The organism is Flavobacterium sp., from assembly GCF_043756175.1.
GTDB lineage: Bacteria > Bacteroidota > Bacteroidia > Flavobacteriales > Flavobacteriaceae > Flavobacterium.
Map to the genome: position 1 here is coordinate 1 of NZ_JAYURN010000069.1, position 45,486 is coordinate 45,486.

Here is a 45,486-nt window from a genome sequence, read left to right on the forward strand (position 1 = left end):
CGAAGTGGAAACCATTTGGAATAAAGTTTTTGAAGCTGGACAATCGTTCGGAATAAAACCAATTGGCCTCGCTGCTCGTGATACATTACGTCTCGAAATGGGTTTTTGTTTATACGGAAATGATATCAATGATACTACATCGCCACTCGAAGCTGGCTTGGGCTGGATTACAAAATTCAATAAAGACTTTACCAATTCCGAAAATTTAAAAGCACAAAAAGAAAGCGGCGTTACCCGAAAATTAATAGCTTTTCAAATGCAGGAACGTTCGGTTCCCCGTCATGATTATGAAATTGTGGATAAAACAGGAAATGTTATTGGTATTGTAACTTCCGGAACCATGTCACCAAGTATGAATGTAGGTATCGGTTTGGGTTATGTAACAACGGAAAATAGCGCTGTCGATAGTGATATTTATATCCGAATCAGAAAAAATGATGTGCCGGCAAAAGTGGTCAAATTGCCTTTTTATAAAAAATAAATAACAATAACAAATGTCAATAACAATTTCAAAAATCAATGTCAATATAATTTATAATTAAATTTTAAAATTGATTTTTGAAATTGAATTTTGAAATTGTCATTGATTTTTGAAATTGATTTTTGCCCTCGAATTGTTATCTTTGCCGAAATTGATTTTGAAAATGAAAAATTTAGTTGAAGAATTAAAATGGAGAGGCTTGTTTCACGACATGATGCCTGGAACCGAAGAACAATTAACAAAAGAATCTACTACCGCATATATAGGTTTTGATCCAACTGCCGATTCCTTACACATAGGAAGCATGGTTCAAATCATACTTTTAGTTCATCTTAAAAATTTTGGGCACAGACCTATAGCTTTAATAGGTGGTGCGACAGGAATGATAGGTGATCCTTCAGGAAAAAGTGACGAAAGGAATTTGCTCGACGAAGCTACTTTAAATAAAAATGTTGCAGGAATAAAAGCAGTTTTATCTAGTTTTTTAGATTTTAATTCGACCGATGCAAATGCCCCAATTTTAGTAAACAACTACGATTGGATGAAAGATTTTTCGTTTATAGATTTTGCTCGTGACATAGGAAAACGAATCACAGTAAATTATATGATGAGCAAAGATTCTGTAAAAAAACGTTTGGGAGCAGAGGGCGAAGGCATGTCATTTACAGAGTTTACTTACCAACTTATACAAGGTTACGATTTTCAGTATTTGTACAAAAACTATAATTGTTTATTACAAATGGGTGGCTCGGACCAATGGGGAAATATTACTACCGGAACCGAATTAGTTCGCAGAATGGGTGGTGAAGGAGCAAAAGCATATGCACTAACAACTCCACTAATTACAAAAGCTGACGGCTCTAAATTTGGAAAATCTGAAGGCGGAAATGTTTGGCTAACTGCCGATAAAACTTCGGTTTATAAATTTTACCAATTTTGGTTAAATACTTCCGATGAAGATGCCGAAAAATACATTAAAATTTTTACTTTTTTAGATAAAAATACGATTGATAGCTTGATTGAAGAGCATAAAACCTCACCACATTTGCGTGTTTTGCAACGCAAATTAGCCGAAGAAATCACAATTCTAGTTCATGGAAAAGAAGAATTAGAAAAAGCCATAAAAGCATCAAATATTTTGTTCGGAAACTCTACTTCCAATGATTTGAAAGAATTAGATGCTGCTACTTTTCTAGAGATTTTTGATGGTGTTCCGCAAGCCGAAATTTCAAAATCTGATATAGAAACTGGAATAAATATTGTTGATGTGTTAAACGAAAAATCAGGTTTCTTAAAATCTAATGGTGAAGCGAGAAGAGCACTTACAGCTAATTCTATTTCGGTAAACAAAGAAAAAGTAACAGAAGAATTTACTCTTACATCAAAAGACATGATAAACAATCAGTTTGTGTTGTTACAAAGTGGAAAGAAAAATTATTTCGTTTTGAGCGTGAAATAAACGAATTTACATTTAAATATCTTAAAAATCCATTTGCTATAGCAGGTGGATTTTTTTATTAAATCAAAAAATGATTTAATAAAAAAATTATCAAATATTGATTTATATCAAAATTTTAACATAATACAAGGAAAAACCATAATATAATTCAAAAAAAACTTAACAATTTTACAACTTTACAATACCAATCAACCAACCAAAAACAAAAAATTTATGAAAAAATTTATTCTAGGGCTATCCATTTTTGCTTGCGGCTACATGCAAGCACAAACCAGTAAATATTGGTCTACACACAACGCAACTACCAATAAGATTAGAGCTACTGATAAAGGTGTAGCTAGATTATCATTCCCAAAAACGTTCGATTTATATGATTTGAATACTGCTCAGTTAAGAAACTCTTTGTTTTCAACAATTAACAGATCAAACAACCAAATTGTAACCATTACATTGCCAAATGCCGATGGTGAGTTCGAACAATTTGAAATGACAGAAGCATCGAATTTTGAACCTGCTTTACAAGCTCAATTTCCAGAAATTAGAGCCTATTCAGGAAAAGGAATCACCGACAGATACGCAACAATAAAATTAAGTATCTCTCCTCAAGGAATTCAAACGATGATTTTTAGAACTGATAAAGAAAATGAGTTTATCGAACCATATTCTCAAGATCACTCTGTTTATGCTATTTTTAAATCACAAAGAGAAAAAGGAAAATTACCTTGGACATGCTCAACTGATGATCATGCACTCGTTTTAGATATTAACAATCAAATTCCTAGCACGAATAAATCGAGTACAGCTCAATTGAAAGTGATGAGATTAGCTCAATCTTGTAATGGAGAGTATGCAGCTTATTTTGGCGCAAGTACAGCCGGTAATTCTGCTGATCAAGCAAAAGTTCTTGCCGCATTCAATGCTACACTAACTCGTTGTAATGGAGTATATGAAAAAGATTTAGCCTTACATTTAAATCTTATCGCAAACACTACTAGTGTAATTTTCTATAATGCCGCAACCGATCCGTATTCTACTACATTAAGTCAATGGAATTCACAATTGCAAACAACATTAACAAACACTATTGGTGCTGCAAATTATGACATAGGTCACATGTTTGGCGCTTCTGGAGGAGGAGGAAATGCAGGTTGTATAGGCTGTGTATGTGGTACTGCTAAAGGTTCTGGTATAACTTCACCTGCTGATGGTATTCCACAAGGTGATAATTTCGATATCGATTATGTTGTTCACGAAGTAGGGCATCAATTAGGTGGAAACCACACTTTTTCTAACAGTAACGAAGGATCTGGAGTTAGTAAAGAAGTAGGTTCGGGTGTAACCATTATGGGTTATGCAGGAATAACATCTCAAGATATTGCTCCTCACTCTATCGATATTTATCATGAAACAACTATTGCTCAAATTCAAGCAAATTTAGCTACTAAAACTTGTCCCGTAACTACTTCTATTTCTGCAAATAATGCAACTCCAATTGTAAATGCAGGATTAGATTATACAATTCCTAAAAGCACACCGTTTACACTTACCGGCTCTGCGACTGATGCAAATACTGGCGATACTTTAACTTATTGCTGGGAACAAAATGACGATGGAGGAACACAAACGGGTGCAAGTAGCGTAGCGAGTATTGCTAAAACTTCTGGACCTAACTGGAGATCATGGAGTCCAACAGCTTCGCCAACAAGATATTTCCCAATTATACAATCAGTTGTAGCAAATTCTGCAACAACAGCTGGAACAGGAAACGATTCTATTAATGTAGAAGCATTAAGCTCGGTAGCAAGAACATTAAATTTTAGATTAACAGTAAGAGATAATGCTCCATATAGCTCAGTAGCTCCAATTAAAGTGGGTCAAACTAATTTTGATGATATGGTAGTAACGGTTAATGCTACTGCTGGACCATTTACAGTAAGTTCTCCAAACACGGCAGTTTCTTACGCAGGTGGATCTTCTCAAACCGTAACTTGGAATGTGGCTGGCACAACAGCAAATGGTGTAAACTGTGCTAATGTTGATATTTACTTATCTACAGATGGTGGTTTAACTTATCCTGTTGCTTTATTATTAGGAACACCTAATGACGGAACTCAAGCAGTTACAATTCCTAACACACCTGGAACTAGCAATAGAATTATGGTAAAAGGAGCTAATCATATCTTCTTTGATATTTCTAATATAAATTTTACAATTACTTCTGGTTCTACAGATACTGTTGCTCCATCAGCACCAACAACTTTAGCAGCTTCTGGAACAACACAAACAACTACAAACTTATCTTGGACAGCTTCTACTGACAATGTTGGTGTGGCTGGATATGATATTTACCAAGGAACAACGCTAAAAGGAAGCACAACAACCGCTACTACTTTTGCCATAACTGGATTAACAGCTTCAACAGCTTATACTTTCTCTGTAAAAGCAAAAGATGCTGCTGGGAATATTTCTGCAGAAAGTAATGTAGTTAGTGTTACAACTCTTGCTCCTGTTTCTGATACAACTGCTCCAACCGCACCAACAAGTTTAGCAGCTTCTGGAACAACATCAACAACTACAAATCTATCTTGGACGGCTTCTACAGATAATGTAGGTGTTATAGGATATGATGTTTATCAAGGTACAACGCTAAAAGGTTCGGTTGCAGGAACAACTTTTGCAGTAACTGCACTAACAGCTTCAACGACTTATATTTTTTCTATAAAAGCGAAAGATGCTGCTGGGAATATTTCTTCAGAAAGTAATCTAGTTAGTGTAACTACATTAGCTGCTTCAACAGTTACTTATTGTACTTCTACAAGTAGTAATACTGCCGACGAAAGAATTGGAAAAGTTGTTTTTGGAACAATTAGTAATACTTCTACAGGAACTGCAGGTTACGAAAATTTTACAGCATTATCTACAAATGCTGCTAGAGGAACTGCTTATACAATTACAATTACACCAACTTGGACAAGTACTGTATATAGTGAAGGCTATGCCGTTTGGATAGATTATAACCAAAACGGGTTGTTTACAGATGCTGGCGAATTGGTTTTCTCTAAAGCCGCTTCTAAAACAACTCCTGTAGCTGGAACATTTACTATTCCTTCAATAGCAGTTTTAGGAACAACAAGAATGAGAGTTTCGATGGGTTATAATGCAATTCCTACTTCTTGCCAATCTTTTACCTATGGTCAAGTTGAAGATTATACTGTAAACATTACTGCTTTAGCAAAACAAATACAAACAGCAGGAAATAGTAGTATTGTTATTAACTTATTCCCAAACCCAACATCATCAATCTTAAATGTAACTTCAGTTTCTGAAAAAGCTACTTTTAGAGTTTACAATTTGTTAGGTCAAATAATTATGAATGGGTTAATAGCTAATAGCGCTATTGATGTTTCAAGGATTAATTCTGGAAATTATATATTAGAAATTTCAGATAATGAATCGACTATTACAAAACGTTTTATAAAAGATTAATTTTTTTAGAAAGATGGTTTTAGAGCTTCCGCAATAACGGAAGCTTTTTTTTATATATTATTGTAGACATTAATAAAATCTGAAGATACGAAATAGTGACATCAATTAATATTACAATTTCATCCAAAGGATTCTTATATGCCAAATGATAAAAAAAGCATAAAAGACAAATAAATAAATAAATTTTTATTTACTTTGTGTGAAATGACAAGAAAGACTCACATACTCATTATAATCTTTACACTTGGCTTCTTTTTGATGCCAACCATAATGTTTGCTTGTGGGAATAAAACAGAAAATTCATGTTGCAAAAAAGATACTTCATCTAAAACAGAAAAAAAAGACTGTTGCAAAAATAAACAATCAAAAGAGGAAAATAATAGTTGTGGAGGAAAATGTGGCCATTCAAACTGCACAGCATCCACAGTAAACTTTAGCATAATTTCGTTTTACGAAATCGAATTTAAAAATAATAATTTTCATTTTTCTACTGAAAAACCAAAATTTTATCACTCAGAAACCTTTATTTCTTCGGGTTTTACTTCCGTTTGGCTTCCGCCAAAAATAAAATAATTTCAAACATTGACAGCCATAAAACTGTCTTGTCGAAAACGAATACTTTGTTTTCAAAATTATTTATTTAACAAAAATTAAAATTTTATCAAAATGAAATCAATATCAAAAATATTGATAGCAATCTCAGTATTGTTATCATTTACTGTGTGCAACGCACAAATTAAAAACGTAAAAACAGAAACAGTTAAAATTTACGGAAACTGTGATATGTGCAAAACAACTATTGAAAAAGCAGGAAATCTTAAAAAAATTGCTAAAATAGATTGGAATGTAGATACTAAAATAGCAACATTAACTTATGACAGCAATAAAACCAATCAAGATGCAATTTTAAAACGCATTGCATTATCAGGTTACGATAGCGACAAATTTCTTGCACCAAGTGACGTTTATTCAAAATTGCCAGGTTGCTGCCAATACGACAGAGTAGCAAAAGTTGCTGTTAAAACAGAACCTAAATCCGAAATTATTGCAGTAAATCATAACAATCATGCAAATCATTCGGAAACACCAAAGGTTGAAGTTCAAAAAGAAAATCAATTAAAAGCAGTTTTCGAAAACTATTTTGAGTTAAAAAATGCTTTAGTAAAAACAGACGGAAACACAGCATCTGCAAAAGCAAGTGTGTTGCTTTCTGCAATAAACGCAGTCAAAATGGAAACTTTAAACACAAACGAACACACCGTTTGGATGAAAGTTTTAAAAAGTATAAAAGAACATACTGAACATATTGCAGATACAAAAGATGCAAAACACCAAAGAGACCATTTTGATACACTTTCTTTAAATATCTACGATTTAATCAAAGTTTCTAAACAAGAAACACCAACCTATTACCAATTTTGCCCAATGGCAAACAACGGCAAAGGTGCTACTTGGTTGAGCAAAGAAAATGTTGTTAAAAATCCATACTATGGTTCGATGATGTTGAGTTGTGGAAAAGTGACAGAAACAATTAAATAATTTACATATGAAAAAATCAATCATTTTATTGATGCTTTTTTCATTGACTTTGCATGCACAATTAAAAGTTGGCGACAGTTTACCAACTTTTAATTTGCTTAATGCGACGAGTAAAAAGGTATCTAATACTAATTTCAAAGAAAAATTCATTCTTATTGATTTTTGGGCTTCTTGGTGTGCACCTTGTAGATTAGGCAATAAGAAACTAGTGAAACTTTAAAATACAATTGATAAAAACAAAATAAATATTATTGGAATTTCATTAGATAAAGACAAAACCAAATGGATAAAAGCCATTGAAAAAGACAAAATACAATTCACCCAACTAATAGACCCAAAAGGTTTTGATGCCAATACTGCAATACAATTTGGGGTAGAAGAATTACCATCTAAATTTCTTTTTAATCAAAAAGGGATTTTAATAGCGATTAATCCAAAAGAAGACGAAATAATTAAATACTTAAATTAAAAAAATGAGAAAGATAAACAGCATATACGTTATACTAATTTCAATAATAATATTAGCAAGTACAAAAGCAAACGCTCAAATCTCGAAAGCCGAAATTCGTGCTACAGAACTAACCTGTTCTATGTGTTCTAATGCTATTAACAAACAACTCAAAAGTTTACCAGAAGTTGTTAATGTAGAAACAGATTTAAACACAAATACATTTACAGTAACACTCAAAGAAGGCAATACTTTAAGTCCAAAAGTGTTTAAAGATAAAGTTGAAAAAGCAGGATTTTTCATTGGTAGATTAATTCTCACAACAAAATCTGAAACTATTAAACAAGGCGCTTACGTTTTAATCAATAGTGCTTCAAACAATAATACGGAAGTTCAAATTCAAGTTTTGGATAAAGGTTATGTAACCGAAAAAGAATTTAAAAAATTATCGAAATCTTTTAAAAATATTGAAACCTACGCATCAAACAATGAAGATGATTTTCACATTAAAATCATCAACTAATGAAAAAAGTAATTATTCTTTTGTTCGTTTTTGCATTTCAAAAAAATTACAGTCAGGAATTATTTGTAGTTACTGATCCAGCAAGTAACATTCCATCAAATACCCTGAGCGTGAGACTTTCTCACTCGCTGTTTAAAGAAGAATTTGTATCAGGATATAATTATCATTTAATGCCTGAAGCAACCTATGGTTTAAATAAAAACTTGATGTTTAGAGCTGCCGCTTTTGTGAGCAATAGAAGCAATAAGTTGGTAACAGAAGGTGGAAGTTTTTACACCAAATACCGTTTTTATTCAACCGATGACTTGAACAGTCATTTTCGTCTAGCGGCGTTTGGAAGATACAGCTTTAATACTTCTGATATTCATCAAGAGCAAATTGAAATTATGGGACACAACTCTGGTTTTGAAACAGGATTGGTGGCAACTAAATTGATAAAAAAAGTAGCCATTAGTACATCTGTTAGCTTTGAAAAAGCACTTGACAACAAACCCAATTATCCTTTCCCAGATGATTTTGGGGATAATGCTACTAATTACACCTTGTCTTTTGGCAAATTAATGTACCCTAAAAAGTACACCAATTTCAAACAAACCAACATCAATTTGATGGTTGAATTTGTCGGACAAACCATTAATAAAAATGGTAAATCCTATCTTGATGTAGTTCCTGCTTTACAATTTATTTTCAACAGCCAAGCTCGTTTAGATTTGGCTTACCGACAAGAGTTGGTAAGTTCAATGTTGCGAACAGCACCAAATGGATTTTATTTTAATTTGGAATATAATTTTTTCAATGTATTTAAATAATTTATATGTGAATTTCACAACTCTAAAAAATAAATATGTAACATCCTAAGCCTAAATACATTGTACTATTATATGTAGAAATTAATCTACAATTAATAAATTCATAAAATGAAAAATGTTCAAGTAAGTATCGAGGTTTGTTTGGCTTGTATGGTCGAATGTGAAAAATGTTCAACAGAATGTTTAACAATGAAGAGTCACGAAGAGTGTGTAAAACTGTGTCGTGATTGTGCCGACATTTGCGCACTTTGTGCGAGATTATGCGCAAGAGGTTCAAAATTTGCTGATGCACTTTGTGCATTATGCGTTCAATGTTGTAATGATTGTGCAAACGAGTGTAAAAAACACGATATGGAATGTTGTAAAAAATGTGCAGAAGCTTGCACAAAATGTGCAGAATCCTGCAAAATGTAAAAAGTAATCAATTTAATACTAAATGCATATCAAAAAATAATTAGTATTGTTTTAAAAATTTAATAAAATGAAAAAAATAATTTTAGTAATTTTAGTTTTCACTTTAGTAACCATTTCTTGTAATAAAAAAATGGAAGAAAAAGGAACTACAGACACACATATGATGAACGAAGGTTCAGAAATGATGAATGATAATGCCGGAATGAAAACACACGCTTGTTCTATGCACCCAGAAATTACTGGAATGAAAGGCGATAAATGTTCTAAATGTGGTATGGAATTAACAGAAAAAGTTATTGATAAAAAAGTTGTAACAACTATTTATTCTTGTCCGATGCATCCAGAAGTTCAGGGTAAATTAAACAGCAAATGTTCAAAATGCGGAATGCCTTTAACCGAGCCCGTTGTAGCTAAATAAAATAAACTGATCTAAATACAAAGCCAAAAATGGCTTTGTATTTTTTTTAAATATAACAAAATGACACATACCTATAAGTTAACAGGAATGACTTGTTCAAGTTGTGAAGCAAAAGTAAAATCTGCTTTACTAACAATAGAAAACGTTACAAATGTTACCGTTTCAAAAGATTTAGAAACCGCCACCATTACAATGGATAAACAGATTGTATTATCCGTTTTACAAAAAGTTTTAGACAAAAATTACCAAATATCGGCAATCAATCACAACGAAATTGAAGAACAAACAAAATCGTGGTTTGAAGTCTATAAACCCATTTTGCTAATATTTTTTTACATTCTGTTAGTAACAACATTGGTACAATCCCAAAATATAAAATTCGATTTTATGCAAGCAATGCGACATTTTATGTCGGGGTTCTTTCTTGTCTTCTCCTTTTTCAAATTATTAAACCTCAAAGGATTTTCCGAAAGTTATGTTATGTACGATGTTTTAGCAAAACAAATTCCAGTTTGGGCTTATCTGTATGTATTTATTGAATTGGGTTTAGGAATTGCTTTTCTAATCAATTTCAATCCAATACTAACAAACTCAATTACAATTGTGGTTATGAGTATCAGTATTATTGGAGTTTTGCAATCGGTATTAAACAAAAAGAAAATTCAATGTGCTTGTTTGGGTGCAGTTTTCAATTTGCCAATGAGTACAGTAACCATTATCGAAGATGCTTTAATGATTGCTATGAGTGGAATTATGTTATTGAAGATACTTTAAGAAAAACAAATGAAAAATAAAATAATAAAAAATATACCAATATTGCCTGCGATAATATTGATTTTGTTACTTTCTCAATCTGTATTTGCTCAAAAAATAATTCGTTACGATTTATACGTTCGTGATACAATCGTAACTTTTGGTGACAAACCAAAACGAGCCATAGCCGTAAACGGGCAAATTCCAATGCCTACGCTAACATTTACCGAAGGCGATATTGCAGAAATTTATGTACACAACGAGCTAAAAGAAAGCACCTCATTGCATTGGCACGGTTTGTTTTTGCCAAACAAAGAAGATGGCGTTCCCTATTTGACCCAAATGCCTATCGAACCCAATAATACACACAAATATACTTTCCCAATTATTCAACACGGAACGCATTGGTATCACAGTCATTCAGGTTTACAAGAACAAATCGGAATGTACGGTAGTTTTATTATGAACAAAAGAACCGATGACCCAATTTTTAGAAAAGGCATTGACGATTTGCCAACAGTCCCAATTATTTTAAGTGAATGGACAGATATGAAACCCGAAAACGTACACCGAATGTTGCACAACGCAACTGATTGGTTCGCCATTCAAAAAGGCACGACCCAAAGTTATGCCGAAGCAATCCAACAAGGACATTTTAAAACCAAAGTTAAAAACGAATGGAAACGAATGAACGCAATGGATGTAAGCGATGTGTATTACAATAAATTCTTAATCAACGGAAAAAACGAAAACCAATTATCTCAATTTAAAGGAGGCGACAAAGTGCGTTTACGAATTTCAAACGCTGGAGCATCAACCTACTTTTGGCTCAATTATGCCGGCGGAAAAATAACCGTTGTTGCTAATGATGGTAACGATGTAGAGCCTGTCGAAGTCGATAGATTAATCGTTGCCGTTTCCGAAACTTACGATATTATTGTAACCATTCCAGCCGAAAAAACCGCTTACGAATTTTTGGTAACTTCCGAAGACCGAACAAAATCCGCATCACTATATATAGGTGATGGCATCAAACAGCTTACTGCTGCCCTACCAAAATTAAAATATTTTGAAGGTATGAAAATGATGAACGATATGATGAAAATGAATGGAGACCTTGACGATATGGGAATGAGTATGTCTTACAATCAAATGGATATGAACGTAGTAATGTATCCAGAAATCACAGGCGAAGCAAAAAACAAAAACGAAAAAATGGGAGATATGAAAATGACCGAAGACGATTACAATAGTAACAAACTTTCGGAAATTGTAACTCTAAATTACACAATGTTAAAATCGCCAGCCAAAACAACACTTCCAAAAGACGCACCAATAAAGGAACTAAAATTTGAACTTACAGGAAATATGAACCGTTACGTTTGGAGTTTAGACAACAAAGTAGTTTCAGAAACCGATAAAATTTTAATCAAAAAAGGCGAGAATGTGCGTATTACAATCTATAACGGATCCATGATGCGACACCCAATGCACTTGCACGGACACGATTTTAGAATTATTAACGGTCAAGGCGATTATGCTCCACTAAAAAACATTATCGACATTATGCCAATGGAAACCGATGTTTTAGAATTTAACGCAAATGTTGAGGGCGATTGGTTTTTTCATTGTCATATCCTTTACCATATGATGGCAGGAATGGGCAGGGTTTTTACTTATGAAAATCAAGCACCAAATCCATTAATTCCTAATCCAAAATTAGCACAACGAAAATTATTTGCCGAAGATCGAAAATTTCATTTTATGGGAGAAAACGATTTTGCAACCAACGGAAACGACGGAATGGCAATGTTTAGCAACACCCGCTGGAGCATCGGTACAGAATGGCGTTTAGGTTATAATGACCATCACGGCTACGAAACCGAAACTCATATTGGGCGATACATTGGCAAAATGCAATGGATTATGCCGTTTGTAGGTTTCGATTGGAGATATAGAAAAATGGAAGATGGTGAAACAGAAAAAACCCTTTTTGGTCAAGAAAACACCAAAAATGTTCGTTCTGTTTTTAGTGCAGGATTAGAATATACAATGCCAATGCTTATAAAAGCACAAGCCGAAGTTTTTACAGATGGTAATTTTAGACTACAATTTGAACGAATGGATATTCCTGTTTCTATAAGAATGAGAATGGATTTAATGTGGAACACCGACAAAGAATATATGGCAGGATTGCGTTATATCATCAATCGAAATTTTAGTATCAGAACTCATTACGATAGCGATATGGGAATAGGTTTTGGTGTTAATTTGAATTATTGAGATAAATTCATTTTTAATTAAGAATAAAACTGGATGAATAGTATCATTTTAGGTTTTATTAAAAATAAAAAAAGGTCAAACTGTAAAAAATTACAATTTGACCGTTAAAGTACCCGGAGCCGGGCTCGAACCGGCACGGTTTCCCACTGGTGTTTGAGACCAGCGCGTCTACCAATTCCGCCATCCGGGCTCATGGAGACAAAATTAAAATCTGTAACAGAAACTAATTTTGATTTCATGACTGCAAATGTAAATATTTTTTTTGCAATTCATCAAAAAATACTTAAAAATTATCTTTCCTAGTCCAATTAAATTCCTAAATTTGCACCTCGGTAAAACGAAACGCAACTAACTAACTACAAAACAACGAATTAATGCCACACCTAGAGCCCGAAGCAAAAGTATTTGCCTGTTCGCAAAGTGTTTATCTAGCCGAAAAAATAGCTGAAAGCTACGGAACAACGCTAGGAAAAGTAACGTTCTCGCAATATAGTGATGGTGAATTTCAACCTTCTTATGAGGAATCAATAAGAGGATTGCGTGTATTTATTGTTTGTTCTACATTTCCAAGTGCAGATAACCTGATGGAATTATTACTTATGATAGATGCAGCAAAAAGAGCTTCAGCAAGACACATAACTGCTGTAATGCCATATTTTGGATGGGCGCGTCAAGACAGAAAAGACAAACCAAGAGTCCCGATTGGAGCAAAGCTAGTTGCAAAATTATTGGAAACAGCAGGTGCAACACGTATTATGACAATGGATTTGCATGCAGATCAGATACAAGGTTTTTTCGAAAAACCAGTAGATCACTTGTTTGCATCGACAATTTTTTTGCCATACGTAAAAAGTTTAGGTTTAGAGAATTTAACTATTGCATCACCGGACATGGGAGGCTCTAAAAGAGCTTATGCATATTCTAAGTTCTTAGAATCGGACGTGGTAATTTGTTACAAGCAAAGAAAAGTAGCCAACGTAATTGATACGATGGAATTAATAGGCGAAGTAAAAGGTCGAAATGTAATCCTAGTAGATGACATGATAGATACCGGAGGCACTTTGGCGAAAGCCGCAGATTTAATGATAGAAAAGGGAGCATTGAGCGTAAGAGCAATTTGTACCCATGCTATTTTATCTGGAGATGCTTACGAAAAGATAGAAAATTCAAAATTACTTGAATTAATAGTGACCGATTCTATTCCGTTAAAGAAAGAATCAAACAAAATAAGAGTCGTGAGTTGTGCACCTCTTTTTGCAGAAGTAATGAACATGGTACATCACAACAATTCCATTAGTGGAAAATTTTTAATGTAAATTATTATTTATTAACTATATTTTTTTAAAATGAAATCGATTACAATTAAAGGATCAGAAAGAGAAAGCGTAGGAAAAGTTGCGACTAAAGCCTTACGTAATGCTGGAGCGGTTCCTTGCGTATTATACGGAGGAGATCAACCAGTGCATTTTTCGGCAGACGAAAGAGCATTCAAATCATTGGTTTACACTCCAAACGCACACACGGTTGTGATTGAAGTTGAAGGCGGAAAATCTTACAACGCAGTTTTGCAAGATATCCAAGTACACCCAGTTTCTGACAAAATTTTACACCTTGATTTTTATCAATTATTTGATAACAAAGAGGTTACTATGGAAGTTCCTGTAAGAATCATTGGAACATCTCCAGGTGTATTATTAGGTGGTGTTTTACGTCTTAACTCACGTAAACTAAAAGTAAAAGCTTTACCAGCTAACCTACCAGATTTCTTAGATGCAGATATTTCTCCTCTACAAATGGGTAACAAAATTTATGTTACAGCTTTAGCTAACGAAAAATACAAAATCCTACACCCAGACAACACAGTTGTTTGCCAAGTAAGAATTTCTCGTGCTGCGATGAAAGCTGCTCAAGAAGCTGCAAAAGCTGCAAAAGCACCAGCAGGGAAAAAGAAAAAATAATTTTTCGACATACTTTTACAAAAAGCGTTCCAATTGGAGCGCTTTTTTTATGGATTATATTTTTTTTCTTATGCCATAGTTTGGCTTAAATTCGTAAATTCGTATTTTATTTTAAACTAACGAAACCTACAGAAATGCCTTTGCAAAACACAAACCCCATCACTACAAAAGCTTGGCAGGAACTCGAAAAACATTTTCTAGAAACAAAAAACATTTCTATGCAGCAGATGTTTCAAGAAGATAATAACCGTGCAGAAAAATTTCAACTTAAATGGGAAGATTTTCTTGTAGATTATTCAAAAAATAGAATTAATCAAACAACTATAAATTTACTTTTAGATTTAGCTAACGAAGTTGGGTTAAACGATGCTATCGAATCTTATTTTTCTGGAAAAAAAATCAATAAAACCGAAGATCGATCGGTTTTACATATGGCACTAAGAGCCAGTAAAAATGACATTGCTTTAGTAGATGGAAAGAATGTAATTCCCGAAATTTTTGAAGTAAAAAATAAAATTAAATTATTTTCTGATAGCATTGTAAACGGAAATAGGAAAGGTTTTTCAGGAAAATCATTTACGGATATCGTAAATATAGGCATTGGTGGTTCGGATTTGGGACCAACAATGGTTGTAGAAGCACTTCAGTTTTACAAGAATCATTTAAACGTTCATTTCATATCTAATATAGATGGGGATTATGTAACCGAAATTATAAAAAAACTAAACCCAGAAACTACACTTTTTGTCATTGTTTCTAAAACATTTACAACACAAGAAACATTAACAAACTCAGAAACTATTAAAGATTGGTTTCTAAAATTTGCAAGAAAAGAAGATATTGCTAAACATTTTGTTGCGGTTTCTACTAATATAAAAAACGCTACCGCTTTTGGCATCAATGACGATAATATTTTCCCCATGTGGGATTGGGTTGGCGGACGATTTTCGTTGTGGAGTTCGGTTGGACTTACAATTAGTTTAGCGGTTGGTTTCGATAATTTTAATAAATTATTGTCTGGCGCAAACAAAATGGACAATCATTTTAGAAACACACCCTTCGATAAAAATATTCCCGTTATACTCGCGTTATTAAGTGTTTGGTATAATAATTTTTTTGGAAGCGAAAGTGAAGCTATTATTCCATACACACAATACTTACAAAAATTTGTACCGTATTTACAGCAAGGTGTTATGGAAAGTAACGGAAAAAGTATAGATCGTAATGGAAATCGAGTTAATTATCAAACAGGATCAATTATTTGGGGAGAGCCTGGCAGTAATTCTCAGCATGCCTTTTTTCAGCTAATTCATCAGGGAACAAAACTAATCCCTACAGATTTTATAGGTTTTGTAAAACCATTACACGGCAACAAAGAACATCATAACATGCTTATGTCTAACTTTTTTGCTCAAACGGAAGCTTTACTCTATGGCAAAACAGAATCTCAAGTAAACGTAGAATTTGAAAACCAAAAAACACCCGTAACAAAAGGGGAGTTTTTACTTCCATTCAAAATTTTTGAAGGAAATAAGCCTACAAATACAATTTTAATCAAAGCATTAACCCCAGAAACACTAGGCTCTCTAATAGCTATATATGAACATAAAATCTTTGTGCAAGGTGTTGTTTGGAATATTTTTAGTTATGATCAATGGGGGGTTGAACTTGGCAAACAGTTAGCTAACTCAATTTTGTCAGAAATCACCACAAAAAATGTAAAGAATCACGACATGTCAACAAGTCTTTTGTTGAATTTCTTTATACATAATAGTCAGTAAATAAATCTATTGGTGTTTTTTTCTTATTTTTAGCACTGAAAAACACAAATTAATTACGAATAATGTAAGGCTGAATTTACTTCAACAAAAAAACCTTAACCTTTAGTTAACATTACAAAAAAAATATTGGCTGAACTTTGCCACGAAATAATAAAATTTTATCAGAAATGAGAAATATGAAAAAATGGTTTTTAGTAACATCTTTTTTAGTTGCCGTATCGTCGGTGTTTGGACAAGGAAAAATAAAAGGTTTTGTTTATGACAAAACAGGCCCTTTACCCGGCGCAAACATATTAATTGAAGGTAATAGAAACGGAATATCGTCTGGTTTTGATGGTAGTTTTACAATCGATTCAGCAACAGAAAACGGAAACATTGTAGTGTCTTTCTTAGGATTTACAACAAAAAAAGTAGCTTACGTTGTTGCAAGTGGGCAAACAACAGATTTAGGGAATATAGTTTTATCTAGCGATGATAACGTTCTTGGAGAGGTTGTTATTACATCGACAGTAATCGATTTAGCAAAAGACAGAAGAACACCAGTAGCGGTTTCAACAATAAAAGGAGCAGAAATTAGAGAAAAATTAGGCTCTCAAGAATTTCCAGAAATTTTAGCAAACACCCCATCGGTATATGCTACAAAAGGTGGTGGAGGTTTTGGAGATTCTAGAATTAATATTCGTGGATTCGACCAGAGAAATATAGCTGTAATGATAAACGGAGTTCCTGTAAATGACATGGAAAACGGAGCTGTTTTCTGGAGTAACTGGGCAGGTTTGTCTGATGTTACTTCTGCAATGCAAGTACAAAGAGGTTTGGGTTCATCTAAATTGGCAATATCGTCTGTAGGAGGAACTATAAATGTAATAACAAGAACTGCAGACATGAAAGAAGGCGGATCTATATCTGCTTTGTTAGGAAATCAGGACTTTTTAAAAACGATAGCTTCATATTCTACAGGAAAAATGAAAAATGGTTTGTCTGCTTCTGTATTATTTAGTAACACACAAGGGAGTGGTTATGTAAATGGGACAAAATTCTCGGGACAAAATTATTTTGTAGGAATTGGTTATGAGTTTAATGAAAAACATGATGTTCAATTTACATTTACTGGAGCGCCTCAATGGCACAACCAGAGATCAGCAAGCCCTACAATCGCACAATTTATAAAATACGGTAATGGTGGAGAGCCTAATATTCGTTATAACTCGGATTATGGTTATTTGAATGGTGAAGAATACAGTTTTAGAACTAATTTTTATCACAAACCAGTAGCTTCTTTTAACTACAACTTCAAAATTAATGACAAAACTAAAGTGTCAACTGTTTTATATGGTTCTTGGGGACGTGGAGGTGGATCTAATGGCGCCGGAGCAATAAGAGGAAACAGATTTAATGGAGATAATTTAAGAAATTCAAACGGAACAATTAATGTAGATTTAATACAAGCTTGGAATTCTGGCGGAGCAGTTTCTATTGTTCCAGTTACAGGAGGGCTACCTAACACAACACCTAGAGCTCAAATAGGTGGTGCATATCAGAATAGTGCTTCTACTAGTAACAATGGAACCAATGGTATTTCAAAAATATCATCTATAAACTCACATGACTGGTATGGTGGTGTTATGAATTTAAACAGAAAACTAACTGATAAATTAACATTAGATTTTGGTTTTGATGCAAGAACTTACAAAGGATTTCATTATCAAAACTTAAACGATTTGATAGGTGCTAAAAATTATGATGCTAAATATTTAGCAGTTGGAGCAGGAAGTAACGATATAAACAATCCTGTTAGAATATTAACAGATCAATATGCAACAGAACCTAACGGAAACCCATTTTTTAAATTAAATTATCAAGAAAAAATTAATTTCAACAATGATGGCTTAGTAAAATGGTTCGGAGCATTTACTCAATTAGAATACAGTACCGAAAAACTAACTGCATTTGTACAAGGAGCGGTTTCTCAACAAGGTTTCAAAAGAGTAGATTATTTCAAATATAAAACAACTGATCCATTAAGCGCTACAGCTAATGAAAAAATCATTGGCGGAAATGTAAAAGGTGGTGTAAACTATAACCTTAACGAAAGAATGAATGTTTTTGTAAATGCAGGTTATTATTCTAAACAACCATTTTTTAATGCAGTTTATCCAAACAATGCATCTATACTAAACGGGAATTTAGTTAACGAAAAAATAACTGGTTTTGAAGCTGGTTACGGGTACAAAAGCCAAAAATTTAATGCTAATTTGAACGTATATCACACCACTTGGAAAGACAGATACCAAAGAACTAATGATCCCGATTTATTAAATGTAGGTGGGTATTATGATTTCTCAGGAATAACAGAAGTTCACTCAGGAATAGAGTTAGAAATGAATGTTAAGCCATTAACAAAATTAGGCATAAACGCAATGTTTTCTCTAGGAAACTGGGAATACAAAGGGAATAGTTTGAGTAACAGATACGATGCTTCAAATGCTCCAATTGGTGGTGGAACTCCAAAAACTTTATATTTAGATGGTGTTAAAGTAGGTGATGCTGCGCAAATGACTGCAAGTCTTGGAGCAAATTATGAAGTAGCAAAAGGGTTAAAAGTTGACGCAAATTACAGATTTTCGGATAAACTTTATGCTGGAATTTCTCCTAATAATTTTGACAAAGAAGAGAACAAAGGTTCATTAGTATTACCTAATTACGGCTTAATGGATGCTGGAGTTACTTACAAAATAAACAGAACCAAAGACAGTAAAGATTCATTTACTTTAAGAGTAAACGTAAACAATGTTTTAGATGAAATATATATTTCTGAATCTAGAACAAATCAGTTTACTGCAACCGAAACAGAATTTAACACGCCAAGCGCAGGAAGTGATGGATTAATTAATCCAACAGCTGCCGTTACAACAGGAAACAAGCTTAAAGGTACAGGTACAAATCAATATGCAACTTACCAAGATTATCAAAATAGAGGATTATATAACGGAACCGACATTAGAAACCAAGTTTATTTCGGTTTCGGAAGAACATGGAATTTTGGAATAACTTACAACTTCTAAAAAAATAATTGAATATTTTTTAAAACCATCTGACACAATCAGATGGTTTTTTTATTACATAGGATTTTAATTAACTTTACCAACATAAAATCAGAATATGAAAATCGGCTTGTACTTCGGAACCTTTAATCCAATTCATATTGGACATCTAATTATTGCCAACCACATGGCCGAACATTCTGATTTAGAACAAATCTGGATGGTTGTCACACCGCACAATCCGCTAAAAAAGAAAGACACTTTACTCGACGATTACCAGCGTTTGCATTTGGTAAATTTAGCCACCGATGATTACCCGAAACTTAAACCATCTGACATAGAGTTTAAATTACCACAACCTAATTATACCGTAAATACTTTGGCACATTTACGAGATAAATTTCCTACATATGAATTTTCATTAATCATGGGAGAAGACAATCTCAACTCGCTCCATAAATGGAAAAATTACGATATGATTTTACAAAACCACGAGATTTATGTATATCCTAGAGTTTCTTCAGATTTAGAAAATATAGAATTAAAAAACCACCCGAAAATTCATATTATAAATGCTCCAATTGTAGAAATATCATCTACTTTTATACGTGAAAATATCAAAAACAAAAAGAACATTCAACCATTATTACCAGCTAAAGTTTGGGAATATATAGATCATAGTAATTTTTATAAAAAATAATATTTTCAATTAACATAGTTTTATAATTCTTCCAGTGAAACTTTTATAACTTTAAACCTTAAATAAAAAAGCTATGTTAAACTTCGAATTATACAATCCGACCAATTATGTTTTTGGTAAAGGTCAAATAGAAAAAATATCTACTTTAGTTCCAAAAAACGCAAAAATACTTTTGGCTTATGGTGGCGGAAGCATTTTCAAAAATGGAATTCACGAACAAGTAATCAAAAATTTACAAGGTTTCGACATTATCGAATTTGGTGGTATCGAACCCAATCCACGTTTTGAAACGCTGATGACTGCGGTCGAAATTATAAGAAAAGAAAAAATTACTTTCATTCTTGCCGTTGGTGGAGGAAGCGTTATAGATGGTGTGAAATTTATTTCTGGCGCAACACATTTTGAAGGAAATCCAATTGATATTCTTAAAAATCGAGTTTTATTTACTGATCTAACTAAAGTAATTCCGTTTGGAACTGTTCTTACATTACCCGCAACAGGTTCAGAAATGAATTCTGGTGCAGTAGTAACCATCGAAGAAACTCATGAAAAACTCGTTTTGGGTGGAAGTGCTTTATTTCCAAAGTTTTCAATTTGTGATCCAACAGTGATTGCTTCATTACCCAAACGTCAGTTAGAAAATGGTGTTGTAGATGCATTTACGCATGTTATGGAACAATATTTAACCTATCCGCATGATGCCATTTTACAAGACCGAATTGCCGAAAGCATTTTGCAAACATTAGTAGAAATTGGTCCAAATGTTGTAGAAAATCCAACAGATTATAAATTGGCTTCCAATTTTATGTGGTGTGCTACGATGGCGCTAAACGGATTAATTCAAAAAGGAGTTCCTTCAGACTGGGCAACACACATGATTGGTCACGAACTTACCGCTTTATACGAAATAGACCACGCCAGAACTTTGGCAGTTATCGCACCAAGTTTATATAAAGTTATGTTTGAAACCAAAAAAGACAAACTAGCACAATACGGCGAAAGGATTTTTAATGTTTCAGGAAATTCAACCGAAGAAAAAGCCGAAAAAGCTATAGAAAAAACTATCGAATTTCTTCACAAAATGGGAATGCAAACCAAACTGTCTGAATACACTGAAGACTACAAAAAATCGGCAGACTTTATTGTAAATCGTTTCGAAACACGAGGTTGGAAAGCATTAGGTGAAAAACAAAATATTACTTTACAAAAAGTAAAAGAAATTGTAGAAGGTAGTTATTAGAAAACATTAACTTCTACAATTTCAAAAGGCGTACGAGAAATAATTTCTTGAACGCCTTTTTTTTCTAAACACCAAAAACAAAACTTATTTTTATTATACTTAACTAACTTATAACTATAACGTTATAAATATTTTTAAATTGTGTAAAAAATAACAATCTAATGTTAAATTTCAAAAAGTCTTTATTCTCGTAGCATTACAGCAATAACTTTTATGTTTACACTATTTTGCTTACTTTTGAGACACTAAATTTTTTGTAATGACTACAAAACCAAAATTTGCTGTAATAGGCGGAGGAAGTTGGGCAACTGCCATCACTAAAATGTTATGCGTAAATCTAGAAGAAGTTTCTTGGTATATGCGTAATGAAGATGCAGTAAATCACATTAAAACATACAAACACAACCCGAATTATTTAACTGGTGTTGAATTTGACACAACTAAATTACGACTTACAACAAATATAAACGAAGCTGTTGCTTATGCCGATTATATCATTTTCGCGATTCCATCGGCATTTTTGGGGAGTGAACTCGAAAAAATGACTGAAAGTCTTGAAGGTAAAATTATATTTTCGGCCATAAAAGGAATTGTTCCAGAAACGAGTCTTATTGTTGGCGAACATTTTAATAAAACCTACGATATTCCTTTCGATAATATTGGTGTAATTACAGGACCATGTCACGCCGAAGAAGTAGCTTTAGAGCGTTTGTCGTATTTAACCATTGCTTGTGGCGATGCCAAAAAAGCAAAAATAGTCGCAAATTGTTTGTCTGGACATTTTATTAAAGCCAAAATTTCCGATGATATTATTGGCACAGAATATGCCGCGATGCTAAAAAATATTTACGCCATTGCAGCAGGAATTGCTCATGGTTTGGGTTATGGCGATAATTTTCAATCGGTATTGATGAGTAACGGTATTCGTGAAATGAAAAAATTCATCAGGAAAGTACACAAAATGAAACGTAACATTAATGATTCTGCATACTTAGGCGATTTGTTGGTTACAGGATATTCGGTATTTTCTAGAAACAGAATGTTTGGAAATATGATTGGGAAAGGATACACAGTAAAATCTGCTCAAATGGAAATGAGCATGGTTGCCGAAGGTTATTATGCTACAAAAAGCGCTTGGAAACTAAACCAAGATTACAAAGCCAAAACGCCTATAATTGATGCTGTTTACGATATTTTATACGAAGGAAAAAGTGCAAAAAAGGTATTTGAAAAACTAACTGATAAGTTGGACTAATAAAAAATTTAAATAATAGAGCATAAAAAAAGAGTTACATTTCTGTAACTCTTTTTTAGTTATTCTTAAACTCTTAGTTTATAACAATATCATCTAACTGAATAGTTGTTGTTTTTCCTGTCGTTCCGTCATATTCGAAAATGAAATAACCATTCCCTCCTAGTGATGCAGGAATAACGTAAGTTCCACTATCTATAAAGTTTGTTGCATAACCTGTTTTAGATCCTGTAGCAATTACAAATTTAGATGTAATATCTACAAGTGTAGCTTGGCTCATATTTCCCCCTGGAATATAATCTGTAGAATAGTAAACTTTTAAAGGGTCACCATCATTGAAACCGTCTTTTGATTTAAAGGAAAAACCATTTGCAAGAGCAAAATTTACCGGAACTACAAAATAAGCTTTAGTACAACCATTATTAAATGCAGATGCTTGTAAGTATTTAGTAGTACCAAACGAGGTTACATCCCAATATTTGTATCCTACTACTACATCATTTATATATTTAGGAAAAACCGTTCCTGTTGTAGTTGTAGCATAACTTGTAAATCCTTCGTTTAGAGTTGCGTCATAAGTGATTGCGCTTCCACCTTTTGGCAACGAGACTACTTGCATTCTAGGCCCAGTCATTTTCACATCTCTTTCGTTTCTAAGAACAAGTTGGTATCCACTACCATATTTTGCCAAAACCCCTCTAATAGTACCTCTTCCAGACGGAACAACACTTCCTGCAAAGTTAGCAAAACGACTTGTTCTAACGTCTAAAGTTGTTGTTGTTATTCCGTTTGTAATTTTTAAACTTGTATCAAAATCTTTTTTGCTATAAGTTGAACAATCTTGTTTAAACTGTACATCGCTTATTTCTACAAGCGTGTTTAGATAAACATCGCTTAATGCTTGAGAAATTGTAAGGTGTTTTACAAAAACTTCTTCGTTTCCAGATTCGCATGAAGCGATTAAGTGTCCTTTATAATTAGAAAGTCTATCTATGAAGAAATTACTTGTTGGAGGCGCACCAAAAGTTAGTCCCCTGTCAAAACTTGATGGATTTGCATAAGCAAGTCCTTTTAGTTTTACGAATACTTTTTTTCCTGGTTCAAAATATTTCGTATAAACATTTACTTCATCTATAGAAAGAATGAAACCTTTAGATCCATCCGTAGGTTGCAAATACATTTTTTTGTAGAAATTTCCGCCTTCGTCACTAGAAATTACATAAGCTTCGATAATATCATCGGCAGCATAGATTGGTGTGTTTGGAATAATGCTTGGCGGTGTTGTGGTTGGACTTATTGCAACAGCATAAATATCGCTTACTTCTTTAGTTTTCACCAAACCTGAATTAACACAATCGTCCTGTTTTGGATCTTCAAAAGTGTCGTTTACACAACTAGAAAATAAACCAAAAAGAGCAACGATAGAAAAAACATTTTTTATATTATTTTTCATAATCATTATTTTTTAGAAATTTAAATAAACATTTACCATATAAGTTCTTCCATAACCATAAAAATATTTTGGAGCAAAAACACTTGGCCCATTAGATTGATGGTCTTGATAATCTTGCTTGTATGATGCATTTCTTGACTGCTCAAAACCTCCAGTTTTATATGTAAAATCTAAAACATTGTTTACGTTTGCAAAAAGACCTAATGTTTTACCATCTATTCTCCAAGATTTCCCTCCTACTAAATTAAACAAACGGATTGGATTAAACTTCTCTTGTGTCAAATATTTATCGGCAAGATCTTGGTCGATGATTATACCCGTATTATTTGATGGGTCATAATAATTTGATGTTCTTCTTATAGTTGAAACATCTAAATAAGCATCTGCCATATAGTTTGAATTAGCGCCAATCCACCAGAATTTAGGGTCTCTATACTCCACACCTACTGAATAGCCTTGTTGTGGCGTTCCAGCTTGTTTGTAACCTGTCATTTTAGCCACACCGTAAGATGTAACTGTTCCAGTTGCATCATTAGTAAGACTAATATTAGGGTCATTTGTAAGCGTAAATTCTCCGTAAGCAGCAACCCCAGTAAGTTTTATAGTTGATGTTAGTTGGTACTCTAAACCAACTTCAACACCTCTGTTTTTCTTATTTATTCCAGTAACAATTTCCGATACAAATGCACCACTATCTCCTCCTAAACCATCAGCGTAATAGAAATTGATGTCTGTAGCGTTAGATGTTTCAGAGAAATATCCTGTAAAACGAGCTTTGAAGCTTGGCATTTTGATGATATAACTTAAATCTACTCCTTTTATATTTTCGTTTGTGATATCTTCAGTTACAGAATTATTTACACGTGCATTAGGAAATACATCTTTTGTATTTGGTGCTTTTGTCATATAAATACTGTTGAAGTCAATAAAGTGTCTTCCAGAAATTTTGTATGTCATTCCTCCTTTGAATCCAAAATTATCGAAATTTTTCTTTTCACTTTTTCCTTTAGAAGATGTCAGATAATATCCGTTTCTATAAAAACCTTCTCTTTGGTATCCTGAACGAGAAAATGTTTGAGCCAAATAGAAATCTACTTTTTTGTAAACAAATTTGAATTGTGTAAACGCATCTAATTTAGTTGCATCAATATCATAGTTATAACCGTACTTTTCGCCAACTACAACTGTTCTGTTTGGGTTGTCCGCATCAGGAACTTGTTGAATTCCGTATCCAAATGAGCTTCTCTCTGCAAAATATGTTCCTCCTAAAAGATCAAGCATATTCTTGAAATTTTTAGTTTTAGACATTTGATAAGTTGCCCCTGCATTCAATACTATATTGTCAGATAGTTGTGAAAACAAATTAGTACTTGCTGTAGCAATATTTTCGTCGTTTCTGTCTTCGTATTGTACTATTCTACTTCCGTTAGGTAGGTTATTAGGATGAGTATTTATTCTGTAAATATCTTTCCAATCTAATTGTTTGTTCGCAAGAAATTTTTCTTTTAATCCTTCTGCAGCAGCAATATTTTCAGGTCTATTTCCTATATAAACATTATTCAAAAATTCGTTTGTTTTGAAACTTGGTAGTTTTCTATAGTAAGTTGGGTCTGGATTATCAGCTTTTGTGTAATCTAAACGGCTATTCCCTATTTGTCCTATTTGATAAGATACCGTAGTATTTAAATTCGTTTTAGGATTTACTTTCCAGTAATGAGTTAACATCATTATTGGCTCTTCTGAGTTTTTAAAACGTGAATTTCTTTTTTCACCTTCTTGGTAACCCCAATAAGAATTGTATTTTATTCCAGCTAAATCAGATTGCTCATCAGTATTTGGAGAATTTTTTCCTCTTTTGTTTTGAGCATAAATTGAAGTAAAATTCAAACTATGATTTTCGTTTATTTTTTTCTCAACACTAGCAAAGAAAGAGTTTGCACTGTAATTAGTTCCTTCAAAATAACCATTTCCTGCCCAACGTCTTCCTGCTGAAATAACATAAGCCCAACCATCTGTTCTCATACCAGAAACATAGGTTCCCATCATTCTGAATGCGTAATTTGTGTTGGTATTAAGGAATGAAATTCTTGTTCCTTTTCTGTATAAAGAAGCTCTTGTATTTATTTCTTGTGTACCTGCAATTCCTCCAAAAACATAATCAGAAGGAGCAGAACCGTTTGTGAATTCTTGGTTACGAGTTGCATCGTTCAATCCTCCCCAATCACCATATTGTGGTCTTCCGTCACCAACACGATTCATAGAAAGTCCATTAATCATAATGTTAGAGTATTCATTATCAATACCTCTAACACTAAAACGAGCTTGACCAAAATTATAGGCAGCAGCTTGTAAAAAAGTATCACGAGAAGCTTGTAACAAACTTGCAGTACCTTCAGAACCACTTCCTTCATCACCTAAATCATTTTCGGTAATGGTAATTAAACTTGTTTGTTGTTCCTGAGTAATATCTTCCTCTAAAACAACAACACCTAAATCTAGCATCTGGTTCTCTAAAATTTCAATTGGAAATAACTGAATTTTGTAACCATCACTCTTGATTTGTAATAATTGACCGCCTTTTGCAAGTCCAGAAAACGTAAATTTACCATCAGCATTAGAAATCTGAGTGAAATTTGTGTTTTGAATCGAAGCAACAACATTTTGCAATGGCTTTTGCGATTTAGCATCTACAACTCTACCAGTGATTCCAGTAGTAGTTTGAGCGAAACTAAAAAAAGCTTGTAATACAAATAGTGTACTAATAACAAATTTTTTCATAAATTAAATTAAAGTTAATCCCAATTTCTGGTTGTTAAACAATTTAAATGGGGCGACAAAATTACAAGATTAAATTACATTTCGAACATTTTTTACAAAACTTATGTTAAATTTGATGTTATATTAACTTTAGCTGGCTAATTCCGGGGATTTCATTAACAATTTTTATCTGTTTATCAATAATATACAAGATTTGGCACTCCTTTTGTATTGTTATTTTATAAAATAAGCATTTCTTAACAAATCAAAATTAGGCTATATCTAATATTATTTTACATTTGTAACCCCAAAAGCTAATTTAGCTTTTGTAATAACTAACAATATTATTTTATGAAAATTAGAAATTTTTTCACTCTTTTATTTCTTTTGTCTCTTACAATAGGAGCAAATGCACAAGCCAAAAAATTTGCAATACACACAGTTGCTTTTTATAATTTCGAAAACCTTTTTGACACTATAAACAATCCTAATAATGACGAGGAATGGTTGCCAAGTGGCGCTCAGAACTGGACAGGTACAAAATACAAGCAAAAATTACATAATTTAGGTAGGGTTTTGTCTCAAATAGGAACTGGCGATAATAATAAAAATTCACCTGTCCTTATTGGCGGTTGTGAAATTGAAAACAGAGGTGTTCTTGAGGATTTAGTAAAAGATCCACAATTAGCGAATAGTGATTACGGAATTGTACATTTCGATTCTCCTGACAAACGTGGAATTGATGTAGCGCTTTTGTATCAGAAAAAACATTTTCAGCCAACGAGCTACGTTAATGTTCCTTTGTTAATATACAAAAAAGACACCAAGGCTAAAGAAGAAAAAGAAACCGAGGAAGATAAAGCTGACAAAGACAAAATAGAAGTTGCAAAAGACAAAAGGGTTTACACAAGAGACATTCTTTTAGTAACTGGATTACTTGATGGCGAAGAAGTTAATGTAATGGTAAACCACTGGCCATCTCGTTCTGGTGGAGAGAAAAAAAGCAGCCCATTTCGTGAAGCAGCAGGAAGAATGAATCGCAAAATAATGGATTCTATTTATAAAATTAATCCAAACGCTAAAATTATCTCTATGGGAGATTTAAACGACGGAAGTTACAACAAAAGTGTAAAAGAGGGTATTGGCGCAAAACTAAAAAAATCGGAAGTTGAACAATTTGACATATACAATCCATTCGAACAAATGGCAAAAGACGGAAACGCTTCATTATTTTATCGTGATGCAGGAGATATTTTCGACCAAATAATGGTGTCAGAATCATTAATAAGAACTGACTTTTCTTCTTTCAGATATTGGAAAGCGGGAGTTTACAACAAACCGTTTATGATAACAACTGTAGGGCAATATAAAGGCTATCCGCTAAGACATGGGAATAATGAGATCGGATTTAGTGATCACTTTCCTGTTTATATTTATTTGATTAAAGAAGCAAAATAAAATTATCAAATCCCGAAAATCGAATGTCTAATAAAAAAGGCATTCGCTTTTTTTTTATTTAAATTTATACCATTATGAAAAATATTCTTATTCTATTTATTTTCTTCTTTTCGTTAAACAGTTTCTCGCAAGACACCATTACAACTGCAAAAACAAAAGATTACATAAATAGTTTAGCTTGCGTTACAGGAAAAGTGGTGTCTTACAAGTTAGCTTCTGAAGGAAAAACTACAAATTATATCAATATAGATTCAGCTTATCCAGACAATGTTTTTACTATTATTGTTACAAACGAATATTTAGAAACATCAAAAATAAAAATAGAAGATTTAAAAAATAAAATTATTTTCGCTTACGGACGTATTACAACTTACAAAAACGACCCAAAACAAATTCCACAAATATTTAATCCCAGGTGGATTGAAGTAAAAAAATAGTAATTTTATACTTTAAAAATAAAATTATGGCAATTGCAAAACCCTTCAACCTCAATAAATGGATTAACGAAAATCGTCATTTATTAAAACCACCTGTTGGCAACAAAAATTTATATGTCGATTCAGGAGATTATATCGTCATGATTGTTGCTGGTCCTAACAACCGAAAAGACTACCATTATAACGAAACCGAAGAACTATTTTATCAATTAGAAGGTGATATAACGATTTATATTCAGGAAGACGGCGAAAAAAAAGCCATGCAATTATCCGCAGGAGACATGTATCTGCATCCCGCCAAAGTCCCACATTCACCAGTTCGTTCGGCAAATTCTATCGGATTGGTTATCGAAAGAAAGCGTAATGACATAGATGCCAAAGACGGATTACTTTGGTTTTGCGACAATTGCAACCATAAACTACACGAGGTTTATTTTGGTTTAAACGATATTGAAAACGATTTCCAGAAACACTTTAAACATTTTTATAAATCTGAAAGTTTAAGAACGTGTAAAGAATGTGGTACAGTAATGAAAGTTCTTTAATTTTTTTCTAAAATTAGTATATCCAGAAACCGTAGGCATTTATAATGAAAAAGCCTCGTTTATCAAACCATATGCTAACACCTAATCAAAAAACGCACGAACAAAGTAAAAACCCATAAAACTAAAAACAGCACCAAAAACATTTTTGGTGCTGTTTAATTTATCTATTTTTTTCAAATAATCTGTATCGCTTATTTAGAGGGCTAATCAGATGGTTTTATTTTATTTTTAACACACCAAGTTGATCATCAGCATTAAGCATAATTTCTCCCTTGTTTATTACTCTACTTGAACCTATTCTAGGTCTAATTTTACTTTCTTTGTAAGAGTAAATAATTTCTTTTTTCATTTCGCCACTATCTGCAACGGTAAGTAAAAATAAAGCGTTTTTAGAATCCGACGAGAACATTGAAGCGGAACTTCTTTTAGTTTCTTTGTCATTTTCAGCATTCAGATTTTTTTCTAAATCCTCATAAACGATATAAGTTTTACCATCTTTATAAGTTGAAATAACAGATGGATTACTTGCGTTTTTTTGATATTTAGGCATTTTTGATACTGAAACCACTTCCGATTTGTTATTAATGTGTATTGTAGCAATATCACAATAGTAATAAATGTAATAAGTACCGTTTTTTGTGCGTACCTCAACGATTTTGAATTGTTCTGCTATTAAAACATAACCGCCATCTTTTTTGAAGAAAATATCTCTAACTTTATAAGGTACGTAATCTTCCGATTTTTTAGGTTTTTCAGGATATAATCCATTTAATTCAATCTTTTTTGAAGATTGCATTGTTAGCGTGTTACAATCAATAATTACCGAAAATAATTCGTCAGAAATTAATGTTTTTTTGTTACTACTTAAAAAACCCTTTCCTAAAGTTTTAAGAAAACCTGTGCAAATTAGTGTGTTATTTTCTCCTGCAATTAGATCTATAGACTCTATATCTTTGGTTTGATAATCGAAATCGAAATCTTTTCCTGAACCATCTTTTCCAAAAACGATCAATTTGTAATAAAACTTAGTATGATCTTTTTCTTTTTCGTCTTTTTCTTTGGTCACTTTAGCTAATACATACACATTTCCATTGTTATCTACTCTTATCTCTTCTGTAGAGAAATTTTTAGATTTTATATTTAACTGTGCTGATTTGTCTAATAATACTTCGGTAAATGATGGATTGTAAACTTTAAAGTTAAGTGTGTTTGGTTCTCTTTTCTTACCTTTTACTTCATGATAAACTACAATTTTTGTAGAATCTGGAGAAATACTTCGAGCCCCAAAACTCATTGCTTCCTCATCAGCTTCGTCAAGAACAAAAACTTTGTCGCTAGTTTTTAAGCCCAAATCAGTTGTCGAACTGTATAAAAAATTTTTATCCTCTTTTCTCTTGTTTTCACTCATAAAGTGAACGATTTTATCTTTAATAAAATACGCTCCTAAATAGCTGTATTTTTTTTCATCAAGGTTAAAATTAACAATTTGTTCGTTTTTTAAGGTCAATTTACTGTCATATGCTCTACAAACTAGACGGTCATCTTTATCGGTATGACGCGTGTAATAATTTCCGTCCTTACCTCCTAATATAGAGACAAAGCCTTTTGTTTTAATTTTCTCAGCCCACGTTAGTGTAACTTCCTGAGAATAAGCACTAATAGTACAAATAAGGAATAATAATTTTAAATAGTTCATATTTTATATTTTTTTTTGCAATATTAATTTAATTTTGCGAAAAAAATCTTATAAAATGAAAAACAAATTATTTTTAATTACATCTTTATTATTTACAATGATGTGTAGTTCGCAAGTTAAAGTTTATACCCCAAGTTCTTCTGGAAAAGCCAAAGAAGATAATTCTTATAAATGGGTTGTTAAAACCGATTTATTTGGATATGTTTCTGGGGAATTTCCCATTGCATTTGAGTACAGATTAGCTCAAAAATTTAGTGTGGAAGCTTCTGCGGGAGTTACGTATGCTTTTTTTCCAAATGAATCTATTTTTGGAAACAATGATTCAAATAATGACTCATCATATGATACAAAAGCAGCATTAGGCAGTGCGTTTAGAGGAACTTTTAAATATTATCCTTCATCTGATTATGATGCTATTGAAGGTTGGTTTTTTGGAATTCAAGCTTTTACCAAGACAACTAATCGAGAATATACTACAAATAATTACACTACTACAACTCCCTCTACATTTGAAGGAAAAAAAGATTCTAAAAACAAAACTGGTTTGTCATTAATTATTGGAAAACAATTGTTTCAAGATTCTAATATTGCTTTCGAATCATTTATAGGAATTGGTTTGGCTAACGTAAACCGTGAATATTACACAAACACTTCTACTTACGATTCAACTACTTCTACTTATATTAGTTCAATAGATTTAGTAAAAACAAATGAAACAATTCCTAATTTTCAATTAGGTTTTAAAATTGGATTTGGAAACTAACTTTGTAAATTATAAATAATAAAAGGCTCAATTGTGAGCCTTTTATTATTTATAATCATCTCCTCACAATCTCAATTTTCTTTCTAATTTCATAACCGTTCTCATCGATTACGGTGATATAATGAAAACCTTCGGTTGGCGTTATAGCTATTTAACAAAAGGTTTTGGAAGTAATTGTTTTTTAGTTAAAATAACATTTCTTCTTACAGATTTATCATTTATCTCTATTTCAATAGTTTCTTTATCGAATATCGTTCTTTTTTTATTAGTCCAAAAATCACAAAGCTCTTGCTGGTTAAACTTTGAGACGTCAATTTTGTTAATAGCTGTAATTTTAGTTCCAATTTCAATTTGATTTTGTAATTTATGATCTTCCCATGAATTATATACCTGAATAGAATTATCGCTAAAATTAGGAGCTATGAGGATTTCAAATACATTTAATCTATCTGATTCTATTTCAGTTATTGGATCTAAATATGTTTTTTCTTTATCCCAATCGATGGTTACTACATAATTTTTTAAAAACTCATTTCCTATCAAATTAGTGCTGTTTTCTGAGAAGCGCACTATTTGATTATTGAATTCATTTGCTCCAAATTTTAATTTTTGGATATTTGTATAATATGATTTTCCTGTTGATTTTCCAAAGGCCACAATACTTGTTAATCCGTTTTGAATAGTGTAATCTAAATTATTGTTTGTATTAATTTTATCAAGAAGTGATTTATTTGCGCTTATTTTTCCGCTATAACCAGTGTCGAAAGTAAATTTTTCTTGGATTCCATTTATGTTTAAATCTAGTTTAAAATTGCCGTAATTTCCAGAATTCATGTCAAAAATTATTGTTTTTTTACTTGAAGGAAAGTTTTCTATATTGTCAGTAAATCGTATGGTTTTTTTAGTGTAATCTATTTGCCATTTGGCTTTTCTCATTAAGTTAGCTCCTATTATCCCATCAAATGGTGTGCAGCCAAACATTTCTTTAAAATGAGATAAATTCATTGTTGTAGCGCCAGTGTTCAGAAAATCAATATTACCGAGCTTTATGTTTTTTATTTCAATGTATTCGCTATAACTTTTATTTCCGTTTGCATCAGTGATATTGTGTCCAATTTTTTTAGATTTATAATTCATATCAGTAATTAAACCTTCGTTCAATACCGTTAAATAAGCTCCTGTATCGAAAATAAACTTGTGTTTTTTGTTGTTAATTTCTACATCAATAAAAATTTGCTCATTATAATATTCGAATGGAATTTCTTCTATAAAATTTGTTTTGTCTACTTTTCCTTGTGTGACAGTTCTTAATTTTTTTAAAGGACCACAACTTAAAATGAATGATGTAGCTAAAATTAGTAAAGTTAATTTCTTAAAAATTTTCATTATAAAATATTTTGAGGGTTATTTTTAGCAAAAATATCTCTCAACAATGTTTTAAAAAAAACTTTGTGGTCAGTTGGTTTTTTCAGGTATGAAAAGTATTTTTTTGGGGTGAAATATAAATTTGGGACGAATTATTTAGCGATAATCACACTCCCTAATGAGTTTAGCACTTCTTCTACGAACATTGCCGAGATTGGAACTTTGTTTTCAATAGTATCAAAATGCAAATAATAATTGCCAGAATTTTTAGAAACTTTAACCACTAAATTAAGATTGCATAAGTAAGAGCGATGTGTTTTGGTTAAAAAAACATTCGCTTTATCTGTTTCGATGGTTTTAATTTTACTTCTAATTAATTTTCGTTCGTATTTATTTTCATCATTAAGAAAATGAACGTCTACATAATTATCGGCTCCATTTACGTATAAAATTTGGTTTGCCTTAAGTGTTAATTTTTCGGATTTATTGTCGCTTTGAAAATTATAAAATTGTTCTAAATTTTTAGTATCTAAAGAGACATTTTCTTTGTTATGTTTTGCGATAGACTTGTTAATTGCTCCAATATCGTAAATTTTATTCTTTAGTGAAGAAATATAATCCAGCAGTAAAACTATTAATGTTAGAGGAAAAACTAAAGAAACAAATTTTAAAACAAAAGACAAAAAACCGTTAATTGATAATTGATTATTGTAAATAAAACTATGGTATATATACGAGAAAAGATAACCAAAAAACAAAGTTGTTGTTAGCCAAAACAAGTATTTTTTTACACTTAAATTATCGTGTAGAACCTTAAAAAGATATTTTGGAAAATAATAAAATGACCCTATAAATGTAATATATAAAATGATTCCGAAACCTAAATAAGCTGGCAAAATATATTGTAATGGAATGGTTTCATTATTAACAATTAAAAATAAATACACTACAAAAAATGCCGATGAAATAAAACTTTTGATGAAATTTGCCTTAAATGTTTTTTCTAAAAAAAAATATTTTTTTGACAATAAATCTTTTATATCGCTAATGTAATTCATTTTAAATTCACTTGTTTTATGCAATAGTACAAAATATAATTCTTTAATTTTTAGCTGTTATTTTTTTTTAATTACTCCCTCACAATCTCAATTTTTTTTCTAATTTCATAACCGCTTTCATCGATTACGGTGATATAATGAAAACCTTCGGTTGGTGTTATTGGCATTTCGTGAAACGTTTTGGTCGAACCTTTATACATGTTATCTACATACCAGAAAACTTCGGTTTCCCGATTAGAATGTGCTATTTTTAGGATTACAGGTTGTACTTCGCTATTAAAATTTTTAGTCAAATATATTTTACTATTGGTTTTTGGGTAAATAAAATCCATCGAAGCAGTGAGTATTCCTGTACAATCACTTCTAAAAGGAGGCAAAGGCAAATAATCCACGTGTTGGCTTTTGTAATACCATTCCATTACAGGAGGCAATACAAACCATTTTTGGGTCACAACATTCTCCACATTCTCGCAGCTGCTGTTTACTCTGTATTTTTCGGTTTTATCTAAATGTACCGTTTTGTGATACGGACAAATAGATGTTGTTTTCCCTTTTAGCGGGATATATTGTTTTATTTTCGGACAACCTTCTTGTGCTAGATGACCACTGATTTTGCAAACTTCTACTTCTGTCAAATCCAATAAAGGCGTTTCGAACCATTTTTGTCTGGGTAACAAATTAAATACATCAAACAAAATTGGAGCAGCACTGGTAACTCCAGTCAATGTTGGTCTTCCTTCGCCCGAAGCATTCCCTACCCAAACACCAACTACATATCTAGCATTTGTACCAATGGCCCAAGCATCCCGATTACCAAAACTTGTTCCTGTTTTCCATGCAATTTTTAGTGAACTGTCATAAAATTTCCAAGCTTCATTACCTTCTGGACGGTTTACTTCTTCCATCGCATTGTAAGTCTGCCAAATGGCTCCTGCGCCCAAAATGGTTTTCTGTTTACTATTCGAACCAAAATCGGGTGTGAAATTATGATCGTAATTTAATTCTACAAATTCTTTGGTTCTATAATTACCGTTGTTCTTATTAAAATATTCTACTGTCGATGATAATCCTGCATACGTTCTGCACAAATCCCACAAATTACTTTCGGCACCACCCAAAATGAGTGATAATCCGTAATGATCTGGCGATTTCGAAATGTCTCTGAGTTTGAATCGTTTCAATTCTTCATAAAATTTATTGACACCAAAATCTTGTAACATCAAAACCGAAGGAATATTCAAAGAACGAGACAACGCTCGATGTGCTGGAACGGCGCCATCGAATGTTAAATTGAAATTTTGTGGTGTGTAACCTGAAATCTGAGTCGGAATATCGGCAACTAAGGTGTTGGGTAACAATTCGCCTTCATCGAGCATCGCAGCATACAATAAAGGTTTTAAAATACTTCCAGTACTTCGAGGTGCATCAATAATATCAACATCTTTCTGATGATTCAAATCGGTTGGAGAATTTCCAACATAGCTAATTATATTTCTAGTTTTAATATCAATAACGATAATAGCCAAATTGTTGACCTCATTTTGTTTGTACTGATTATAATAATATTTCGCTATTTGATTGACACGATTTTGTAATGCAATGTCAACAGTAGTTTTCAATCGAGTTCCTTCTTGGTTTTTAGCTACCCGTTGCAAAAGATGCGGCGCAATTTGAGGTAAATCGTATGGTTTTTGTGGCAAAGGTTCATCGATAGCCAATTCATAAGTTTGTGTATCAATAATACCTTCTGTTTTTAATTTTAATAAAAGATTGTTTCGTTTTTTAAGCAGTTTTTGTTGGTTTTTTCCAGGGTAAATTAAACTTGGCGCATTGGGTAAAACCGCCAAAGTAGCACTTTCTGCCCATGATAATTGATGCGATTGTACACCAAAATAACGCCAAGAAGCCATTTCTAACCCTACTACATTACCACCAAAAGGAGCATGAGCAGCATATAATTCTAGGATTTTATCTTTAGAATGGCGCAATTCTAAACGAGTGGCAAGTATGATTTCGATTACTTTTTCGAAATAGGTTCTGTTTTTTCCTTTTCGAGACAGACGAATGACTTGTTGTGTTAAAGTGCTTCCACCGCGAACTACTTTACCTGCTTTTTGGTTTTGCTTAATAGCATTAACCATCGCTACAGGATTAAATCCGGTATGTTTATAGAAATATTCATCTTCAAAATAAACTATGCATTTCTTAAATTTATAAGGAACACTGTCTTGAGTAGGAAATCGCCACTGACCATCGCGAGCAATTTTAGCACCTAATAACTCCCCTTCTTTACTTTCAATTACAGTGGAATAAGGTTCTTGAAATAAAGTGCTGGGTAATGAGAAATAATAAACTATCAAAAGTAGAAATACGATTGATGATTTTATTTTATTTCGTTTTATTGTATTGATGAGGCGTTGTAAGAACGCTTTGAGTTTTGTTTTCAAGATTTATTTTATTATCCTAATAGGTCTTTTTCAGACCTGTTAGGTATTTTTTATAAAATTAATTTAATAGATGATATCGAAAAGAACTGTTAGGATATGCAAAAACTTAATCAAAATCAGATTCATTGATTTCAATCAAAATACCTTCGTATTTAACTTTGTTTTCATCATGATAAAATATAAAATTTTCTAAACCTCCAAATAATTCTAGAATATAATCTTTAGCAACATTAGTTTCCTTATTAGATAAGTAAGCGCGATAAGAGGAATGAAAATAAGTTTCAAATTGGTCAGAAAATCGATGCTTTACGGGATTTAAATGAATATAAACGACTAATTGTCTTAAATAATTCTCATCTAAAACTCTGTTCCTTTTTAGGTGTTCTTGAAACAAACTTCCAGTTCTGTTATAAGCTTTGTTTATACTTTTTGCATAGGTGTTGAATAAATTTGAAAAAGGTAAATGAATTTTGGTTTTGTATTTTTCGGGAAAATTCTCTTGATTTTTAATCTTAACTAATATATGAAAATGGTTTTTAAGTAAGCAATAAGAATAGACATCTGCAATAGGTACGATATATTTTACAAGTAATTTCAAGAAATAAAAATAATTTTCTTCTTCAATGAAGAGGTTTTCTTTATTGTTTCCTCTGTTATAAATGTGGTAATAATTTCCTGCTTCGAAAATATCTTGTTTCATTTAAATATCTTGTTTCATTTTTAGAAAATCACACCTTTTTTATAATACCTAACAGGTTGAAAAAACCTGTTAGGATATTTTTAAACTATTATTTTACAACTTCAACCCAAAAACCCTTAGTTCTGGCTAGGAATGTGTTGTCATACATCGCTTCACATTGCAATCCAGGCAAATAATAAGTGCCTAAATAAGAAGCGTTAAGTAAAACTCTAAACGTTTTTGTTTCGCTAGGTCCTAATGGAAAATAGAAATTGGTTCTATCATCTCGAATGTCAATATGGTCAGCAATATTGTTTGTCGCGTCACCAAAATCAGTAAAACGTGTGTTTACAATTTCGAAACCTGAAGGCAAAATTTGAGATAATGCCACGTTATTCACTCGTTCATTTTTTAAGTTTTTAATCGTAACTTCTGCAATAAACTCGGTGCCTTGATTTATTTTCGAAACATTGATAATACTTCCTTTTCTGTTTTTGAAAACTACTTTGGCACTCAAATTATTTTGATCAACCTGCTCTTGACCCACAGGCAAAATGCCAGAATTTAAAACACGAACATATAATGTATTGTTTTTGTTGTTTTTAATTGTGATTCCGTTTGCTCCATTTTTAATAGTCAAACTTCTTTCTGCCAATGTTTTATTGGTATTAATTCCTAAAGTTTTTCCGCCATCATTAAACTGAATATTAATGCCTTTTCCACCATTGAATTGCGCAAATTTAGACATCGAATACAAGCAATAAGCAGTAGTTTGGGTACTCATCCATTGGTCGGCAGACATTTGTTTGGCCAGTTTGTTTGCCATGATAAATGCTTTTTGTTTCTGACCCAATAAGATTAAAGTTTCTAATGCCATCGCACGATTACGATCATTAGAACCATAATAGTAATAGCTGTAATTGTTGTTATAATCTTCATCTATTTTAGATTTTAACAACAATGCCATTCCTGCTTGTTTTTGTCCAGCTAGAACATAAGCGGCAGCCAGTCGCAGTTTACTCTCGTTAGAAATTCCTGAAGTTTCACGCAATCTATTCATCGATGATAAGTCAGGGGAACCTGCTAATGCTAAGGTGTACAAACGATATGCTTGCGCAAAATCATTGCCATATTTAGCCTCAAAACGCCATTTTTTAGCTTCTTTTTGTTGATAAGCAATCCATTTTTGTTTGAAATTTATAGGTAAAACATACCCTTTTTTCTCGGCTTCAAGCAAGAAATGACCCGCATAGGAACTTCCCCAATCATCGGCAGAAGTATCTCCTTGCCAATACGACATTCCACCATTTGCCAATTGAAAACCACCTAATCTTGTAATTCCTGCTGTTACATTTTTCTGAATTAATGCTTTGCGATTTGCATCAATATCAGCAATGTCATTCAAATACAATTGAGGGAAAACAGACGAAGTGGTTTGCTCGACACAACCATGAGGATACTGAATTAGATATTGCAATCTTCCATTGAAATTAATCGACGGCATAGACGAAACCTCCAATCTTGCTTTATTGCTACCAGCGACACCAAATGTTTTCCAAGAAATAGATTTAGAACTGTTTGGTTCTAAAATAATATCTGTAAAAGTATTGGTTACAGGATTTGGATTGGTCATATCGATCTCGACATCATAGGTAGATCTTTCTTTTCCAGAAGTAGCAATGACTTGTACTTTTGCAATTCCCGTAGTAGCACCAACTTCAAGATTGAAATACGTCATTTTTTCATCAGGACTAGTAAAAGTTACATTTTGAATGGCTTTGCCAATGATTTTTAAACCCGAACTTGTTTTTATTTGTACCGAAACATTTTTCACGTGATTTTCCATAGCAAAAATCGTTACTGGAATCGTCACTTTTTCTGATGGCGAAATTTTTCGTGGCAACGAAGCCAACGCCATTAAAGGACTACGAACTGGGGTTGCTTTTTCGACAGCACCATAAGCACTTGTTTTGGCATCGCCAGCGACTACCATTGTTCTGACTGAACCGATGTATTTTGGTAATTTTATTTGGTGTGTTTTGGTATCGCCCGCTTCAAGTTTAAATGGACCCAAATAAATAACAACAGGTTTAAAACGGTTTGCTTTTTTAGCTTTGCCGCCACCTAAATCTTGATCACCACCAATACTAAATATTTGGTTTACTTTTCCGCCATAAGCACCAATTACATCATCGTAAATATCCCAAGTTTTTACACCCAAAGCTTCACGAACATAGAAACTGTCCCAAGCATTTGGTGTTTTGAATCGGGTTAAATCCAGCAAGCCTTCATCGACAACGGCAATGGTATAAGTCATTGCTTTTCCTGATTTTTCACTCACTTTTACGTTAAATGTTTGCTCTGGTTTCAAAACATCAGGCATAACAATTTTAGGTTCTAAAATCGTGTTTTTGTCAATCACTTCGACAGGAATAATGCCGTACATTCTTATTGGCGAATCGTTTTTAGTCGAGGCATGTGGTTGCAATAATGTAATATTAAAATACACATTTGGCGCCATTGCAGCGGTTATAGGAACTTCGACTTTAGTTTCTCCTTTTTTGGTTTTTGCCCAAAGTGTTTGTACTACTTTTGCTCCGTTTTCTATTGATATTAATGCACGGCCGCCTTCACTTGAAAGGAAAGATATTTGTGCTTTTTCGCCTACTGCATAATTCTTTTTATCGGTAGAAAAAACCAACATAGTAGCCGTTGAAGCATCGGTATTTCTTGTTTTTCCTGACCAGTAAGGATAGTCTATATTGACAGTTTGTGCTGTGGCATGACCATCAGTTGGATCCGTAACTCGAATCATATAACGTCCCCATTCTTCATCAGTTAATGCAAATTTAAAATTACCTTTTCCGCTAGCATCAGTATTTACTCTGAGTGTCTTGTATGAAGTAGTTGCGTTTGATGAATTGTAATTGGACACGTCATCGTTTGATGAATCCCACCACCAACGCCATTCTACTTTAAACACTTTTACTTCTAGGTTTTTTACCGATTTGGGGCGACCATTTTCATCGACAGCAACCACGTCAAAACGATTGTTAACTCTCGTTTCTAGCATTTGGTATTTTGTTAGTTCAGGCAATTTTAATCCTACATACGTTTTGTAAGGAGAATAGGTTGTTGCCATCACATCTGTACTAAAATCCCCACTTTCCTCATACACTTTGGTCATAAAAGCAGCTCGCAACATTCCTGGTGCTTGACCTTGTAGTTTAGGATCGATAGTAACGGAAGCTTTTCCGTTTGCATCTACTTTTCCTGAAAAAATAGTAGTTTCTTCGGTGCTAAATTGACGAACTTCATCATCAAAATCATAGTTGGAATATCCTTTGAAACTAGTAACATCTTGCGAAAATTTGGCTTGCATTTCTACCTTTAAATCTTTTGCAACAGCGCCATGAAGCCAGTTGACTTGCAAATTACTTGTGTTTGGATAAGACGAAGAAAGTACTGCGTTTTTGAAAATATTTTTAATTTTCAAACGATTGAGTTTGATGGTTTCAATTTTGATGTTTTTATAAAATTTAGCACCACCCACACTAACCATTGCTTCCCAGCTTCCTGTTGTCGCATCGGCATCGGTAGGAACTATAAAACTATAATGATTGAGTTCGTTCGATTTTTGAATCGTTTGATAGGTTATTTTTCCGTTAGGATCAGACAATCTGAATTTTATTGGATGTGCATTTGGAATTTTATTGGTGGCATCATTAAAAATAAAAGATAAATACAAATTATCGCCAGGACGCCAAACACCACGTTCTCCATATATAAAACCTTTCAAGCCTTTTTGTAAAGCTTCTCCAGCTACATCGAAATTACTAACAGAAAGCGAATTTCCGTCATCTAATTTCACATAAGTAGATTGGTCTCCTTGAGTAACAATAGCAAAATAAGCAAATTTATCCAATTCAAATTTTGCAATTCCTTCGCTATTTGTGGCTTCGGTGGCTAGTTTTTGCTGCTGAAAATTGTATAATTCAACTCTTGCATTCGAAACTGGTTCAGTAGTTACAATATTATTGACAGCAAATAAATAGGATTTGTTTTCGCCACGTTTGGCGATAACTCCTAAATCTGAAGCTAAAATATTGGTTCCTATAGTTGTATTATAAAAGTACGATGTCGAACAAGCATCTTCGCTTTCTCTCCAATCATAATCCTCGTAATAATAGTCATCGTAGCTGTTTTCGCTATAATTCACATCGTTTTCTTCAGTTTCTTCCTCTTCAGTAGCTTCTTCTTCGTCAGTTGATCCGTCACATTTATAAAGAGAGTATTTCTTTTTGAATGAAAATTCGACACGGTATATAGCACCAGGTTCTGGTGTGATAATTTTTGATAAATCGAGCGCAAAAGTGTTCCATTCGCTAAAATTGACCAACTTATTTTCTTTTAAATTGATGGTGCTTTTAGCAATAGGTTGTGCAACTTTTTTTAGATTTTGTGCGCCATTTAGATCATTATATTGCAAAAACTGAAGAATATTGTTTTTATATATTTTATATACTTTAACATCGACAGCGCTTAAGTTTACGGCTTCAAAATTGAGTTTTAAATTGTTAGAACTTGGCAGAATAGTTCCGTTTTTAGTGAACTTTACATTTGGTTTTATTTGGTCGAACGAAACGGTTGTCGAGAAATTTTGTTTCATTTTATACCCATTCTCACTTTCAATTCCTTGAAAAACTTCCACCAAAACATTCCCAGATAGTACTTGATCTGGAGTTGTAGTTTCTTCGATTGGTTCTACATATTCGACAGCTTCGTCAATTGCAACAGCGACCGAATCGACAGCAACAGCTGCAGTATCGATAACTTCAACAATTGCTTCTGTAACGACTGGTTTTACTGGTGTTTTTTCAATTTCATTATTAAAAAACACTTTCAATAAATTACCTTGTGTGCTAAATTTTAAATTTTTTGTATTTTGAATAGATACCAATCCTTTAAAATCTTGTCCTTTTTGTAAAGCATCGGAAAAATTGATTAACAAGGTTTGATTGTCGCCTTCTGGAATAGAAACATTAACTACTTTGAAATTATCTTTTCCAATAATAGTATAGTCAATTTTACCTTTTTGATCTATGTCAAAATCATTTCCGTCGTATAAAATCTCGAGATTACTATCATTATCTGAACGTTGAATACTATCAATAATAAATTTGAATTCAGTAGAGGTACTTGTCGATTTTATGAATTTAACAACAATATTTTTTCCGCTTTGTTCAGCAGTTACTAATTTTTGAGCTGTTTCAAAATCGATGTTATCAGCTGTTTTTAGTGTACAGTTTAGGTATTGATAATCTTTGCTATACGATTGAATATCTTGTGTTGTGACAAGAAAATCTTGTTTTAGCGTTTTTACAGTAAAATTGAAATCCGCTAATTCTTTTTTGACAGTAGTTAAGATTTTGTCGACTTTCAATGTGACTTGATATTCTGTATCTGGATCTAGTTTTTTTTCCGGAATAAAAGCAATAGTATTACTAGATAATGCCACTACTTTTCCATTTACGCTTGGAGAAATATCAAATAAATCATTGTCTAAAACTTGGTCTTTAACCCAATCTTTTTTATCAAAAGCAAGCACGACTCGAATATCGGATTGCGCCGAGACAATACCTCCAGTAAAGTTTGAAATTATACCCTTAAATAATGAAAAATCTGAATTAAAATCGGCGGCTGATTTTCTGCCACAAGCTTGAAAAATAAGAACTGCAATAAACAAATAAACAAAATTTTTCGTTTTCATTTGGATTAAAAAATTAAGAGTAAATAGATGGTTAAAATTTCATTAAAACCGTATCAAAATTAGCGCCATTTTTGTTAATTTTTTAGACTATATTGTGTTTATTTTAAATATTTCCATAAATAAATCTAATTGTTTGGGTTTTGAGTTTTTTATTGATTTTAATTCACTGTTTTTCATCAAAATCGAAGAAAAATTTAACATTTGCAGTTGTGTAATTTAGAAACATTAAAAATAACTAGATAATATGATTTTTTTTAGTTGAAATTGCCATTTTTGGTTGCGATTTAATTCCAGCAATGTATCTTTGTAAATGATAAAAACTAATTTGTAAACAATGCAATCAAATCAATTAGATTATTTACCAATATTTATGCAAATGGGACTTGCTGTAGGATTTGTGGTATTAACTATAATTGGATCAAGTTTTTTAGGTCCAAAAAGATCATCTGTAAATAAAGATAAAAATTTTGAAAGTGGTATCGAATCTATTGGAAACGCTCGTATTCCTTTCTCTGTAAAATATTTTTTGGTTGCTATTTTATTTGTTCTTTTTGATGTTGAGGTAATATTTTTATATCCTTGGGCAATCAATTTTCAAGAATTAGGAATGGAAGGCATGGTTAAAATGGTGATTTTTATGTCATTATTATTGGTTGGTTTTTTCTATATTATAAAAAAGAAGGCCCTTGAGTGGGATTAGAAATTTTAGATTTCAGAGTGTAGATTTTAGATTTTAGATTTCAGTATAATCTAAATTTAAGCCTCGAGATTTCTAAAAAAGATTTTATTAAAATTTGATTTTATTTTAAAGGTTTTTCAAAAATCTAAAATCTAAAATCTAAAATCTAAAATAAAAATGAGTTCAAATATAAATATTGTAGAAGCTCCGGAAGGAGTAACTGGTGAAGGTTTTTTTGCAACAAAATTAAATGATGTTGTAGGATTAGCTCGTGCCAATTCTATGTGGCCATTGCCTTTTGCAACTTCTTGTTGCGGAATTGAATTTATGGCAACAATGGCTTCGCATTACGATTTGGCACGATTTGGTTCAGAACGTGTAAGTTTTTCACCTCGTCAAGCGGATATGTTGATGGTAATGGGTACGATTTCAAAGAAAATGGCGCCTATATTACGTCAGGTTTACGAACAAATGTCAGAGCCTCGTTGGGTAATTGCTGTTGGAGCTTGTGCTTCTTCAGGTGGAATTTTTGATACGTATTCGGTTTTACAAGGAATTGATAAAGTAATTCCCGTAGATGTTTACGTTCCTGGATGTCCGCCAAGACCAGAACAAATTGTTGACGGAGTTATGAAATTGCAAGAGTTGGTGCGAACAGAATCAGTAAGAAGAAGAAGTTCTCCAGAATACCAACAACTATTAGCTTCTTATAATATCAAATAAATAATGGCGCTAGAAACGATACAAATTCAAGATAAATTAGTAGAAACATTTGATTCTTCTGTTTTTGAATTCAAGCAAGAAAGAGATATATTTTCATTTGAAGTCGCTGCGGATAAAATAACTGCAGTGATTCTTTTTTTGAAAAATGATTCGACATTACGTTTTCATTTTCTAACAGATTTGTGTGGGATTCATTATCCAGACAATGATGAAGATCATCAATTTGCGGTTGTGTATCATTTGCACAATTGGTACGAGAATAAAAGAATTAGAATCAAAGCGTACATTAACGGTGAAAATCCAGAAATAAAATCGATATCAAATATTTTCTTGAGTTCCAATTGGATGGAAAGAGAAGCCTACGATTTTTATGGGATAAATTTCATTGGTCATCCACAATTGAAACGTATTTTAAATATGGATGAAATGATTTCTTTTCCTATGCGAAAAGAATTCCCAATGGAAGATAGCGGAAGAACAGACAAAGACGATCGTTTCTTTGGAAGAACCACCGACAATTATTAAAATTTAGTTTATGAAATTAATAGACGACAATAAAGAAAAATTGAATGACCTTTGCGTGTTACATCACGTGAAACAATTGTATTTCTTTGGTTCTATTCTTACCAAAAATTTCAAAACCGACAGTGATATTGACATGCTTGTCCAATTTGACACTATGGATTTGGCTATTTATTTTGATAATTATATGGATTTTAAGGAGAAAGCGGAATTGCTTTTTAATAGACCAATTGATTTGGTGGAAAATCAGGCAATTAAAAATCCAATATTTAGAAAAGTTGTTGATCGAGAAAAACAATTAATATATGGATGAGAAAATATTGAAGTCTTTATACGATATAAAATTATCAATTGAAGAAATAGATCTTTTCTTGTCAAACGAAGAGAAATCTTTTTTTAATTATTCTAAAAATCAATTATTAAAAAGAGGTATTGAACGCAATTTAGAAATTATCGGAGAGGCAATGAATAGGATTTTAAAACAGGATCCCAATTTTTCAATTGTTAATGCAAGAAGAATTATTGGTTTACGAAACCAAATTATTC

Annotated in this window: 34 protein-coding genes, 1 tRNA gene and 1 pseudogene; 27 read left to right on the forward strand and 9 right to left on the reverse strand. The window is 32.4% G+C overall.

The genetic code is table 11. The features are described 5' to 3' along the window. From ACH2BP_RS05160 to ACH2BP_RS05210, 11 genes and pseudogenes are all read left to right on the forward strand, one after another. The coding region (locus ACH2BP_RS05160; RefSeq protein WP_395057682.1) for a glycine cleavage T C-terminal barrel domain-containing protein at positions 1 to 481 on the forward strand (481 nt) is incomplete at its 5' end. 163 nt (positions 482 to 644) lie between these two features. After that, positions 645 to 1,940, forward strand: a complete 1,296-nt coding sequence (gene tyrS / locus ACH2BP_RS05165) for a tyrosine--tRNA ligase (protein ID WP_395057684.1) — start codon at positions 645 to 647, stop codon at positions 1,938 to 1,940. Positions 1,941 to 2,153: 213 nt separating this feature from the next. Continuing rightward, positions 2,154 to 5,426 carry a reprolysin-like metallopeptidase gene (locus tag ACH2BP_RS05170; RefSeq protein ID WP_395057686.1) on the forward strand — a complete coding sequence of 1,091 codons (3,273 nt, stop codon included), beginning with the start codon at positions 2,154 to 2,156 and terminating at the stop codon, positions 5,424 to 5,426. A 666-nt stretch (positions 5,427 to 6,092) separates the two neighbouring features. Continuing rightward, positions 6,093 to 6,965, forward strand: a complete 873-nt coding sequence (locus ACH2BP_RS05175) for a DUF3347 domain-containing protein (protein WP_395057688.1) — start codon at positions 6,093 to 6,095, stop codon at positions 6,963 to 6,965. A gap of 31 nt (positions 6,966 to 6,996) precedes the next feature. Then, positions 6,997 to 7,434, forward strand: a pseudogene (locus ACH2BP_RS05180) (TlpA family protein disulfide reductase). 4 nt (positions 7,435 to 7,438) lie between these two features. After that, a complete protein-coding gene (locus ACH2BP_RS05185; protein WP_395057690.1) occupies positions 7,439 to 7,936 on the forward strand; it encodes a heavy-metal-associated domain-containing protein in 498 nt (165 codons plus the stop codon). After that, positions 7,936 to 8,745: a hypothetical protein gene (locus ACH2BP_RS05190; protein ID WP_395057692.1), complete on the forward strand. Its 810-nt coding sequence runs from the start codon at positions 7,936 to 7,938 to the stop codon at positions 8,743 to 8,745. The genes ACH2BP_RS05185 and ACH2BP_RS05190 overlap by 1 nt, the downstream gene beginning before the upstream one ends. Positions 8,746 to 8,853: 108 nt before the next feature. Continuing rightward, positions 8,854 to 9,159 carry a four-helix bundle copper-binding protein gene (locus ACH2BP_RS05195; protein WP_395057694.1) on the forward strand — a complete coding sequence of 102 codons (306 nt, stop codon included), beginning with the start codon at positions 8,854 to 8,856 and terminating at the stop codon, positions 9,157 to 9,159. 67 nt (positions 9,160 to 9,226) lie between these two features. Next, entirely contained in the window at positions 9,227 to 9,577 is a 351-nt protein-coding gene (locus tag ACH2BP_RS05200) for a heavy metal-binding domain-containing protein (protein WP_395057696.1), read from the forward strand. A gap of 60 nt (positions 9,578 to 9,637) precedes the next feature. Further along, positions 9,638 to 10,351: a heavy-metal-associated domain-containing protein gene (locus ACH2BP_RS05205; protein ID WP_395057698.1), complete on the forward strand. Its 714-nt coding sequence runs from the start codon at positions 9,638 to 9,640 to the stop codon at positions 10,349 to 10,351. A 9-nt stretch (positions 10,352 to 10,360) separates the two neighbouring features. After that, positions 10,361 to 12,613 carry a multicopper oxidase domain-containing protein gene (locus ACH2BP_RS05210; RefSeq protein ID WP_395057700.1) on the forward strand — a complete coding sequence of 751 codons (2,253 nt, stop codon included), beginning with the start codon at positions 10,361 to 10,363 and terminating at the stop codon, positions 12,611 to 12,613. 110 nt (positions 12,614 to 12,723) lie between these two features. On the opposite strand, the gene ACH2BP_RS05215 is transcribed toward ACH2BP_RS05210, so the two are convergent. Further along, a tRNA-Leu gene (locus tag ACH2BP_RS05215) sits at positions 12,724 to 12,803 on the reverse strand. A 184-nt stretch (positions 12,804 to 12,987) separates the two neighbouring features. Here ACH2BP_RS05215 and ACH2BP_RS05220 point away from each other — a divergent pair. From ACH2BP_RS05220 to ACH2BP_RS05250, 7 genes are all read left to right on the forward strand, one after another. Continuing rightward, positions 12,988 to 13,929 carry a ribose-phosphate pyrophosphokinase gene (locus ACH2BP_RS05220; RefSeq protein ID WP_395057702.1) on the forward strand — a complete coding sequence of 314 codons (942 nt, stop codon included), beginning with the start codon at positions 12,988 to 12,990 and terminating at the stop codon, positions 13,927 to 13,929. Between the two features lie 30 nt (positions 13,930 to 13,959). Then, positions 13,960 to 14,571: a 50S ribosomal protein L25/general stress protein Ctc gene (locus ACH2BP_RS05225; RefSeq protein WP_395057704.1), complete on the forward strand. Its 612-nt coding sequence runs from the start codon at positions 13,960 to 13,962 to the stop codon at positions 14,569 to 14,571. Positions 14,572 to 14,705: 134 nt separating this feature from the next. Continuing rightward, positions 14,706 to 16,352, forward strand: coding sequence for a glucose-6-phosphate isomerase (pgi, locus tag ACH2BP_RS05230; RefSeq protein ID WP_395057706.1), 1,647 nt, complete (start codon positions 14,706 to 14,708; stop codon positions 16,350 to 16,352). Between the two features lie 167 nt (positions 16,353 to 16,519). Beyond that, positions 16,520 to 19,417 (forward strand): TonB-dependent receptor, encoded by a 2,898-nt coding sequence (locus ACH2BP_RS05235; RefSeq protein ID WP_395057708.1) that lies wholly within the window; start codon positions 16,520 to 16,522, stop codon positions 19,415 to 19,417. Between the two features lie 97 nt (positions 19,418 to 19,514). Beyond that, on the forward strand, positions 19,515 to 20,096 hold the full coding sequence (gene nadD / locus ACH2BP_RS05240; protein ID WP_395057710.1) for a nicotinate (nicotinamide) nucleotide adenylyltransferase: 582 nt from the start codon (positions 19,515 to 19,517) through the stop codon (positions 20,094 to 20,096). Between the two features lie 73 nt (positions 20,097 to 20,169). Beyond that, positions 20,170 to 21,336 (forward strand): iron-containing alcohol dehydrogenase, encoded by a 1,167-nt coding sequence (locus ACH2BP_RS05245; RefSeq protein WP_395057712.1) that lies wholly within the window; start codon positions 20,170 to 20,172, stop codon positions 21,334 to 21,336. Positions 21,337 to 21,595: 259 nt separating this feature from the next. Then, the gene (locus tag ACH2BP_RS05250) at positions 21,596 to 22,591 is read left to right on the forward strand and encodes an NAD(P)H-dependent glycerol-3-phosphate dehydrogenase (RefSeq protein WP_395057714.1); all 996 of its coding nucleotides are present in this window, start codon (positions 21,596 to 21,598) and stop codon (positions 22,589 to 22,591) included. 73 nt (positions 22,592 to 22,664) lie between these two features. On the opposite strand, the gene ACH2BP_RS05255 is transcribed toward ACH2BP_RS05250, so the two are convergent. Both ACH2BP_RS05255 and ACH2BP_RS05260 read right to left on the reverse strand, forming a co-directional pair. Next, the gene (locus ACH2BP_RS05255; RefSeq protein ID WP_395057716.1) at positions 22,665 to 24,041 is read right to left on the reverse strand and encodes a DUF5689 domain-containing protein; all 1,377 of its coding nucleotides are present in this window, start codon (positions 24,039 to 24,041) and stop codon (positions 22,665 to 22,667) included. Between the two features lie 12 nt (positions 24,042 to 24,053). Beyond that, positions 24,054 to 26,819, reverse strand: coding sequence for a carboxypeptidase-like regulatory domain-containing protein (locus ACH2BP_RS05260; RefSeq protein WP_395057718.1), 2,766 nt, complete (start codon positions 26,817 to 26,819; stop codon positions 24,054 to 24,056). A 330-nt stretch (positions 26,820 to 27,149) separates the two neighbouring features. Here ACH2BP_RS05260 and ACH2BP_RS05265 point away from each other — a divergent pair, with 330 nt between their 5' ends. From ACH2BP_RS05265 to ACH2BP_RS05275, 3 genes are all read left to right on the forward strand, one after another. After that, the gene (locus ACH2BP_RS05265; RefSeq protein ID WP_395057720.1) at positions 27,150 to 28,256 is read left to right on the forward strand and encodes an endonuclease/exonuclease/phosphatase family protein; all 1,107 of its coding nucleotides are present in this window, start codon (positions 27,150 to 27,152) and stop codon (positions 28,254 to 28,256) included. Positions 28,257 to 28,330: 74 nt separating this feature from the next. Beyond that, positions 28,331 to 28,693: a hypothetical protein gene (locus ACH2BP_RS05270; RefSeq protein ID WP_395057722.1), complete on the forward strand. Its 363-nt coding sequence runs from the start codon at positions 28,331 to 28,333 to the stop codon at positions 28,691 to 28,693. Positions 28,694 to 28,719: 26 nt separating this feature from the next. Continuing rightward, positions 28,720 to 29,238, forward strand: a complete 519-nt coding sequence (locus tag ACH2BP_RS05275) for a 3-hydroxyanthranilate 3,4-dioxygenase (protein WP_395057724.1) — start codon at positions 28,720 to 28,722, stop codon at positions 29,236 to 29,238. Positions 29,239 to 29,455: 217 nt separating this feature from the next. On the opposite strand, the gene ACH2BP_RS05280 is transcribed toward ACH2BP_RS05275, so the two are convergent. Further along, positions 29,456 to 30,934, reverse strand: coding sequence for a hypothetical protein (locus ACH2BP_RS05280; RefSeq protein ID WP_395057726.1), 1,479 nt, complete (start codon positions 30,932 to 30,934; stop codon positions 29,456 to 29,458). 55 nt (positions 30,935 to 30,989) lie between these two features. Here ACH2BP_RS05280 and ACH2BP_RS05285 point away from each other — a divergent pair, with 55 nt between their 5' ends. Beyond that, positions 30,990 to 31,697 carry a DUF3575 domain-containing protein gene (locus ACH2BP_RS05285; RefSeq protein ID WP_395057728.1) on the forward strand — a complete coding sequence of 236 codons (708 nt, stop codon included), beginning with the start codon at positions 30,990 to 30,992 and terminating at the stop codon, positions 31,695 to 31,697. A gap of 147 nt (positions 31,698 to 31,844) precedes the next feature. Here the strand turns inward: ACH2BP_RS05285 and ACH2BP_RS05290 are convergent, their stop codons facing one another. From ACH2BP_RS05290 to ACH2BP_RS05310, 5 genes are all read right to left on the reverse strand, one after another. Then, positions 31,845 to 33,083, reverse strand: a complete 1,239-nt coding sequence (locus ACH2BP_RS05290; RefSeq protein ID WP_395057730.1) for a retroviral-like aspartic protease family protein — start codon at positions 33,081 to 33,083, stop codon at positions 31,845 to 31,847. Positions 33,084 to 33,214: 131 nt separating this feature from the next. Further along, complete coding sequence (locus ACH2BP_RS05295) at positions 33,215 to 34,120, reverse strand: LytTR family transcriptional regulator DNA-binding domain-containing protein (RefSeq protein ID WP_395057732.1); 906 nt, start codon at positions 34,118 to 34,120, stop codon at positions 33,215 to 33,217. Between the two features lie 71 nt (positions 34,121 to 34,191). Further along, positions 34,192 to 36,567, reverse strand: a complete 2,376-nt coding sequence (pbpC, locus tag ACH2BP_RS05300) for a penicillin-binding protein 1C (protein ID WP_395057734.1) — start codon at positions 36,565 to 36,567, stop codon at positions 34,192 to 34,194. Between the two features lie 106 nt (positions 36,568 to 36,673). Next, positions 36,674 to 37,267: a transposase gene (locus ACH2BP_RS05305; protein WP_395057736.1), complete on the reverse strand. Its 594-nt coding sequence runs from the start codon at positions 37,265 to 37,267 to the stop codon at positions 36,674 to 36,676. Positions 37,268 to 37,355: 88 nt separating this feature from the next. Next, complete coding sequence (locus ACH2BP_RS05310) at positions 37,356 to 43,016, reverse strand: alpha-2-macroglobulin (protein ID WP_395057738.1); 5,661 nt, start codon at positions 43,014 to 43,016, stop codon at positions 37,356 to 37,358. 334 nt (positions 43,017 to 43,350) lie between these two features. On the opposite strand from ACH2BP_RS05310, the gene ACH2BP_RS05315 reads away from it, so the two are divergent. The 5 genes from ACH2BP_RS05315 to ACH2BP_RS05335 all read left to right on the forward strand — a co-directional run. Beyond that, positions 43,351 to 43,716, forward strand: coding sequence for an NADH-quinone oxidoreductase subunit A (locus ACH2BP_RS05315; protein WP_394758997.1), 366 nt, complete (start codon positions 43,351 to 43,353; stop codon positions 43,714 to 43,716). A 156-nt stretch (positions 43,717 to 43,872) separates the two neighbouring features. Continuing rightward, a complete protein-coding gene (locus tag ACH2BP_RS05320; RefSeq protein ID WP_395057740.1) occupies positions 43,873 to 44,418 on the forward strand; it encodes an NADH-quinone oxidoreductase subunit B in 546 nt (181 codons plus the stop codon). Positions 44,419 to 44,421: 3 nt separating this feature from the next. Next, the gene (locus ACH2BP_RS05325; protein WP_309757419.1) at positions 44,422 to 44,943 is read left to right on the forward strand and encodes an NADH-quinone oxidoreductase subunit C; all 522 of its coding nucleotides are present in this window, start codon (positions 44,422 to 44,424) and stop codon (positions 44,941 to 44,943) included. A gap of 10 nt (positions 44,944 to 44,953) precedes the next feature. Next, entirely contained in the window at positions 44,954 to 45,253 is a 300-nt protein-coding gene (locus ACH2BP_RS05330) for a nucleotidyltransferase family protein (protein ID WP_395057742.1), read from the forward strand. After that, positions 45,246 to 45,486: DUF86 domain-containing protein (locus ACH2BP_RS05335; protein ID WP_395057744.1), on the forward strand; the 241-nt coding region annotated here is incomplete at its 3' end. The genes ACH2BP_RS05330 and ACH2BP_RS05335, both read left to right, overlap by 8 nt.

What these genes read in the sequence shown, in the direction of transcription:
- tyrS (WP_395057684.1), top strand. Translation starts at nt 645, where the DNA reads ATGAAAAATTTAGTTGAAGAATTAAAATGGAGAGGCTTGTTTCACGAC.
- ACH2BP_RS05170 (WP_395057686.1), top strand. Translation starts at nt 2,154, where the DNA reads ATGAAAAAATTTATTCTAGGGCTATCCATTTTTGCTTGCGGCTACATG.
- ACH2BP_RS05175 (WP_395057688.1), top strand. Translation starts at nt 6,093, where the DNA reads ATGAAATCAATATCAAAAATATTGATAGCAATCTCAGTATTGTTATCA.
- ACH2BP_RS05185 (WP_395057690.1), top strand. Translation starts at nt 7,439, where the DNA reads ATGAGAAAGATAAACAGCATATACGTTATACTAATTTCAATAATAATA.
- ACH2BP_RS05190 (WP_395057692.1), top strand. Translation starts at nt 7,936, where the DNA reads ATGAAAAAAGTAATTATTCTTTTGTTCGTTTTTGCATTTCAAAAAAAT.
- ACH2BP_RS05195 (WP_395057694.1), top strand. Translation starts at nt 8,854, where the DNA reads ATGAAAAATGTTCAAGTAAGTATCGAGGTTTGTTTGGCTTGTATGGTC.
- ACH2BP_RS05200 (WP_395057696.1), top strand. Translation starts at nt 9,227, where the DNA reads ATGAAAAAAATAATTTTAGTAATTTTAGTTTTCACTTTAGTAACCATT.
- ACH2BP_RS05205 (WP_395057698.1), top strand. Translation starts at nt 9,638, where the DNA reads ATGACACATACCTATAAGTTAACAGGAATGACTTGTTCAAGTTGTGAA.
- ACH2BP_RS05210 (WP_395057700.1), top strand. Translation starts at nt 10,361, where the DNA reads ATGAAAAATAAAATAATAAAAAATATACCAATATTGCCTGCGATAATA.
- ACH2BP_RS05220 (WP_395057702.1), top strand. Translation starts at nt 12,988, where the DNA reads ATGCCACACCTAGAGCCCGAAGCAAAAGTATTTGCCTGTTCGCAAAGT.
- ACH2BP_RS05225 (WP_395057704.1), top strand. Translation starts at nt 13,960, where the DNA reads ATGAAATCGATTACAATTAAAGGATCAGAAAGAGAAAGCGTAGGAAAA.
- pgi (WP_395057706.1), top strand. Translation starts at nt 14,706, where the DNA reads ATGCCTTTGCAAAACACAAACCCCATCACTACAAAAGCTTGGCAGGAA.
- ACH2BP_RS05235 (WP_395057708.1), top strand. Translation starts at nt 16,520, where the DNA reads ATGAGAAATATGAAAAAATGGTTTTTAGTAACATCTTTTTTAGTTGCC.
- nadD (WP_395057710.1), top strand. Translation starts at nt 19,515, where the DNA reads ATGAAAATCGGCTTGTACTTCGGAACCTTTAATCCAATTCATATTGGA.
- ACH2BP_RS05245 (WP_395057712.1), top strand. Translation starts at nt 20,170, where the DNA reads ATGTTAAACTTCGAATTATACAATCCGACCAATTATGTTTTTGGTAAA.
- ACH2BP_RS05250 (WP_395057714.1), top strand. Translation starts at nt 21,596, where the DNA reads ATGACTACAAAACCAAAATTTGCTGTAATAGGCGGAGGAAGTTGGGCA.
- ACH2BP_RS05255 (WP_395057716.1), bottom strand. Translation starts at nt 24,041, where the DNA reads ATGAAAAATAATATAAAAAATGTTTTTTCTATCGTTGCTCTTTTTGGT.
- ACH2BP_RS05260 (WP_395057718.1), bottom strand. Translation starts at nt 26,819, where the DNA reads ATGAAAAAATTTGTTATTAGTACACTATTTGTATTACAAGCTTTTTTT.
- ACH2BP_RS05265 (WP_395057720.1), top strand. Translation starts at nt 27,150, where the DNA reads ATGAAAATTAGAAATTTTTTCACTCTTTTATTTCTTTTGTCTCTTACA.
- ACH2BP_RS05270 (WP_395057722.1), top strand. Translation starts at nt 28,331, where the DNA reads ATGAAAAATATTCTTATTCTATTTATTTTCTTCTTTTCGTTAAACAGT.
- ACH2BP_RS05275 (WP_395057724.1), top strand. Translation starts at nt 28,720, where the DNA reads ATGGCAATTGCAAAACCCTTCAACCTCAATAAATGGATTAACGAAAAT.
- ACH2BP_RS05280 (WP_395057726.1), bottom strand. Translation starts at nt 30,934, where the DNA reads ATGAACTATTTAAAATTATTATTCCTTATTTGTACTATTAGTGCTTAT.
- ACH2BP_RS05285 (WP_395057728.1), top strand. Translation starts at nt 30,990, where the DNA reads ATGAAAAACAAATTATTTTTAATTACATCTTTATTATTTACAATGATG.
- ACH2BP_RS05290 (WP_395057730.1), bottom strand. Translation starts at nt 33,083, where the DNA reads ATGAAAATTTTTAAGAAATTAACTTTACTAATTTTAGCTACATCATTC.
- ACH2BP_RS05295 (WP_395057732.1), bottom strand. Translation starts at nt 34,120, where the DNA reads ATGAATTACATTAGCGATATAAAAGATTTATTGTCAAAAAAATATTTT.
- ACH2BP_RS05305 (WP_395057736.1), bottom strand. Translation starts at nt 37,267, where the DNA reads ATGAAACAAGATATTTTCGAAGCAGGAAATTATTACCACATTTATAAC.
- ACH2BP_RS05310 (WP_395057738.1), bottom strand. Translation starts at nt 43,016, where the DNA reads ATGAAAACGAAAAATTTTGTTTATTTGTTTATTGCAGTTCTTATTTTT.
- ACH2BP_RS05315 (WP_394758997.1), top strand. Translation starts at nt 43,351, where the DNA reads ATGCAATCAAATCAATTAGATTATTTACCAATATTTATGCAAATGGGA.
- ACH2BP_RS05320 (WP_395057740.1), top strand. Translation starts at nt 43,873, where the DNA reads ATGAGTTCAAATATAAATATTGTAGAAGCTCCGGAAGGAGTAACTGGT.
- ACH2BP_RS05325 (WP_309757419.1), top strand. Translation starts at nt 44,422, where the DNA reads ATGGCGCTAGAAACGATACAAATTCAAGATAAATTAGTAGAAACATTT.
- ACH2BP_RS05330 (WP_395057742.1), top strand. Translation starts at nt 44,954, where the DNA reads ATGAAATTAATAGACGACAATAAAGAAAAATTGAATGACCTTTGCGTG.